This window comes from Gilliamella sp. Occ3-1 (assembly GCF_001690655.1).
GTDB lineage: Bacteria > Pseudomonadota > Gammaproteobacteria > Enterobacterales > Orbaceae > Gilliamella > Gilliamella apicola_P.
Genome location: NZ_LZHQ01000024.1, coordinates 1 through 57,671 on the forward strand (window position 1 = coordinate 1; position 57,671 = coordinate 57,671).

The window sequence follows — 57,671 nt, forward strand, 5'->3', positions numbered from 1 at the left end:
ATGTCTAAAGAAAAATTTGAACGTACAAAACCCCACGTTAACGTTGGTACAATCGGCCACGTTGACCACGGGAAAACAACTTTAACAGCTGCAATTACAGCTGTACTTGCAAAAAAATACGGCGGTCAAGCTCGTGCATTCGATCAAATCGATAACGCACCGGAAGAAAAAGCACGTGGTATCACCATCAACACTTCACACGTTGAATACGATACACCAACTCGTCACTATGCACACGTAGACTGCCCAGGCCATGCTGACTATGTTAAAAACATGATCACTGGTGCTGCACAAATGGATGGTGCTATCTTAGTAGTGGCAGCAACAGATGGTCCTATGCCACAAACTCGTGAACACATCCTTTTAGGTCGTCAAGTAGGTGTTCCTTACATCATCGTATTCTTAAATAAATGTGATATGGTTGATGACGAAGAATTATTAGAATTAGTTGAAATGGAAGTACGTGAACTTCTATCTCAATATGATTTCCCAGGTGATGATACACCAGTAATTCGTGGTTCTGCGCTTAAAGCGTTAGAAGGCGATGCAGCATGGGAAGACAAAATTGTTGAATTAGCAGAAGCATTAGATAGCTATATTCCAGAGCCAGAGCGTGATATCGACAAACCATTCCTATTACCAATTGAAGACGTATTCTCAATTTCAGGACGTGGTACAGTAGTAACTGGTCGTGTTGAACGCGGTGTAATTAAAGTTGGTGAAGAAGTTGAAATTGTTGGTATCAAGCCAACTACTAAAACAACTTGTACTGGTGTTGAAATGTTCCGTAAATTGCTAGACGAAGGTCGTGCAGGTGAAAACGTTGGTGTATTACTACGTGGTACAAAACGTGAAGAAATCGAACGAGGTCAAGTACTTGCAAAACCAGGTTCAATCACTCCACATACTGATTTTGAATCAGAAGTGTATATTTTAAGCAAAGATGAAGGTGGTCGTCACACTCCATTCTTCAAAGGTTACCGTCCACAGTTCTACTTCCGTACAACTGACGTAACTGGTACTATCGAATTACCAGAAGGTGTAGAGATGGTAATGCCTGGAGATAACATTAAAATGACAGTATCCTTAATTCACCCAATTGCAATGGCAGAAGGTTTACGTTTTGCGATTCGTGAAGGTGGTCGTACTGTTGGTGCAGGTGTTGTTGCTAAAGTTATTAAGTAATCAAAGTATTAGCTACCACAGAAAGGGTATCGATAGATGCCCTTTCTTATCTAGTCTGTTTAGCAAAATGTTTTTGATAAAAGAGCATTTTGGAAAATAGATATTACTATAAATAACATAATTATGGGTTTTATATGCTAGTAAGTAACGAGAGTAAAGATACAAATACTATTCTAGACAAATTAAAGTGGTGTCTAGCTCTAGTATTGATTGCGTTTGTTGTTTGGGGAAATTTTTATTTTGCTGAACCTAATGATATATATCAACCTAATACAATCGTTCGGATTATTGCAGTTGTTGTAATTTCGTTATTAACCCTGTTAATTGCAATTACAACAAACAAGGGTAAGTCATTTTTGTTATTTTTACAAGAATCTAGAAAAGAGTTAAGAAAAGTTGTATGGCCAACTCGTAAAGAAACAGCACAAACAACTTTACTGGTTGCAGCTATCACACTTATTGTTGGTTTAGCGCTTTGGGGAATGGATTCAGTATTCCGTTCAATTATCTTTTATTTAACATTAATAGGGCGTTAATATGAGCGAAACACAACAAAAGCGATGGTATGTTATTCAAGCTTATTCTGGCTATGAAGCTAGGGTTGCACAGTCATTACGTGAATACATCAAATTACATAATATGGAAGATGCATTTGGTGAAGTTTTAGTACCCACTGAAGAAGTTGTTGAAATGAAAAGTGGTCAACGTCGAAAAAGTGAACGTAAATTCTTTCCTGGTTATGTATTAGTTGAAATGATGATGAATGATGCAACTTGGCATTTAGTAAAAAGTGTACCAAGAACAATGGGCTTTATTGGTGGTACTTCGGATCGTCCTGCACCAATTAGCCAACGTGAAGTTGATGCAATCATGAATCGTTTACAACAAATAGGCGATAAACCACGCCCTAAAACACTATTTGAACCAGGCGAGCTTGTTCGTGTTAACGAAGGTCCATTTGCTGACTTTAATGGTGTAGTAGAAGAAGTTGATTATGAAAAAAGCCGCTTAAAAGTATCCGTTTCTATTTTTGGGCGTTCGACACCTGTAGAACTAGATTTTAGTCAAGTTGAAAAGAGCTAATCTTTTGATATAGTTTTTTCACTGAATTAACTGTATCTTTTAGAAAACCACAAGAGTCTATCTTGTGGTTTTTGTTTTTATGAAAGAAATATAATGCCTTTAGAAAATTTGAGAATAATAGTTCTATTGCCAATATATTTTATTAAAGTGAATCGCCAAGGTAGATAAAACCACTATAGGATCATAATTTAACTTATTATTAATATAATATAGGCAGTCTACTCTTTTTTAGATTTTTTTATTCTTTTACCCATATCAAAGTGATATCCCAACCAATAGTTAGGCCAACGTGCTTCGATTCCTATATTATTAACTATTAAAGCAACCATGACTAATAAAACCGAACCTATAAGTACTGGTGTTATCAAGAATGAATAGTTAGTAATTCCAGACATCATGATTAGAATAGGGTTTGCACCAGCTGGAGCGTGAACTACACGTAGTAACTGCATCAATGCGATAGATGTCCCAACTGCTAATGCTATCGGTATAATTCCATTACTAAATAAATTAATGAACAACACGCCTATAAAAGACGAAATAAAATGCCCTCCTATAACATTTCTTGGTTGTGCTAATGGAGATTTAGGTGCAGCAAATAACAAGACGCATGTTGCACCAAATGGAGCCATAATTGCTAATGTACCTCCCCACTGAGTGATTACGAGCAAAGTTAAAATCCCTAAAGCACCCCCAATAAATCCTCTCAATATAGCTACTGCGTTAGGTTTAGGTGACATCACCTCTCCTCCTTTTAATTTTTCTAGCATAAATCTCTCCTGTTTGGTTAATGTGGGATTTTAATAAAACTAGTAAGTCTATTAAGTAAACTGTCTCGTTTACTTAATGCATATTTATTAACTATAAAGGTCAAACATTATTTATAATTAACTATATTAGAGTTGTTGTGATAGAATCAAAAATATTCTAGCAATTACAAATAATAAAAAATGAAATTGAAGCCTGAAATTGTTGATATGATACTTGCTGCGGCTGAATCGCTGTTTAATGAATATGGTTATCATCCTGTTAGTTTAGAGCTTATTGCAGAAAATGCAGGTGTATCAAAAAGAACATTATATAAATATTTTGGTGACAAAAATGGGCTTGTAAGTAAAGTGTTACTTAGGCGGAATGATTGTTTTAAAAAATCACTTACAGATGTTATCGCTGTTTTTTCTGAAAAAAAAGACAAAATCAATGCAATTATTTCATGGCATATAAAATGGTTTAAGAATGATAATTACCGTGGTTGTATGTTTGTACGAGCCAAGTCTGAATATAACAATAAAAGCGAAGAAATATGCGCTATTGTTAGTGAACATAAAAAGTGGATTCAAGATAGGATTTTTGAATGTCTAGGAGGCACAAAGTCATGTGAACAAGCATCTTGCCTAATTATGTTAATACTTGAAGGTATGATATCTTGCACATCCGTTTTTGGTATTGAGGGATATGATTTTGAACAGGCAAAAATGTACATCTATGATATCGTCGATAACATTGGCGAGGATAACCTATGAATTTAAATAGCTGGCTTATAGACAATGGATAGCCATTACCTCAAGCCTATTAACCGAAATGATCAATTTAATCTAAGTTAAACGATTCCAATTGTTGTTGTAATTCTAACCATTGTAGTTCTGTTTCTTCTAATTGATTTTTAAGTTGGCTTTGCTCTAGTAACAAAGTTGTAAGTTCGTTTTTTTTGCTCGCATCATAGATTGCAGGATCAGACAGTTGTTCTTCAATTTGCTTTAATTGATGGGTTAATTTATCAAGCATCTGTTCTTCTTTTTGTAACTGTTTTTTTATTGGCTGCATTTGTGCACGTAATTCAGCTTGTTTACGTTTTTGCTCTTTACGATCTTGAGCTGATATATTACTTGTATTTTCTTTTTTGGGTGAATTTATTTCGTCATTTGATTGGTTATCATCTTTTTGTGCTTCGGCTAACCATTTTTGATAATCATCAAGATCGCCGTCAAATGGTTCAACTTTATGATCATGGACTAAATAGAATTCATCGGTGGTCGAACGCAACAAATGGCGATCATGTGACACCACCACTAATGCACCATCAAAATCAATCAATGCCTCAGTTAGAGCTTGTCGCATATCTAAGTCTAAATGATTGGTTGGCTCGTCTAATAAAAGAAGATTTGGTTTTTGCCAGACAATTAAAGCTAAAACAAGTCGCGCCTTTTCACCACCCGAGAAAGTTTTAACTGGCTCGGTGACTTTGTCGCCTTGAAAATCAAATCCACCTAAATAATTACGTAGTTCTTGCTCTGTATTTTTCGGTTCGGCAAGTTGCGTTAAATGCCAAAGTGGTGACTCATCGGGGCGTAGATATTCTAATTGATGTTGAGCAAAATAGCCTAATTGAACACCTTTAGCGAGATTAATATGGCCTTCTTTAGGTGCAAGTTCTCCGGCCAGTAATTTAATCAGTGTTGATTTCCCAACACCATTGCGTCCTAATAAGCCAATGCGTGAACCAGGGACTAAATTAAGCTTAATTTTTTCTAGTATAATTTTATCATCATAACCCGCTACAACTTTTTCCATCCTTAACAAAGGACTTGGTAAGAATTCAGATGGCTTAAAATTAAAATGAAATGGATTATCAACATGAGCAGGTGCAATCAGTTCCATTCTTTCTAGCATTTTTATACGGCTTTGTGCCTGTTTAGCTTTTGTTGCTTTGGCTCTAAAGCGATCGATATAATTTTGTAAGTGTGCAACTTTGAGTTGTTGGCTTTCATAAAGAGACTGTTGTTGAGCAAGTTTAGTTGAACGTTGGATCTCAAAGGAGGAATAATTGCCCGTATATTCAAATAAACTTTTTTGTTCAATATGAATAATTTTATTGACTAAAGGATCTAAAAAATCACGGTCGTGAGAAATTAAGATTAAAGTTCCTTGATAGTTGCTTAGCCATTTTTCAAGCCAGATGACAGCATCTAAATCAAGGTGATTGGTTGGTTCATCAAGCAATAATAAATCAGAACGACATATTAACGCTTGTGCCAAATTCAATCGCATTCGCCAACCACCAGAATAGGATTTAACGGGTGACATTAATTGCTCATTAGAAAACCCCAATCCATGTAATAATGTTGCAGCTCGTGCACGAATTGTCCATGCATCTATGGTATCAAGCTTTTCATGAATGACCGCAATTTGTTGACCATTATTTTGCTCATTGGCAATATTTAACTGCTTTTCTAATTGACGATATTCACGATCACCATCAATAGCATATTCAATCGCTGGGATATCTAATGCAGGTGTTTCTTGATTGACCCAAGCAAGTTGCCATTGCGATGGTATACTTAACGTGCCGGCATCAGCTTGAATTTCACCTTTAATTAGTGAAAACAGCGTCGATTTTCCGCAGCCATTTTTACCCACTAACCCCACTTTTTGTTGAGGATTAATGGTTGCCGATGCATTATCTAATAGCAGGTTAACGCCTCGGCGCACTTGGATCGAATCAAAAACTATCATGATATTTATGTCTATTATTCAAAATAAAATAGGTTAATAAAAATTGTTTTAATCATCTAAAATCAGGAACGTTATAAAACAATCAATTTAAACAAAAAAGCCCTTTGTTGAAACGAAAAGGGCTTAAATTAATTATTTAATAGGACTATTTTTTAATTGCTGATAAAGCACGACGGATAAAGAACGTGCATATACCAACAAAAACAAAGAGTCCTAAAAGTTGTGGTAACATACCTAAATCGAACGGTATTGCGAGTGGAGCATCATTTCCGCCATTGGTGATGCTAATCACAATTACAATAGCTAATAACACGCCAACTAAGCTCTCGCCAACAATCAAGCCCGATGCAATTAGCGCCGCTTTACGATCAACTTTTTGGTATTGTTCTTCTGGATCTAAATTTTGCGCTTGGGCTTTTTTGTACGCATTACGTTTAATTATCCATGATAAAAAAGTACCAATAATAATTGGTGTTGTAATGCTTGGCGGTAAATAAATGCCTAACCCAACAGCAAGAGCTGGTATGCGAAAATTAGATTTATTTTGGGCAAGAATTAAATCAACAATAATAATAGCAGCGCCTAAAGCAAGTCCTATTAAAATCATCGTCCAGTCAAGTTGATGAGCAAAAATTCCCTTAGCAATTGTTGTCATCAGTGTTGCTTGTGGTGCAGCTAAAACTTGGCTTACATCCATATCTTGGCGAGGTAAAGCGCCAGTAAAGCCATAAGCGTTATATAAAATTTCTAAAATAGGCGCAATAACAATTGCACCAACAACACAGCCAAGTAATAATGCGACTTGTTGTTTCCAAGGGGTAGCATTAACCAAATGACCTGTTTTTAGGTCTTGTAAATTATCATTTGAAATACAAGCGATCGCCAAAACAGCACTGGTTGTAAAGAGCGCAAGTGCGGTTGCAAAATTAGAACCTTCAATAGAAGATAGCATACCATTAGCTTCGCCTAAACATAATAAAATCAATGAAATGACAACCACAGCAACAATTGCTATTCCTGATATTGGGCTTGCTGATGAGCCAACAAGTCCAGCCATATAACCACAAGCGGCAGCCACTAAAAAACCCATAATAAAAGCAAATAATACAGCGCAAAAAACTAATGTCCAAGCAACGCCTGCTGATAACCCACTATTGGCAATGAAGCTATAAAAAGTCACTAACAAAATAGCTAACATACTACCCATAATTAATAAAATAGTTTTAGGTGATAAATCCCGCTCGGTTGATGCAATATCACTGTCAGACGCATCTGAACGCATACTTTTAAACGAGATTTTTAACCCTTCGGCCATCGGTTTGATTAACGTGAGTAATGTCCAAACGGCTGCAATTGCGATTACCCCAGCACCAATAAAACGAATATCTTTTGCCCAAAATCCCATAGCAACCTCAGATAATGGTTGACTAGTATCATAATCGGTAATTGCACTTAAAATTGGAACACCAAATACCCAACCAATAATAGTACCAATTAAAATAGCAATTCCAGACATAATTCCGATTAAATAACCAGCACTAAGTAAAGCTAATGAGAACCCCATAGGTAGTTGAAAAATAGACTTACCAGCAGTAAACCAATAAGCAGTACTTTCTGATAACGCACGAAAACCATTAGTAAAAAGGCTAACAATCGATGCAATCACGCCACCAAATAAAATATCCTTTAGCCCATCATTAGCTTCATTATTATCAGTTTTAGAACCAGCCTTTAAAATTTCAGCGGCAGCCACACCTTCAGGATAAGGTAAATTACTTTTAACGACCATTACATGACGTAAAGGAATTGAAAATAAAACCCCAAGCATCCCACCTGCGGCACATATAGCAAAGGTTAACAAAAATGGAAAGTGTTGCCAATAACCAATCATTAACAACCCAGGTAGCACAAAAATAATTGAAGATAAAGTGCCGGCAGCTGATGCCTGAGTTTGAACCATATTATTCTCTAAAATAGTTGAACCTGAAAACAGTTTCAATACAGCCATTGAAATTACTGCCGCAGGAATTGCTGACGAAAAAGTTAACCCAACTTTTAAGCCAAGATAAACATTCGATGCAGTAAAGATAACAGTAATAAGAGCACCAAGTATGGTTCCTCTTAAAGTAAGCTCGCGTAAATTATTCATATTGTTTAATAACGTTAAATTAATAGGCGAGTATTATATACTTAATTCGCATTTATCGGCTAGAAGTTCCGTAATCAGCGATGTTTTTACAGTTTTTATTGTTGTTTTTGGTGAAATAATTACCAATGACAGCAGAATATATTGATGCTAATGTTTGAAAGAGTAACCGTTTTGTTATGAAATCATTTACAATAGCATCAATTAGTGATTAATTTATGAGAGATATTTTGAACGCATTACAACGCTTACAAGCCATAACCAAACAACTTCGTGATCCTGTTAATGGTTGTCAATGGGATCGAGTTCAAACTTTTGCATCTTTAAAATCATATACATTAGAAGAAACGTACGAAGTACTTGATGCAATTGATAAACAAGACATGGATGAACTAAAAAAAGAACTTGGCGATCTACTATTTCACATTGTCTTTTATGCTGATTTAGCCCAAGAACAAGGAAGCTTTAATTTTGATGAGATTTGTTTATCGGTTGTAGATAAATTAGTTTATCGTCATCCTCATATTTTTACTGAAAATAAGACTGAAAAACCTAACTGGGAACAACTTAAACAAAAAGAACGAGACAAAAAAGCGCAATACTCATTGCTTGACGATATACCCCAAGCAATACCAGCGTTAATGCAAGCAGAAAAAATTCAAAAGCGCTGTGCCTCGGTTGGTTTTGATTGGCATGATATAAAACCTGTGCTTGATAAGGTAAAAGAGGAAATTGATGAAGTTGAGCAAGAGCTTGAACAAAACAAACAAGATCCACAAAAAATTGAGGAAGAACTTGGTGATTTATTGTTTGCGACCGTCAATTTAGCTAGGCATTTAAAGGTTAAATCAGAACTCTGTTTACAGCAAGCTAATAAAAAATTTACCCGGCGATTTCAACAAGTAGAATCGATACTCAAACAAAAAAACTTATCTTTGATTGATGCAACGCTTGAACAAATGGAAGACGCGTGGCAAAGTGTTAAACAATTAGAACAGATTAAACTCAATAGCGAAGTGAATAAAAATGACTGAACAGAAAAATGAATTATATCAAGAAATCGAAGCATGGGCACAAAATGCGATATTAAATAGTCCAAAATGGAGCATTAATCAGCTCGATTACTCTGAAAAAAGTATTACTGTTGTTGAAATGATCATCAGTGAACTGGCTGAAAAAAACTTTAGCATTCCAGAAGAACAACTCAACATGATATCGCAAGAATACGGATGTTATTTATTGCTCACCGCCCATAAAATATACGGGGGTGAATTTTATTGGAACGAAGAATTTGAACAACCCATGTTAATTTGCTGTGAACCTGATGCCATGATAGTCCTCATGACATGGAACAAAGTAAAAGGACGGTTAGTAGGGGATAAAGCCGATCATATTGCCTATTTTTTAGATGAATTTGGCAAAGCTACTTTTCAACCCGAAAAAGGTACTCATGTGGTTTATTTATAATAAAAATACTTCATTGTAATAGACGAACTTTATCGACTACATTAATTAACAAACTCTAAAATATCTCTGAATTAGTCGTGTGATAGCCTCGAATCTTTGAGGTATCTTCGCTATGCTTAAATTTTTCGAGAGAAATTTGAGATACTATGTAAAATAGAAAATTGAATTTTAAATATGAGCTATTTAGTTAGGTAAGCAAGAGAGGTTAAAAACCTCTCTTTTTGGAATAAACGTTAACTTATTTTACGCGTGATACATATTCGCCTGAACGAGTATCCACTTTAAGTATTTCACCAATTTGTACAAATAAAGGCACGCGAACAACTGCTCCAGTTGATAATGTTGCTGGTTTACCGCCTGTTCCTGCTGTGTCGCCTTTTAAACCTGGATCGGTTTCGATCACTTCAAGTTCAACAAAATTTGGTGGTGTTACTGCAATCGGTTGGCCGTTCCATAAAGTTAAAATACATTCCGCTTGATCAACTAACCATTTTGCATTGTCGCCAACCGCTTTTGCGTCAGCCGAAAGTTGCTCAAATGTATCGTTATTCATAAAATGCCAAAATTCACCGTCAGTATAAAGATAAGTTAAATTCATATCAATAACGTCAGCAGCTTCAACTGATTCGCCTGATTTGAATGTTTTGTCGACAGTTTTGCCTGAAAGTAATTTTTTAATTTTTACACGATTAATAGATTGACCTTTACCCGGTTTATAAAACTCATTTTCAACAATGACACACGGTTCGCCGTCTTGCATTATTTTAAGACCAGCTTTAAACTCATTAGTACTATAAGATGCCATAAAAGCTCCAACTAAAATTCTGAATTACAAAAAATGAGCCATATTATACAGCAAAAAGTTGAACTACCAAATAATAAAGATGAGTGGATTTTTGATCTTGCCAATGTTGTAACAGATATCAATGTTTTATACTCCTATTTAGAACTAGATCCTAATACCATCTCAATCCCTATGCAACAGGCGAAAAAACAGTTTCCGCTTCGGGTTCCTAGGGCTTTTATTAATCGAATGGAAAAGGGGGATAGTAATGACCCACTTTTGTTACAGGTGCTTTGTGATGATAGGGAGTTATTAAAAGTTGAAGGGTATAGTCATGACCCATTACAAGAGCAAGATAACGCTGTTCCCGGATTATTGCATAAGTATCACAATCGCGCATTATTGATTACGAAGACCGCTTGTGCAATTAACTGCCGGTACTGTTTTAGACGGCATTTTCCTTATTATGATAATCAAGGTACTAAAAAGAATCTTGCTGTTGCGCTTGAATATATTGCGAATCATCCTGAACTTGATGAAATTATTTTATCAGGAGGTGATCCATTAATGGCAAAAGATCATGAAATGGCTTTTTTGATTAATGCACTTGAAAAAATCCCTCATGTTAAGCGTTTACGGATTCATACGCGTTTGGCCGTTGTTATTCCTTCTCGAGTAACGCTTGAACTTTGTAGGTTATTTGTTGAAAGTAGATTGCAAATTGTAGTAATTACTCACATTAATCATCCAAATGAAATTGATAATGCAGTTGCTGGCGCAATTGGGCTTTTAAAAAAGAGTGATGTGATTGTGCTAAATCAAAGTGTATTACTGAAAAATATTAATGATAATGTCAATGTTTTGGCTCAGTTAAGTAATAAACTTTTTGATATTGGCATTTTGCCTTATTACATTCATTTATTAGATAAAGTGCAAGGTGCTGCTCATTTTTTAGTTGATGATAAATCAGCTAAATTAATAATGAAACAGCTTGCCGAGCAAGTGTCGGGTTATTTAGTGCCTAAATTAGCGCGCGAAATCGGTGGTGAGAAAAGCAAACAAGTACTTACTTTTTGGAATTAGTTAATTGTTTTTTTTAGTTATAACTTATTATTTTATAATCTATTTTATTCTATTTTATTCTATTTTATTTTATCGTATGGTAACTAGGTGTTAATGGGATTAATCTGTAAAAATCTCATTGACGAAAAATAAAATAGGCACTATAATTCCGACCTCTTTAATTAATGCTGTAGAGTTTTTACTCTGCAACCTGTTGATAATTAGATTTGGATATAAATCGTCATGAAACGCACATTTCAACCATCAGTATTAAAACGCAATAGAACTCACGGTTTCCGTGCTCGTATGGCAACTAAAAACGGTCGTCAAGTTCTTGCTCGCCGTCGTGCTAAAGGCCGTGTTCGTTTAACTGTTGCTAGCTGATTTAAAGTTGGGTGATTAAGTTCACTTTTCCTCGGGAGTTACGATTGTTAACTCCCTTTGATTTCAATCATGTCTTCCAAGAGTCCATTCGGGCTGGTTCTCCGTTTTTAACTTTAGTTGCACGAAAAAATAACTGTAATCATATGCGGTTAGGGTTTGCTATAGCTAAAAAACAAGTGAAACGGGCTCATGAGCGTAATCGTATAAAGCGACTGTCTAAAGAGTATTTTCGGCTTCACCAACATCAATTTCCTAATATTGATTTTATTGTGATGGCTAAACAGCCAGTTATCGACTTAGATAATCAGCAACTCGTTGAAACATTGAATAAATTATGCCAACGAATCATAGCCAAATACGAGGCTTAAATAAATTTAAATTGATTATCAAACAGCATGTTTATGCATGTAACTATATGATAGTTAATGTTTTTGTGCTTTTTGTTCGTGTTTATCAACGTTTTATTAGCCCTTTATTAGGTCCTAAATGTCGCTTTACACCGACGTGCTCACAGTATGCAATAATTGCACTAAGACGCTTTGGATTAATAAAAGGTGGTTGGCTAACCGTTAAACGTGTATTAAAATGTCATCCTTTACATGAAGGGGGAGAAGATTTTGTTCCTCCAAAAACTAAAACCAATAGAGAAAAACACTAATGGGATCTCAACGTAATATTTTAGTCATTGCTTTACTTTTTGTATCTTTTTTTATTTGGAAAGCGTGGGAAGAAGATCACGCTCCTAAACCTCCAATCGAAAACCAATTAACACAACAAATAAGTGATGATGAGTTAACAGCTGGTGCAACACAAGGTAAAACAATTATTGTAAAATCGGATGTGTTGTCACTCACTATTAATACTTATGGCGGGGATGTTCAAGCTGCACAATTATTGAAATATGAGCAAACGCTTCATTCTGGTACGCCTTTCCAATTGTTAACATCTCGTCCTGATTTTGTTTATGTTGCTGAAAGTGGATTAACTGGTAAGGATGGTCCTGATAATGCAACTCAAGGATCAAAACGTCCTGTCTATCAAACTGAAAATTCAGAATATGTTTTAGCTGATGGGCAAGATGAATTGCGTGTTCCTCTTACTTATCAAGTTAATGGTGTAAGTTATACTAAATATTATATATTACACCGTGGTAGTTATGCTGTTGATGTTCAGTATGCTATTAATAACCAAAGCAGTGCATCTGTTGATGTTGCCATGTATGGTCAATTAAAACAAACAATTAAATTACCTGATGATATTCCAACCGAAGGCGGTAGTGGATTAGGGCAAAGTGCATTCCGTGGTACAGCTTATTCTAGTTCTAGTACTAATTATAGCAAATACAGTTTTGATGACATCAAAGATAAAGCTTTATCGGTTGATACCCAAACGGGTTGGATTGCGATGTTGCAACACTATTTTGCTTCTGCATGGGTACCCGCACAGGATAAAAATAATTTATTTTATTCTCGTGCAACGGCTAATAACTCTCAAGCAACAATTGGTTTCAAAAGTGAATCAGCAGTTATTCCTGCGGGGAGTTCTCAAATTATTGGTGCAAAATTATGGTTAGGACCAGAAATTCAAAGCCAATTGAAAGAAACAGCCAATCATCTTGACTTAATTGTTGACTATGGATGGTTATGGTTCTTATCACAACCGTTGTTTTATTTATTAAAATTTATTCAAAGTTTTGTTGGTAACTGGGGCTTCTCAATTATTGTTATTACATTTATTGTTCGAGGTATTTTATTCCCATTAACTCGTGCTCAGTATCGTTCAATGGCGAAAATGAAGCTATTACAACCCCGCTTACAAGCGCTGAAAGAGCGTTATGGTGATGATAGGCAAAAAATGAGTATGGAAACAATGGCGCTTTACAAGCAAGAGAAAGTGAATCCATTAGGTGGTTGTTTGCCATTAATTATTCAAATGCCGATTTTCCTATCATTGTTCTACATGCTAGGTAATACAGTTGAATTACGCCATGCACCATTTGCGCTATGGATTTATGACTTATCAGCACAAGATCCATATTATATTTTGCCTTTATTAATGGGCGGTACTATGTTCTTAATTCAGAAAATGTCACCAACACCAGTTACCGATCCATTACAACAAAAATTAATGACTTACATGCCATTAATTTTTACGGTATTCTTCTTATGGTTCCCATCAGGCTTGGTTTTATATTATATCGTTAGTAACTTATTTACAATTGCTCAGCAACGAATTATTTACTGGGAACTTGAGAAAAAGGGACTTCACGAGAAGAAAAAGAAATAGTATTGATTAAAAGGAGGAGTAATCCTCCTTTTTTGTTTTTATCTTTGGTGTTAATAATATGAATATACAGCAACAATTTAATTTGATAGGTAATGAAAACGGTTATTGGTTTGTAAGTGCTAATGGACGATTATGGTTGCCTAATGGTGAAGTTCCTGTTGGGCGTGCTGATGAATTTGGTTTTATCAATAAACTTGCTCAACCAATAGGTGAATGGAATGGGAAAACAGCTTGGCTGATTTGTGATGAAATGAAAAATGCGATGAGCTCAGTTCGTTCATTACTTGATAGAACAGATCAATCATTATTTAATTTAGCTGGTCGAGCAGTGCAACTTTCTGAGTTTTATCGTTCCCACAAATATTGTGGATATTGTGGACATGAGATGTATATCAGTAGCACGGAATGGTGTTGTCTATGCGATCACTGCAAAGAGCGTTATTATCCACAAATTTCACCATCTATTATTGTGGCTATTCGTCATAATAATAAAATTTTATTAGCAAAACATGTTAGGCATAATCAAGATAACTTATATACCGTTTTAGCTGGTTTTACTGAAATCGGCGAAACAATGGAAACAGCCGTTGAACGAGAAGTATTTGAAGAATCAAAAATAAAAATTAAAAATATTCGTTATGTTGGATCGCAACCTTGGCCATTTCCAAATTCATTAATGATGGCTTATTTAGCTGATTATGATAGTGGTGAAATAGTGGTAGATAAAAACGAACTCATTGAAGCAAATTGGTACCATTATACAGAGTTACCTAAAATTCCTGAGTATGGCACCATTGCTAGACGATTAATTGAGGATACAATTATACTTTGCCGCGAATATGATGAATATGGCAATGACTAATTATATTGAATTGTTCTTGTTAGATTAACTGTTTTTGATTCGTCACTGTTTGATGCTAATTAAAAGCTTTTGTTAATGTTTTTTTAAATTACGGGTTTGCGTTATATATGCGTTATCTTTTTCTAGAGCTAATATACTGAACATTTTCTTTTTATCCTATTTTCTTATTTATTTTTACACCAAATAGCAAGCGCTTCACATTGCCAATCTATCATCATGTAGTACCAAGCTGAACGCCATTTACGAACTGTATCATTGTGTAAATTTAGAGCTTTTCCTATTTGTGAATTATTAGCTCCAGAAACAAGTAAATCAATGAATTGTAGCCACAATTCAGGTTTGGGTATACGGTTTAAACTAGTGTTGCTTAAAAGGTTAAAGCTATGTCGACATCGCTTACAGCGATAGCAAGTGCGAGAACCTATTTTGGTTGTTTCGTTAGAACCACAGTGTTTACAAGTTGGATTTTGTTCATTCAATAAGGCGGTTACTTTAGCTTTAATGGTGCTATATTGTTCCTCTAAAGATGGCATTAACTTAGTTTGTTTTTGATGTATATACCAGCTATGTAATGATGGATAATGGTTTTGAAGATAGTTAATAATAGCTCGATCTCGTCGTGTAACTTTTTCGAGTGAGGTTTCGAGTCGGTCCGCAATTTCTTTATAACCCATTTTATTTATTCGGTTAATAAAAATAAACTCAAACCAATTATAAGGCATTAAACGATTGAAAGGAGTATTGGTTGAAACGGTAAAATATTTATGACAGCCTTTGCAACGATATGTTTTATTAGGTTTTGAACGAATTATATAGAATTCAGTTTTTTTACAAAAGGGACAAGATTGCACATGTTGTGATGTTAATTTTTCTAGGTCATGATGAAAAGCTTTAAATTCATCATGTAATTCGTTCGGTACGAGTTCATAAATCATTTTTTATTCCTTTATCGCTTATCTTCGTAAATATTATCAGATTTTTACGTAAACATATAGCTTTCCTGAAACTTTTTCACACACTTGAATAAAGTATAATAATTGAGCCAGCATAAGTATGATAATTAATGATTATTTAAAAATTTTTATATTCTGATGAATTAAAAAGAAGTAAAAAATTGCTATTAAATAGTATGATTGATAATGTGCTTTGATGAATATGAAAATCTAGATAGGTAATTAAATGCTCTTTCCTATTTGGAAAGAGCAACATTTTAAAAATATTATTTTTGCTGATGCAACCATTCAGCTACTTGTTTGGCAAAATAGGTTAATATTCCATCGGTACCAGCTCGTTTAAAGCAAAGTAAAGATTCCATAATTGCTGATTTTTTATCTAACCAACCGTTTTGAATTGCCGCTGTTAACATAGCATATTCGCCAGAAACTTGATAAGCAAAAGTTGGGACGGCAAAAGTTTCTTTCACTCTTCGAACAATATCAAGATAAGGCAAGCCAGGTTTAACCATGACCATATCTGCGCCTTCACTTAAATCTTGATAGATTTCTTGTAATGCTTCATTACTATTAGCAGGATCGAGTTGATAAGTTTTTTTATTACCACCTTTAATGTTTTTCGCTGATCCGACAGCATCACGAAAAGGTCCATAAAAACTTGATGCATATTTTGCGGAATAAGCCATAATTTGTGTGTTAAAAAAACCGTGCTTTTCGAGTTCATTGCGTATTGCGCCGATACGCCCATCCATCATGTCACTTGGCGCAATAATATCTACACCTGCTTGAGCTTGCATTAACGCTTGTTTAACAAGCGTTTCAACAGAGATATCATTTTGTACATACCCTTGTTCATCAATAATTCCATCTTGTCCATGCGTGGTATATGGATCAAGTGCGACATCAGTTAGTACACCGAGCTCTGGAATTTCTTTTTTTAATGCTCGAACAGCTTTTGGTACTAATCCATTTTCGTTATATGCTTCTTGCGCTAATAAAGATTTTTTTGATGGTTCAATAGCAGGAAATAGTGAAAGAACAGGAATTCCTAGTTTAGCTACTTGTTCCGCTTCTTTTAACAATACGTCAATACTCATTCGATTAACGTTTGGCATCGAGGTAATTGATTCAGTGATATTATTTCCTTCAACAATAAAAACTGGATAGATTAGATCGTTGACCGTCAAACTATGTTCTGCAACCATACGGCGACTAAAGTCATGGGCACGATTACGGCGTAGGCGACGCTTTGGATATTGACCAGTAATTAATGATGTCATGAAATACTCCTGTTTATTCTCAATTAGATTTGATTTATTATCTGACTCTATATGTTGATTAGCAAATTAATTTGTTATTTTATAATAATTCTATTTTTTACTTTACAACATATATCTATTGAGGGTAAAATTGCGCACTAATTTTAGTCCCTTGTGATATTAAACAAATTTGAGGTGAGAGGCACATGCCAGTAATTAAAGTACGTGAAAATGAACCTTTCGATGTAGCATTACGTCGTTTCAAACGTTCTTGTGAAAAAGCAGGAGTTTTAGCTGAAGTTCGTAATCGTGAATTTTACGAAAAACCAACTACTATCCGTAAACGAGCTAAAGCAGCGGCTGTTAAACGTCATGCAAAAAAATTAGAAAGAGAAAACGCTCGTCGTACTCGCTTGTATTAATATTTTAAGTTTATTTATACTGAAAACTAAAATTGATATTAAAAATCAATTTATTATATTTTTAATATAAAGAATTCTAACAAGCCGTATTTTGATACGGCTTGTTGTCTTTTTATAACGCCATAACTGGTTAAAGTTTTATCATGAAAGGTCTTATTCCTCGCGATTTCATCTTAGATCTAATTGCTCGAACTAATATTCTTGATGTAATTAGTAAACGGGTTAAAATGAAAAAAAAAGGAAATAATTATTTTGGTTGTTGCCCTTTTCATGATGAAAAAACAGCTTCTTTTTCTCTTAATGAGAAAAAACAGATCTTTTATTGTTTTGGATGTGGCGCATCAGGATCTGTTGTTAATTTTCTAATGCAATATGAGCGGTTATCTTTTCTTGAAGCTATTGAGGAGTTAGCTAGCTTGCAAGGAATTCGTGTCCCTTATATTGATAACGATAAAAATCAAATCGATCAATCAAAGCATATTGAGTCTAGAAATATACGTCGAGATCTATATACTTTGATGGGCAAAATAACCGATTTTTATCAACAGCAGTTAGCATTATCTAAATCTACTGATGCTCAAAAATATCTTGAGCAGCGGGGACTTAACGCAGAAATTATAGCTCGGTACAGAATTGGTTTTGCGCCTAATGAGTGGCGTTTAACTTCACAAAGTGTGGTTAAAACAAAAGCTGAAGAAGCACTTTATGAACAAGCAGGAATGCAAGTAAACCACGATAAAGGTAATCAATATGACCGTTTTCGTGGAAGAATCATGTTTCCTATTCGCGATAGACAGGGAAATGTTATAGCGTTTGGTGGGCGAACTATTATTAATGATTCTGCAAAATATATTAATTCACCAGAAACCCCCATTTTTCATAAAGGCTTTCAACTTTACGGACTTTATGAAACGCTAGAAGTCAATCGTAATCCTCAGCAATTGATGGTGGTTGAAGGTTATATGGATGTGATCTCGCTTGCTCAATATGGTATTGATTATGCAGTTGCTGCTTTAGGTACGGCTACATCAGAGGAGCATATTAAATTATTATTTAGAGCAACCGATTCGGTAATATTTTGTTATGACGGTGATAATGCTGGACGAAGCGCTGCTTGGCGGGCACTTAATGTTTTATTACCTTGCTTAATCGATGGTAAGAAAATTACTTTTGCTTTTTTACCTCAAGATGAAGATCCAGATAGTTTTGTGCGTAAAGTTGGTAGGGATAATTTTGAAAAATATTTAAATGAATCCTCAAATTTATCGAAATTTTTATTTGATGAACTTTTGAAACAGGTTGATTTAAAAACTGCCGAAGGAAAAGCTAAATTAAGCTCATTAGCTTTACCGCTATTTGATCGAATTAAGGCAAAAGCCTTTAGATTAAATTTATTGCAGAAACTTGGTACTTATTTAGGTTTACTTGATATAACTCAGCTAGAACAATTAATGCAAGAAAATCGTTCTCAAAGTGATAGAAAGGCAAATGAAATAGCTCCTGTATCACAAATGAAATTAACAACGATGCGAGTTTTAATTGGTTTATTACTTCAATATCCTAATCTTGCTGAGCAAGTTTCTGATATTAATGTGATTCGCCAAGTTAGGATGGCAGGGATCGAGATTTTTATTGAATTACTTGAACTATGTCAACGCTATCCTAATATAACTACAGCACAAATATTAATAGAGTGTATGGATAGGCCGTTTTATAAACAGCTAAACCGTTTATCCACATGGGAGTGTCATTATCAAGATGGCGAAATAGACTCAATTTTTTCACATACTTTAAAGGAGTTATATGATAATATACTTGCCCAAAGGCAAGATGAACTGATCGCAAAAGAAAGGGTCTCCGGTTTAAGCACAGCAGAGAAGAAAGAATTGGCGACTTTGATACTTGTTTTATCAAAAAAAGACTAAATATATAGAGTACGTGTAGATTTCATATATTGTTCTACATGCATAATATAAATGACCAAATAACTAAAATGGATACCTTTATGGAGCAAAATTCTCAATCACAGCTAAAACTCCTAATCATTCGAGGTAAGGAGCTAGGATACCTGACCTATGCTGATGTCAACGATCACTTGCCTGAAGAGATTATTGATTCAGATCAGATTGAAGATATTATCCAAATGATTAATGACATGGGGATTCAAGTTCTTGAAGAAGCCCCAGATTCTGATGAGTTATTACTTTCAGATAATGTCCCTGATGAAGAGGCCGTTGAAGCAGCAACAGCATTAGTATTATCTAATGTTGAGTCAGAAATTGGTAGAACAACCGATCCTGTTCGTATGTATATGCGTGAAATGGGAGCGGTTGAACTGTTAACGCGTGAAGGCGAAATTGATATTGCTAAGCGTATTGAAGATGGCATTAATCAAGTGCAAACTTCAGTATCGGAATATCCAGAAGCAATAACTTATCTTTTAGAGCAATATAATTTAATCGAAAGTGGGCAAGTTCGTTTATCTGACTTGATTACAGGGTTTGTCGATCCAAATGCTGAAGAAGTTACTGAAGAGTTACCTGAAGATTTAGACGTTAGTGAAACCGAGATTGAAATTGGTGATAGCGATGATGATAGTGAGGATGACGAAAACGAAAACGAGTCATCAACTGATGATGATGTTTCTATCGATCCCGAAGTTGCTAAAGCTAAATTTGCCGAATTAAAAGAGCAACATGATAAAACGTCTGATGCTATTAAAAAATATGGTCGAGCTCATAAAAAAGCACAAAAAGAGATCGAAAATCTATCAGAAATATTTAAACAATTTCGTTTAGTTGCTAAACAATTTGATATTCTTGTTAATAACATGAGAAGCATGATGGAGCGTGTAAGAACTCATGAACGTGTTATTATGAGGATTTGTGTTGAAAAATGCAAAATGCCGAAAAAACTATTTATGGCTTATTTTACCGGTAATGAAAATAGCATGGATTGGTTTAAGAAAGCTTTATCATCTAAAGGTGCGTTTGCGGCTAATTTAAAAGATTTTGAAACTCAAATTGCTGCTCAAGTTGATTTGTTACAACAAATTGAAACTGAAACAAGCCTTTCTATTGAGCAAATTAAAGATATTAATCGCCGTATGTCTATTGGTGAAGCTAAAGCTCGTCGAGCTAAAAAGGAAATGGTTGAAGCTAACTTACGACTAGTTATTTCTATTGCGAAAAAATACACCAACCGAGGATTACAATTCTTAGATCTTATCCAAGAAGGTAATATTGGCTTAATGAAAGCAGTTGATAAATTTGAATATCGTCGTGGTTATAAATTCTCAACTTATGCAACTTGGTGGATAAGACAAGCGATTACTCGTTCTATAGCTGACCAAGCAAGGACAATCCGTATTCCGGTACATATGATTGAAACAATTAATAAGTTAAATCGTATTTCTCGCCAAATGTTACAGGAAATCGGTCGTGAACCAACACCTGAAGAGTTATCTGAACGCATGCAAATGCCTGAAGATAAAATTCGTAAAGTGCTTAAAATTGCTAAAGAGCCAATTTCGATGGAAACACCAGTTGGTGATGACGAAGATTCGCATTTAGGTGATTTTATTGAAGATACTGCTCTTGAGCAACCGCTAGATGCGGCGACTTCTGAGAGTTTACGTAGCGCAACTCGCGATATTTTATCAGGATTAACGCCTAGAGAAGCGAAAGTGTTACGTATGCGATTTGGTATTGATATGAATACAGATCATACGCTAGAAGAAGTTGGTAAGCAATTTGATGTAACTCGTGAACGTATTCGTCAAATTGAGGCTAAGGCGCTGAGAAAATTACGTCATCCAAGTCGATCTGATGTGCTTCGTAGTTTCTTAGAATAAATTTTATCTTTCTTGTATATCGCCACTTTTGTGGCGATTTTTTTATTCTTGTTAATCAAAGATATTAAAAATCATGAATATATTTCAACGTGTTAAGATTGATTCATTCTTATTGATTCTAATTTGTGTTGTGATTACAGCTAGCTTTTTTCCTTGTGAAGGACAGGCTAAAACGGTTTTTGAATACCTTACAACTTTTGCTATTGGCTTGCTATTTTTTATGCATGGTGCAAAACTTTCTTTTCAAGCAATTGTCTCTGGTATTAAAAATTGGCGATTACATTTGTTAATATTTACAACTACATTTGTAATATTCCCAGTTTTAGGCATGATGATGCAGTTACTAGTGCCCACTTTTTTATCGCACGATATTTATTTAGGTTTTGTTTATCTTTGTGTTTTACCAGCAACAGTGCAGTCAGCAATAGCATTTACTTCAATAGCTAAAGGTAATGTGGCAGCAGCTATTTGCAGTGCCTCAGCATCAACGTTATTGGGGGTGTTTATTACCCCGCTTTTAGTTGGATTGTTAATACATACTCAAACCTCGGCATCAATGAACATAATTGATGCCATTACCTCTATTATGCTGAAACTGATGTTGCCTTTTGTTGTCGGGCATTTATCTAGACGTTTTATTGGTAAATGGATAGATAAATATAAAAATATTATTTCTAAAACAGATCGTTTGTCGATTTTATTAGTGGTTTATGTCGCGTTTAGTGATGCAGTTGTTAATGGTATATGGTCGCAAGTTGGTTTTTTATCGTTGTTGAATATTATATTTTTCTCAATTATTCTGTTGGTTATAGTTTTATTTATTACCACTTATAGTGCAAGATTTTTTGGTTTTAGCAAACAAGATGAAATCACAATTGTATTTTGTGGTTCAAAAAAGAGCCTAGCAAGTGGCATTCCAATGGCAAGTGTTATCTTCCCCATGTCGATGATGGGTATTTTGATCCTACCTTTAATGATCTTTCATCAAATCCAATTAATGATTTGTGCTTTTTTAGCTGCTCGTTATGCTAAACGAAAAATATAAAAATTGTTTTGCTCATTAGCTTATTCTCAAGGATAATAGTGGCGCTAATTAACAACAGAAAGATATATTATGTTTCATCTATTTGCTGATTTAGAATTTTCAACCATTATATTATTAGTCTTAGCTTTACTTTTTGTACTCTTTTATGAGGCTATTAATGGATTTCATGATACTGCTAATGCTGTTGCCACTGTTATTTATACAAGGGCATTGAAAGAACAGCTTGCCGTTTTTATGGCCGGAGTATTTAATTTCTTTGGCGTACTACTTGGTGGGCTTAGTGTGGCTTATGCCATTGTGCATTTGTTACCAACTGATTTATTACTTAATGTAAGCTCTACTCATGGGCTTGCTATGGTATTTTCTATTTTATTTGCAGCAATCATTTGGAATTTAGGTACTTGGTTTGTTGGTATTCCTGCATCAAGTTCACATACTTTAATTGGTTCTATTATTGGCGTAGCACTTGCAAATGCATTGGTTATGGATACATCAATTATTGATGCGCTTAATATTCCTAAGATGATTCAAATCTTTTTATCCTTGATTGTTTCACCAATAGTTGGTCTTGTTATTGCTGGGTTAATGATTTTTTGTCTGCGTAAGTATTGGACACGTAGAGGGCAAAGTAAAAAGAGTAGTAAAAAAAGAGAACGCATCTTTATGACTCCAGAGCAGCGAGAAAAACTTTATGGTAAGAAAAAGCCACCTTTTTGGATCCGAATAATGCTTATTATTTCTGCTGCAGGTGTGAGTTTTTCTCATGGTGCTAATGATGGACAAAAAGGTATTGGTTTATTAATGTTAGTATTGATGGGTATCGCTCCTGCTGGCTTTATTGTTAATATGAATGCGTCTACCTATGATATTACTAACACTCGTAATGCTATTGATAATATTCAGGAGTACTTTGTTACTCACAATGATGATCTAACTACGATAATAGGTAAACAACCAGCATTAGACACAAGTATTCCAGAAGGCGATTTGAATAAGTATCATTGTGATTATTCACATTCATTTATCACACTTGGTATTGCTCATAATTTATTTAATAAAATTAATAATTATGAATCACTCACAGTTGAACAACGTTCACAAGCTAGACGCATATTATTATGTTTATCGGATACTGTTTCGCATGTTGCTAAACAAGCTAATGTGACAGCAGAGGAAAAACAATATCTGAAATCTTTGAATAACGATTTACTTAAAACTGTTGAATATGCGCCGATTTGGATCATTATTTCGGTAGCTTCAGCGCTAGCAATTGGAACAATGATAGGATGGCGTCGTGTAGCTATTACTATTGGTGAAAAAATCGGTAAAAAAGGAATGACTTACGCACAGGGTGTGTCGGCACAAATCACTACGGCTTTATCAATTGGGATTGCAAGTTATACTGGTATGCCTGTTTCAACAACTCAAGTTCTTTCTTCATCTGTGGCAGGTACAATGATTGTTGATGGTGGTGGCGTTCAAAGTAAGACCATTAAAAATATTGCATTAACTTGGATTTTAACACTTCCAATTTCAATTTTGTTATCTGGGTCACTTTTTTGGCTTGCTCAAAAATTGATTTAGTAGTAAAAAGAGAGTATCAATTTTGTAGTTTTATCTGACCGTTAAATTGGAAGGAGTAATGTATCATGGCTTATAAACACATATTAGTTGCAGTAGATTTATCACCTGAAAGTGAAGTTCTTGTCGAAAAAGCAGTTTCTATGGCTAGGCCATATAATGCTCAAATATCTTTGATTCATGTTGGTATTAATTATTCTGATCTTTATACTGGTTTAGTTGATATTAATATGAATGATATGAAAGACCGAATTACTGAAGATGCGCATATTGCATTAAATAAACTTGCCAATGATGCGGGATATCCTATAGCTCATACTCTTTCTGGGAATGGTGAATTTGACCAAGTATTAATCGAAGCAATTCATGAATATGGCGCTGATCTTGTCGTGTGTGGTCATCATCAGGACTTTTGGAGTAAGTTAATGTCTTCTGCTCGTCAACTTATCAATAATACACATATTGATACATTAATTGTTCCGCTAAAAGATGAAGAACCAGCGAAAGAACCTGCTAAATGAAGTATTAAATATCAACCCGTTTAATTAGCGAGTTTTTTTTATAGATATTAGATAGTTTTTTGTAAAAACTTTCAGGTAACTATGTGTTTCAGTATATTTTTATGTACTACTTTTTGTTTATGCATATAGTCGTTTATCGAAATATACTCCAATTTTAACTTAGTTTAATAAGGGGATTTAATGTGAATATAGCTTTGGTTACTGGCGCATCTTCTGGATTTGGGCAAGCTATTTGCCGTAAGCTTATAGCAGATGGTTATAAAGTTGTAGGCGTAGCTAGACGTGCAGATAAACTGCAAAACATTGCAGATGAATTAGGTGCTAATTTCCTTTCATTACCATTAGATATAACTAAAAAAGATGCAGTAAATACTATTTTATTGCAATTACCAAATGAATTTAAGCCCATAGATATTTTAATAAATAATGCAGGTCTAGCATTAGGTTTAGAACCTGCTTATGAAGCAGATTATAACGATTGGGAAACAATGATTGAAACTAACATTATTGGGCTAGTAAAACTAACTCGACAAATTTTACCAGAAATGGTTGAGCGCAATTTTGGTTATATTATTAATCTTGGATCTGTGGCTGGTACTTATGCTTATAAAGGCGGAAATGTTTATGGTGCATCTAAAGCTTTTGTTAAACAATTTAGCGCTAATTTGCGTACCGATTTATTAGGAAAAAAGGTTAGAGTTACTAATATTGAACCGGGATTATGTGGTGGTACAGAGTTTTCAAATGTTCGCTTTCATGGCGATAACCAGAAAGCCGCACAGGTTTATCAAGGTGTTGAATTTATTACTCCCGAAGATATAGCTAATACTGTGTCTTGGTTAATTAATACACCAAATCATTTTAATGTTAACTCAATTGAAATAATGCCTGTTGCACAAGCATCGGCAGGATTGTCTGTTTGTAAAGAGGCTAAATAATATAACTTTCATTATTAAGTTTTTTTGCTGATTTTTAGCGAAAATTAAAAAAATTTGTTTGGCAAACAAAATAGACTTGCACTTATGCTAATGGGTTGTTATTCTTTCCTCATGTGATTTTGATTGAGGTTTATGGCAATGACATTTTCTGAAGTAACGAAAACATTTGCGACAAGTTTGCCTGGTACTGATAGTTATGTAAAGTTAAGAAAGGCAATGAGAGCATTAATTCAAGAAGATCCAAAAAATGCATCGGTTTATTTTTTGATTTTTGGATTTGCTCGTACATATGTTATGTTATATGAAGATCAAGAAGTATTGCCGCAATTTGCCGAAGATAATCAAAAGCTAATGTTATCGTATCTTAATATTTTAGATGAGGCATTAAAAAAACAAGATGAAAAGTGCATATATCAAGCATTGAATAAAGTTGTTAATGAATACGAAAATAGCAAAAAGTTTTTTTAAAATTACAGCCTGACATGAAAATGTCGGGCTGTTTTGTTTTTAGTTTAATTAAATATTTCTTAGGAAAAATCATGATAATTTTAGTTAGTATGACAGGAATTATTAGCACCTTAGGTACTATTATGCGATCTAGGGCGGGTTGATTTTTCCAATAAATATTAAAAAACCCGCCCCTTAAAGGCGGGTTTTTATTTTGCATGGAACTAAAGTAGTTAATCTGTGCAAAAAAATTAAAAATAGAATTAGCATGATAAGACTACAAGATTTTTGATACCTATAAATAAGTTCTAAAAACTATAATTATAGATAGTAATGGGCATAAACTAAGATAATAAGTAAGGTGTGATATGAAAGTTTTAAAATTTGGAGGAACATCTGTTGCTAACGCAGAACGCTTTTTGCGAGTTGCAGAAATTATTGAAAATAATGCTAAACAAGAGCAAACCGCCACTGTTTTATCGGCACCTGCTAAAATTACCAACTATTTAGTAGCCATGGTTGAAAAAACGGTTGCTGGGCAAGATATCAAAAGTAACATTTATGATGCTGAAAAGATATTTGCAGATCTATTAACAGGTCTTGCAAAAGCTCACCCTAATTTTGCTTATGAAGCGATGAAGCATTTTGCTCTTAATGAATTAAAGCATGTTAAGCAATTACTTGAAGGTATCCGTTTACTCGGTCAATGTCCTGATAGTATCAATGCATCAATTATTTGTCGTGGAGAAAAGCTATCAATTGCTATTATGCAAGAACTTCTCAAAGCAAGAGGCCATACGATCACGGTAATAGATCCTGTTGCTATGCTTATTGCAGAAGGTGATTATTTAGAATCGACTGTTAATATACCTGAATCGACTCATCGAATTGCTGAAATGCACATTCCACAAGACAATTTTATTCTAATGCCAGGTTTTACCGCCGGTAATGAAAAAGGTGAATTAGTTGTGCTTGGACGAAATGGTTCTGATTATTCTGCAGCCGTATTAGCAGCTTGTTTAAGAGCAAATAGCTGTGAAATATGGACCGATGTTGATGGAGTTTATACTTGTGATCCCCGTATTGTACCAGATGCCAAATTACTAAAAACAATGTCTTATCAAGAGGCGATGGAACTTTCATATTTTGGAGCAAAAGTGCTTCATCCAAGAACTATTTTACCTATTGCCCAATTTCAGATTCCTTGTTTAATCAAAAATACAAATAATCCTGATGCGCCAGGCACATTAATTGGTGCTAATATTGTTGACTCAACCACACCTGTGAAAGGTATTACCAATTTAAATAACATGGCAATGATCAATGTTTCAGGTCCTGGATTAAAAGGTATGGTTGGTATGTCGGCACGTGTTTTTTCTGCGATGTCTTATGCTGGCATTTCAGTTGTACTTATTACTCAATCATCATCTGAATACAGCATTAGTTTTTGTGTGCCACAAACAGAACTTTATCGTGCAGAAGAAGCTTTAAGTGATGAATTTTTCTTAGAATTAAAAGATGGATTACTTGAACCGATCGAGGTGATTGAAAGGCTTGCTATTATCTCTGTAGTAGGTGATGGCATGCGTACCTTACGTGGTTTATCAGCTAATTTCTTTACAGCATTAGCCAGAGCTAATATTAATATTGTTGCTATAGCACAAGGTTCATCTGAACGCTCAATTTCAGTTGTAGTTGATAATGATGTTGCTGTAATGGGCGTTCGTGTTGCGCATCAGATGTTATTTGGTACTGATAAAATGCTTGATGTCTTTGTTATTGGTGTTGGTGGGGTTGGTGGTGCGCTTGTCGACCAAATCGGACGTCAACAGAAATGGCTTAAAAACAAACAGATTGATTTGCGAGTATGTGGTTTGTTTAATTCTAAACACAGCATAACCAATAGAGACGGTATTGATCTTAGTAATTGGCGTGATCAAATCAAACAGAGTGATACTAAATATTCATTAGATAGTATTATTGAGTTTGCCAAATCTAATCGATTACTTAATCCGATTCTCGTTGATTGTACTTCTAGTAGCGAAGTATCTGACAAATACGCTGATTTTTTAGCTAATGGCTTTCACGTCGTTACACCAAATAAAAAAGCAAATACTAGCTCAATGGCCTACTATTTACGCTTACGCCAAGAAGCTGCAAAAAGTAAGCGTAAATTCCAATATGATACCAATGTAGGGGCTGGGTTACCGGTAATTGAAAATCTTCAAAATCTACTTAATGCAGGTGATGAGTTAATCAAGTTTTCGGGAATTCTATCTGGATCGCTTTCTTTTATATTTGGTAAACTTGACGAAGGCATGTCACTATCTGAAGCAACTAAATTGGCTAAAGAGAAAGGTTTTACTGAACCTGATCCTCGAGACGATCTATCTGGAACCGATGTAGCTAGAAAGTTACTTATTTTAGCTAGAGAATCAGGTTTACAATTAGAATTGGATCAAATCAATGTCGAGTCCGTATTACCTCTTGAATATGCACAAGGTAGCATTGATGATTTCATGGCTAAATTACCGCAGTTAGATGCACAGTTTAAAGCAAAATCTGAACAAGCAGCAAAAGAAGGTAAAGTTCTACGTTATGTGGGTAGCATAGAAAACCATCAATGCAGTGTTAGAATTGAAGCTGTCGATAGCGAAGATCCTCTTTATAAAGTCAAAAATGGCGAAAATGCCTTAGCTTTTTATACTCGTTATTATCAACCTATTCCTCTTGTATTACGTGGTTATGGTGCTGGTAATGATGTTACTGCAGCAGGTGTTTTTGCTGATATTTTACGTACAACATCAGGTAAAATTGGAGGTTAAATGAGTCATAAATCTTTAACTGTTTATGCGCCTGCATCAATGGCTAATATTAGTGTTGGTTTTGATATATTGGGCGCAGCAATTAGCCCGATTAGTGGTGCTATGCTTGGCGACTGTATTACAGTTAAATCTGCTAACGAATTTTCCCTTACTAGCAAAGGTCAATTTGTCAAAAAGCTACCACGTGATCCAAAATGTAATATTGTATTTCAATGTTGGCAGCGATTTTGTCAAGCAATGGGTAAAACTTTACCTGTTAGTATGACTCTTGAAAAAAATATGCCAATTGGCTCTGGTTTAGGTTCAAGTGCGTGCTCAGTAGTTGGTGCATTGGTTGCATTAAATGAGTTTTTTGATAAACCTTTTAATGAATTTGAAATGTTATCCATGATGGGAGAACTTGAAGGTCGTATTTCGGGCAGTGTGCATTATGATAATGTTGTGCCATGCTATTTAGGTGGGATGCAACTTATTCTTAATGAGATGGGTATTATTAGTGAGTCGATTCCGCATTTTGATGATTGGTATTGGGTGATGGCTTATCCAGGTATAAAGGTATCAACGGCTGAAGCACGTGCAATTTTACCTGCTCAATATCAAAGGTCTGATTGTGTAGCACATGGTCGCTATGTGGGGGGATTTTTGCATGCTTGTTATACCAAACAACCTAAGCTAGCTGCCACAATGCTTTTTGATAATATTGCTGAGCCTTATCGTAAACAATTATTACCTAATTTTGATGAAACTCAAAAACGGGTTAAGCAACTTGGTGCTTTGTCATCGGGTATTTCAGGTTCAGGGCCAACAATGTTTGTGATTGCAGATAAACTTGAAACAGCTCAGCAAATTGAATTATTACTTAAAAAATATTATTTGCAAAATGATGAAGGTTTTACTCATATTTGTAAAATTGATACTCAAGGAACAAGAGTTATTTAATGTTTACTATAAAAAGTAGAGTTAAATATAACAAAAATGCCAATTATTATTGAACAAGTTGATATTACGAAGAGTGAAATATTACAGCATAAAGATAACCGGAAAATATTATGAAATTATATAACTTAAAAGATCATTCCCAGCAAGTTAGCTTTGCACAAGCAGTTCAACAAGGATTAGGAAGAGGACAAGGTTTATTCTTTCCTCAACAATTAACTAAATTTTCATCATCCGAAATTGAGTCGTTATTAAAACTTGATTTCATTACACGAAGTGCCAAGATCTTATCTGCTTTTATTGGTGATGAGATTAGCTGTGATGATATGCATAGACTTGTTAAAAATGCATTTCAATTCCCTGCTCCAGTAACTTCTGTGGAAGCAGATATTGGTTCATTAGAACTATATCATGGACCAACATTAGCATTTAAAGATTTTGGTGGACGCTTTATGGCGCAAGCTTTAGTGCAAGTTGCTGCTGACAAAAAAATTACTATTTTGACTGCTACTTCTGGCGATACTGGTGCAGCTGTTGCTCATGCGTTTTATCATTTACCAAATATTCGCGTCGTGATTTTATACCCAGAAGGTAAAATTAGTCCATTACAAGAAAAGTTATTTTGTACTTTAGGTGATAATATACATACAATTGCTATTCAAAGTGACTTTGATGCGTGTCAAGCCTTAGTAAAAAAAGCATTTGATGATGAAGATTTGAAAAAAACAATAGGTTTAAACTCCGCTAACTCAATTAATATTAGCCGATTATTAGCACAAATCTGTTACTATTTTGAAGCTTTTGCACAACTCACATCAACCCAACGTGAACAGCTGGTTATTTCTGTGCCGAGTGGCAATTTTGGTGACTTAACAGCAGGTCTACTTGCGAAAACAATGGGATTACCTATTAAACGCTTTATTGCCGCAACGAATGCCAATGATACAGTACCTCGTTATTTAGAAACCGGTAAATGGGAACCTCACACAACCATTGCAACATTATCAAATGCAATGGATGTAAGCCAACCAAATAACTGGCCACGTATCGAAGAGATTTATAAGCGTGAGGGATGGGATCTTAAATCACTCGGTCATGCTACTGTTTCGGATGAAGTTGCTAAGCAAACTGTTTGTGAACTTGATCAAAAAGGTTACTTATCTGAACCTCATGGTGCAATTGCTTATCGAGCACTGCGTGATCAGTTACAAGAGGGTGAATATGGACTATTTTTAGGTACGGCACATCCTGCTAAATTTAAAGAAGTGGTTGAAGATATTTTAGGTAAATCAGTTCCATTGCCTAAAAAGTTAGCAGAGCGAGCTGATATGACGTTACTTTCTCATTGTATGCCTGATGATTTTGCTAAATTAAGAGATTTTCTCATTAAATTAAATTGGTAAGTGTTTTATGCCACCAAATAGGTGGCTGATTTTTGAATGTTTAGTGAATATTCATCATCATATATTTTAATACTATCGATGATAAAACTAACATTTAAGGTAAATAAACCATACCTCTTTTTCTAGTATAGTGATTAACGTTACAACAATTAGACCCTTGTTTAAATCAAAATTTTCAGATATTGTAATAATTATTTTGTTGCCGTAAGGATACATTTATGCACTGTCCTTTTTGTAATGCAGATGATACAAAGGTGATCGATTCACGTCTTGTTGGTGAAGGATTTCAAGTCCGACGTAGACGGCAATGTGTTGAATGTAATGAAAGATTTACTACATTTGAAGTTGCTGAATTAATTATGCCTAATGTCATTAAAAGCAATAAAGTTCGCGAACCATTCAATGAAGATAAATTACGCAATGGTATGAAAAAGGCTCTTGAAAAACGTCCAGTGAGTTTTGATGCCATTGAAGATGCGATTACACGTATAAAATCTAAACTAAGAGCAACAGGTGAACGTGAAGTCCCAGCAAAATTAATTGGTGACTATGTGATTGAAGAACTTAAAAATCTAGATAAAATTGCTTATATTCGTTTTGCTTCGGTTTATTTTAGTTTTGATGATATCGAACAATTTAGTAATGAAATTGCTAAGTTACAACAAAAATAATCAACAATATGACTACAATTTGCAACAAAGATCACTTCTATATGCAACAAGCCATTGATTTGGCTAAGCTTGGTCGTTTTACAACAACACCAAATCCTAATGTTGGCTGTGTCATTGTTAAAGATGATCAAATAATTGGCAAAGGTTATCACCAAAAAGCTGGTGAGCCTCATGCCGAAGTTCATGCACTAAAAATGGCTGGTGATGGGGCAATCGGCGCAACTGCTTATGTGACATTAGAGCCTTGTAGTCATTTTGGTCGAACACCTCCTTGTGCTGATGCGCTTATTAAAGCTGGCATCATTCGTGTAGTAATTGCGATGCAAGATCCTAACCCTAATGTTGCAGGTAATGGTATTAAACACTTAAAAGAAGCAGGAATAGATGTCACCATTGGCGTTTTAACTGAGCAAGCAGAAGCTATTAATAAAGGCTTTTTAAAACTCATGCGAACAGGTTTGCCTTATATTCAACTTAAACTAGCCGCCTCATTAGATGGTAAAATTGCTATGGCATCTGGTGAAAGCAAATGGATAACATCAAATAAGGCAAGAGAAGATGTGCAACAGTTCCGAGCTCAAGCAAGCTGTATTTTAAGTACTCGTGCGACTGTGCAAGCTGATAATGCAAGTTTAACAGTTAGATATAACGAATTACCTGATGAAATAAAAAAAATCTACCTACCGGAAAAAATCCGGCAACCTATTCGTGTAATTATTGACAGTCAAGATCAGCTAATAGGTACTGAAAATATTTTCAATCAGCCAGGTGAAACATGGGTAGTACGAAAAAAAGATAACCTTATTGCAAAACAAAATACCAAATTAATTATAGAATCATCTAGTTGTAAACAAATAGATTTATCAAAATTGTTTGCATTATTAGCCAAAAAACAAGTAAATTCGGTTTGGGTTGAAGCTGGTGCTCATCTGGCTGGAGCTCTAATAGAACAAGATTTAGTGGATGAATTAATTATTTATTATGCACCAAAATTACTTGGTCATAATGCGTTAGATATGTGTATATTGCCAAATCTGCAAAAGCTTTCATTTGCACCACAATTTCAATTTGAATCGATTGTGATGATAGGCGAAGACCTTCGGGTTATCTTGGAAAGAAAGTAACTTCTAATTCCAATTTTTATTAAAGTTGAATGTAAAAAACCCAATAACAAGGTTATTGGGAAAACATAAGGAATAGGAAAACAATGAAATAATGCATTGTCGAAAAATAGTATGTACTTTTTTCAAAAAAAAGTCTGTAAAGATATATGAATGATTAATTAAATAGTTTGTATCTATCATGTTAAATAAATGTAAAGAACAATATCATTTAAAATAAGTCAAAATATTATCTATAGGAATATCTCTAATAACGAATTCAAAAATAGCTTTCCGTGGTCAGTTATCAGCCAGTTTTGTTTATCCTCAATTATATAATTTTTTTCAATGGCTGTTGTTATTTGTTTTTCAATTATGTGTAAAGGTAAATAAGTCCGTTGTTCAAATTCATGTTTAGGTGTTGGTTCAAAAAGCCTAAAACGATTCATAAAAAATTCAAAAGGTAATTCCTCTTTTGGAACTGTATAATATTTATCTAAATAACGCCCCTCTAAATACCCTTTTGGATGACGAGTTTTTATAGTGCGAATAATTTTTCCATCAGGTTGCGTTAATTTACCATGAGCGCCACATCCAATGCCTAAATAGTCTCCAAATCGCCAATAATTTAAATTATGTTGGCATTGTAATCCTTCTTTAGCATAAGCAGAGGTTTCATACTGTTGGTAACCATTTTCAGTTAATAATTGATTACCTTGTTGATAAATTTCCCAAAGTTTATCATCATCAGGTAAAACTGGTGGTTTTGAACCAAATAGCGTATTTGGCTCAATCGTTAATTGATACCAAGATAAATGCGGTGGTGCAATAGCAATGGCTTGTTTTAGGTCATATAGAGCATCATCAATACTTTGATTTGGTAAACCATGCATTAAATCTAAATTAAAACTTCTTAAATCTAATGTTTTGGCTATTTTTCCGGCTGTGATTGCTTCTTTGGGATCGTGTACCCGTCCTAATTTAACAAGTTTATCGGTCTGAAAACTTTGCACGCCAATTGATATTCGGTTTATACCCGCTTGCTGATAGCCATTAAATCTTTCTATATCAACAGAATTTGGGTTAGCTTCAATGGTGATTTCGGCATCTTTATGTATTGGGATGATCTCATTTATATTTGATAATAATTTATCAATCAACTCGGCTGAAAATAGACTAGGTGTACCTCCACCAATAAAGATTGAATGAATTGAGCGATTTGAACAGAAAATAGTATCGTTTTGTAGGTCTTTAAGTAAATGCTCTACATAAGACTCATAATTTGGCGTTTTTTTTATGGTATGTGAATTAAAATCGCAATAGGGACATTTTTGTACGCACCATGGCATATGAATATATAAACTTAATGGGATTTTATACATAAACGTAGTGTTACCTGAAACTTTTTGACAAAAACAATTAGAGTGCTGTTTCACTATTTATAGTGATTTATTTTACTCCAATTCTTTAAAAAATGCTTTTGCATCTATTATGTTTTTATTATTAACTTAAAAAGTATACAATTATCAATAAGTTGTTAAATTTATTATTTAGGAGTAAATATGAGTATATATAAAGAGATTTTAGATAGTAGCTTATCAGGTGTATCCTTAAGCCCATCAATTAAACAATCAATTTATGGTGAACTGCCAATTTTAGTTATTAATCATAGCACTTGTTGTGCTGCCGTTGCATTACAAGGTGCACACTTATTATTTTGGCAACCATCTACTGAACAAACACCAGTTGTTTGGCTGAGTAACAAAACAAATTTTAAAAAAGGCGTAGCTATTCGAGGTGGAGTGCCTGTTTGTTGGCCTTGGTTTGGTCAGTTAGGCAATCCTTCTCATGGTTTTGCACGCATTGTCGAATGGACATTAGATTCATGTAAAGAGGACGAGCAAGGTGTTACCCTTGTTTTATCGCTCACTAATAATCCGCAGACAGAATCTTATTGTAGCAAACCTTTCTCGGTATTATTAAATCTTCATCTAGGTAAAACTTGTGAAGTTTCTTTAAGCTGCTTAGCAGACTTTGATGTAACTAGTGCTCTACATACCTATTTTGGAGTTGATAATATTGATAGTGTTGTAGTCAAAGGTTTAGGTGAAGCTTATCAAGAACGACTTGCAGATGAAAACAAACCAGCGACCGTAGGCCAATTGACATTTAATCAAGAGGTCGATCGTATTTATACCAATGCAGGTAATCAAATCACTGTTACTGATGGCACTCGAACAATTCAATTAACCAACACTAATGTAAGTGATGTTGTTACTTGGAATCCATGGATAAATAAAGCTAAATCAATGGGAGATTTTGGTGATGATGAGTATAAATCTATGGTTTGTGTCGAAGCAGGTTGTATCACAAAACCATTAAAGTTATTACCGAATAAAAAATCAACTTATGGTTTTAAAATAGAATTGATCTAAGTGTGCAGATAATATTCCATATACGTAATCAATATTTTACTGATTTGTAATATGATTAATTGATTGCGTTTAGAGGGATAACACTTTATAATCTCCAACGCTTTTAAAGTACTAGTTTGATAGCCAATTACTGGGTCGCCTGTAATTGGTTTCTATTTTAAATAATTAAGAGAAATTAATATGTTTACATTCAAAGCTGAAGTTAGAAAAGAGCATGGTAAGGGTGCGAGCCGCCGCCTGCGTCACGCTGGTAAATTCCCAGCCATTATTTATGGTGGAACTGAACCTGCAGTCTCTGTTGTGCTTGATCACAACCAAGTTTTTAATATGCAAGAAAAACCAGAATTTTATTCTGAAGAGTTAACTATTGAAGTTGACGGAAAAGCAGTTAAAGTAAAAGTGCAAGCAGTACAACGTCATGCATTTAAACCAAAATTAGTTCATATGGATTTTGTACGAGCATAATTTGCTTATTGGGAAATTACCCAATAACTTGTTTCAAGCAAAAGGTCACCCAGAGGTGGCCTTTTTGTTTTAGAGTAAATAAAGGATAATGCCTATTACTATGATTTATCCTATTAATCGGGTGTACACCAACCATTCAACATAATAGAATAATTACATTATACCATCGTAGGAGAAAACCATGTCTGATATCCCAGCTTGCGATTTAGTTATTTTTGGTGCTAAAGGGGATTTGACTAGACGTAAATTATTACCGTCTTTATACCAATTAGAAAAGTATGGAAAACTACCTGAACAAACAAAGATTTTAGGCGTAGGGCGTGCTGATTGGGATCATGTTGCTTATTGTGAGGTAGCAAAAGAAGCGCTAATCTCGTTTATGCCGGAATCGTTAGACGATAATATTTGGCAACGATTTAGCCAACGATTGGACTTTCATAAACTAGATGTTAATGATAGTGCTGGTTTCGAAGGATTGAAAAATAAACTTGATTTGAATCATCCAGCTATTTTCTATTTTGCAATGCACCCGGGTGCTTTTGGGACTATTTGTCAAGGTTTAGCTGCTGCAGGATTAAATCAATCGCAAAACCGCATTGTGATGGAAAAACCACTTGGAACAGATCTCAACTCATCTCGTGAAATCAATGATTCAGTGGCTAAGTTCTTTAACGAATCACAAGTTTATCGTATTGATCATTACTTAGGTAAAGAATCAGTATTAAACCTATTAGCCTTACGATTTGCTAATACAGTGTTTGCGTCATTTTGGGATCGTAATTCTATCGATCATGTTGAAATTACGGTAGCTGAACAAGTAGGTATTGAAGGGCGTTGGGGATATTTTGATAAGGCCGGTCAAATGCGTGATATGGTACAAAACCATTTATTACAAATATTAACCATGATTGCCATGTCCCCACCTGCTAATCTTGAAGATGATAGCTTGCGTAATGAAAAAATAGCTGTACTTAATGCGCTTAGACCAATTAACAAATCCAATATTCGTGAAAAAGTAGTTCGAGGGCAATATACAGCAGGTTTTGTTAATGGTGTTAATGTGCCGGGATATTTAGAAGAAGATGGCGCAAATCAAAAAAGTAATACCGAAACATTTGTTGCAATTCGAGTTGATATTGATAACTGGCGCTGGGCAGGTGTTCCTTTTTATTTACGTACTGGTAAGCGCTTACCAAGTAAATGTTCTGAAGTTGTAGTTTATTTCAAACCATTACCGCTTAATTTATTTAGTGAATTTTATCCAGAATTGCCACAAAATAAATTGACGATTCGTTTACAACCTGATGAAGGTATGGATATTGAAATCCTAAATAAAGTACTAGGATTGGATAGTAATCATAATTTACAAACCACTAAACTTGACTTAAGTTTCAGCGAAACTTTTCACCAACAAAGTGCTGATGCCTATGAGCGTTTATTACTTGAAGTTATGCGTGGGCGTCAAGCATTATTTGTTCATCGTAATGAAGTTGAAGCTGCATGGAAATGGGTTGATTCAATTATTAGTGCATGGGAATCAGAAAATGATGCCCCAAAAACCTACCAAGCTGGAACTTGGGGACCAGTCGCATCCGTTGCCTTAATCACTAAAGATGGTCATTCATGGCACGAATTTGAATAAAGGAAAAATAACTATGTTTACGTTAAATAAATATCAAAATAGTCAATTATTGATCGAAGATTTAACCTTACATATCGTCAATGAATTAAAACAGGCTATTGTACAAAAAGGACATGCTTCTATTGCTGTTTCGGGGGGGAAAACACCTATTCCGTTATTTGTTTCACTAAGTCAACAAAATATAGAATGGAGCCGAGTTTTTATTACGTTGGTGGATGATAGATGGGTTGATGATACTGATGATGCTAGTAACGAAAAGTTAGTGAACACTTATCTATTACAAAATAATGCTAAATTGGCTAATTTTGTTGGTTTAAAAAACAGTTGTAATAATCCATTTGATGGTGCAGAAGTTACAGATAAACTTTTAGATAAAGTTCCGATGCCATTTGATGTAGTGATTTTAGGTATGGGAGAAGATGGGCATACTGCCTCATTATTCCCAGGCGCTGCTAATTTGGCTAGCGGTTTAGATATGAAATCTGGACGGAAAGTTGTTGGTATGACACCATTAACAGCACCACTAGATCGTATTACATTAACATTGCCAGCTATTTTAAATAGCAAAAATATCTACCTACATTTAGTTGGTGAAAGCAAATTGCGTGTATTAGAACAAACCGAAAAAGATAATGATGTTAATCAAATGCCTATTCGTGCTGTTTTGCAGCAGGATAAAGTTAATATAACTGGGTTTTGGACCGTATCTTAAATTTCTTTCAGTTTTATTTGCCGATTTTAATCGGCAAATCCCCCTCTCATCTTTTTTTTTTAACTATCAATTTATTTTCTATATAAAAAATCTAGAAGACGCTTTTAAATGATTTATAAATTAATTCTTCAAATACCTATTAATTTGTTAAATTTTGTGGTAAAAAGTGGGGTTAAGTGGTAAAAATAGGTGTTCTGATTAACGTTTTGATTTTTATTAATTAAAATTTAAATAAATTATAAAGAAAGATACCTTTATGTTTAGTGGTGCAATTTCAATTAATTTAGATAATAAAGGGCGGTTAGCTATTCCTACTCGCTACCGAGAGTTTTTATCTGAAGGTATGGTTTGCACAATTGGTTTATACCATCCTTGCTTGACACTTTATTCAATGTCCGAATGGAAATGTATTGAACAGCAACTTGCAACATTATCAACCATTGTTGAAACTGAACGTAGAATAAAAAGATTGTTATTGGGTTATGCAACTGAGTGCCTAATGGATAATTCTGGACGAATTTTATTGTCACCTACATTGCGTACTTATGCAAAATTAGAAAAAAATACAATGTTTGTTGGTCAATCTAATAAATTTGAAATTTGGGATGAGGCAAGTTGGTATCAGCAAATTAATGATGATATTGTTTCATTATCAAGCGATATTGAAAACTTATCAGATGATTTGAAAAATTTAACTATTTAATAAGAGTAAAGATTGATGGATTATCAACATACGACGGTTTTATTAAACGAAGCTGTAAGTGCATTAAATATAAAAAAAGATGGCATTTATGTTGATGGTACTTTTGGCCGAGGTGGTCATTCTCGTTTAATACTTGAACAACTTGGCACACAAGGGCGATTGATTGCTATTGATCGTGACGAGCGTGCTGAGCAGGCTGCGTTACAGATAACAGATCCTCGATTTACTTTTATTCGTGGTGAATTTTCAAATTTATATCAATATATTGAAGAGTTAGAATTATTGGGTGAAATTGATGGTGTCTTGTTAGATCTAGGTGTTTCATCACCACAACTTGATGATCCTGACAGAGGATTTTCTTTTATGCGTGATGGACCTCTTGATATGCGCATGAATACTAGCCAAGGTTTAACTGCAAGTGAATGGCTACTTAACAGTGATGAAGACGATATTTCATGGGTGTTAAAGACATTTGGTGAAGAGAAATTTGCCAAACGTATTGCTCGATCGATTGTCGAGCAGAATAAAATTTCGCCGATCACTCGCACCTTAGAGTTGGCTAATTTAATTGAAAAAGCTACACCAAGAAGGGATAAAAATAAGCATCCAGCTACACGTAGTTTTCAGGCCATTCGTATTTATATTAATAGTGAGTTGGAAGAAGTAGAGCAAGTGTTAAATAGTAGTTTATCAGTACTTGCCAATCAAGGAAGATTAGCGGTTATTAGCTTTCATTCTTTAGAAGATAGAATTGTGAAGCAATTTATTAGTAAACAATGTAAAGGTCCAGATTTACCAACACGATTACCATTAACTGAACAACAAATTAAACAATATGGTAGTACTAAATTAAAATCCCTTGGCAAAATTAAACCAAATACTATTGAAATTAATAATAACCCGCGCTCGCGAAGCGCAATATTAAGGGTAGCTGAAAGGAAAAATGAATAACCAAAACAATGATTCTTTTCGAGATAAAACTTATATTGATAAAAATTTTCAAAAAAGACCGAGTAAAAGTTTGTTTGGTGTAATTATTGGGGATTTATTTGGGAATCAAAAAATTTCATTGTTATTACTTGTGATGATTATTATTTCTGCCGGTGCAGTATTAATAACAACGCAACAGATTCGTAAACAGTTATTTGAACGTGAGCAACTTTTATTAGAACAAGATGTGTTAGAAAGCGAATGGCGGAATTTAGTTATTGAAGAAAATGTACTTGCTGATCCAAAACGTGTCGAAGAGAAAGCTAAAAATCAATTAGGTATGTCTTATGTGACACCGCAAAATGAAACAGTCATTGTGATAAAGAGTAAATAATGAAACCTGTCACGAAACATAAAAAAAACAAAACCAATAAGTTGAATAGTAAAAAACAGTTTTTTACACCTAATCGTTTTTATATTGTATATGGACTTATTATTTTAGCGATTATTTGTCTTATGGTTCGAATGGCATTGTTGCAAATTATTGAACCAGATAAACTCATAGCTGAAGGAAATAAGCGTTCACTTCGTCGCCAAGAAATGGATGCACCAAGAGCAATGATCACTGATCGTAATGGGCGTGCGTTAGCGGTAAGTGTGCCGATGTTTGATGTTTGGGCGGATCCCAAAATTGTTGTACAAAAAGGTGGTGTGAAAATTGATGATATTAGATGGCAAGGATTAGCTCAAACGTTAAATATTCCGATGTCAACGCTAGAACAAAAATTAAGTAATCCATCAATGAGATTTGTTTATTTATCTAAGCAAGTAACACCAACAATATCTGGTTATTTAAAAAAACTAAAATTACCAGGGATATCTTTTGCGAAAACATCTAAACGTTATTATCCAGCAGCAGAAAATATAGCCCAATTAATTGGGCTCACAGACATTGATGAAAATGGTACTGAAAAAGGTTCTGAAGGTGTCGAAAAAAGTTTTAATAAATGGTTAATTGGCGAATCGGGACAAAGAGTTATAAGGCGTGATCGGATAGGGCGTGTTATTGAAGAATTGAAACGTACAGATACTGAAACTGCATCAGATTTAATATTAAGTATAGATGAACGTTTACAATCGCTAGTATATAGTGAACTTAGTCAAGCGGTTAAATTTAACAAAGCAGACAGTGGAACAGCTGTATTGATTGATGTACATACTGGTGAGATTTTAGCGATGGCAACTAGTCCATCTTATAATCCTAATAATCGTTCATCAATTGATTATAATTTGTTGAGAAATAGAGCAGTTACTGATGCGTTTGAGCCTGGCTCTACGGTTAAACCGCTAGTTGTAATGGCTGCCTTAGAAAAGAAAATTGCTAACTTAAATACTATTATCGATACTAGACCTTTTTATGTTAATCGTTATGAAATTAAAGATGTGTCATATCAAAAAACACTAAATTTGGCTGGTATCTTAGAAAAATCAAGTAATGTTGGCGTAAGTAAGCTAGCTTTGCAAATGCAACAGGGTGATCTTGTAGAATTCTATAGTCGATTTGGATTAGGTCAACCAACGGAATTAGGTTTAGGTGGTGAGGTTAGTGGTTCAATTGCAGCTGATAGAGCCAGAAAATGGGCTGATATTGAGCGAGCAACATTTGCGTTTGGATATGGATTAAGTGTTACTCCATTACAATTAGCAAGAGCTTATGCAACCATCGGTAGTTATGGGATTTACCGACCAGTATCAATTTTAAAAGTCACGGAACCTGTTAAGGGCAAACGTGTAGTTTCTGAAAAAGATGCTAAAACAGTCGTTCAATTAATGGAGGCTGTAGCTGTTACTGGTGGAGGAACTAAAGCATCGGTTCCTGGTTATAGTGTTGGCGTTAAAACAGGAACAGCGAAAAAGTTATCTGGCGGACGGTATGTTAATCAATATTTAGCTTATACCGCAGGTATCGCTCCAGCAACAGCACCAAAGTATTCACTTGTTGTTGTTATTGATAACCCTAAAGCGGGACAATATTATGGTGGTTCGGTTTCTGCACCTGTTTTCAGTCGCATTATGGGTGGTGTGCTTAGAACGATGAATGTAAAACCTGATCGTCAAGTTGATGGGCAAATGATTATTTATTAGTAGGTGAAAATGTTAGCAACAAACTCGTTTAAAACATTATTTGAATTATTAGGTGGAAGATGTAATTTAAAACTAGATGATTTTCCAATTAATCATTTGCGTATAGATAGTCGTAAAGTGGAAAAAAATGATGTGTTTATCGCAATCAAAGGTCATACAGTTGATGGACGAACATTTATTCCTCAAGCTATTTCAATGGGGGCGGTTGTTATCTTAGTAGAGGCAAGTAGAAAATCAAATGACCTAAAAATTGACTATATTAAGCATGAAAATAAATCAATAATTCCACAAATTAGTGTTTTCCAACTTTCACAACGTTTATCTCTGATTGCTAATGAGTTTTATCATTCCCCATCAACAAAATTATCCGTTATTGGTGTGACAGGAACCAATGGGAAAACAACCGTTAGTCAGCTTATTGCCCAATGTTTAACATTATTGAATGAAAAAACAGCATTAATGGGAACTATTGGTAATGGAATTTATAATCAACTTGAACCATCAGTTAATACAACGTTATCAGCAGTAGATGTGCAAACCTTATTAGCCGAATTTGTAGAGAAACAGGTCAAAGTTGTAACGATGGAGATTTCTTCACATGGACTTGCCATGGATCGGGTTAAAGGGCTAAATTGTGCTGCTACTGTATTTACCAATTTAAGTCGAGATCATCTTGATTATCACAAAACAATGAATAGATATGCAAAAGCAAAATGGTCGTTATTTAGTCCCGATGAAAAAGAAAAACAAGTTTTAGCTACGGGTAAATCAATTATTAATTATGATGACAAATATGGTAAAAGATGGATTGAAAAACTTCCAAAAGTGACAGCTGTATCATGTCAAACAAAATCATTACGTCGACTCAAGGCGTTAAATATACCTTACGTTGGTGTATCAATGATCGAATATCTTGATAAAGGTGCTCAAATTCATATGGAATCAAGTTGGGGAAATGCCATTATTAATAGTCGATTGCTAGGTGAATTTAATGTTTCTAATTTGCTATTGGCAATAGCGACACTTTTAACATTGAACTATCCATTTTTTGCTGTTGTTAATATGGCTTCTTTTTTGACTCCAATCTGTGGGCGAATGGAGGTTTTACATGTAAAAAATAGCCCAACGGTTATTGTTGATTATGCGCATACTCCAGATGCGTTACAGAAAGCTTTGCAAGCTAGTCGAATTCATTGTAAAGGTTCTTTATGGGTAATTTTTGGATGTGGTGGCGATAGAGATACCGGCAAGAGACCTTTAATGGCTGAAATCGCAGAACAATTTGCCGATAAAATTGTTTTGACTAATGATAATCCACGTACTGAAGATGAAATGAAGATTATTCACGATATCCAACAAGGTTTACATCATACCGATAATGTACACATAATTACCAATAGAGTACAGGCTATTACACAAACATTAAAGCAGTCTGAGCCTAATGATGTCATTTTAATTGCAGGTAAAGGGCATGAGGACTATCAAATAATTGGTAATACCAAATATCACTATTCAGATCAAGAAACAGTGAAAAAAATTCTAGGAGTAGAGAATCAATCATGATTCCATTAGACATTGAGCAAATAAAAAAAATAGTTAATGGTGAATCTTATTATATTCAAGACGAAAGTGCTGTGATTGATACGATTTGTACTGATTCACGAAAAATAATAAAACAATCACTGTTTATCGCACTTGTTGGAAATAATTTTGATGGACATGCTTTTGCTGAAAAATCTATTAAAGATGGTGCTATAGCCGTAATCGTTGATCATAAACTTAATAAGACCATACCACAGATTGTTGTTAAGGATACTCGCTTGGCTTTAGGGGTAATCGCTAATTTTATCCGGCAGCAAAGTACAGCTAAAATTGTTGCACTTACAGGTTCATCAGGTAAAACGTCTGTTAAAGAAATGACTGCGGCAATATTACAACACTGTGGACAGACCCTTTATACACAAGGCAATTTCAATAATGATATCGGGGTGCCATTAACGCTGTTACGCTTAACTAAACAAGACCAGTTTGCAGTTATAGAATTAGGCGCTAATCATATTGGTGAAATAGCCTATACTACGAATATTGTTAAACCACAAAACGCTTTAATTAATAATATTGCAGAAGCACATATAGAAGGTTTTGGAACACTTGAAGGTGTAGCAAAAGCTAAAGGCGAAATCTTTCAAGGATTGCTTGATGGTGGTATTGCTATTATTAATTTAGATAGTTGTTCAGATAAATGGTTTACTCAGTTAGTAAACAAAACAGTTTGGACTTTTTCGTTAACGAACCCTTCTGCTCAATTTTATGCTAGTAATATTCAACACGAAAAAAATACAACATTTACATTACATACACCTAAAGGTGAATGTGAGATTATGTTATCGCTAGTTGGGAAACATAATATTTCAAATGCGATCGCGGCATCAGCTTTAGCACTTTCTGTCGGAGCGACTTTGAATCAGATTCAACAAGGCTTAGCCTCTTTAACGCCTGTAAAAGGACGATTATTTCCAATAAAATTAAATCAAACCCAATTAATTTGGGATGATACTTATAATGCTAATGTTGGATCGATGTCAGCGGCAGTCAAAGTCTTGGCAAAACAGCCTGGTTATCGGATTTTAGTCGTCGGTGATATGGGAGAGCTAGGACCAGAAGCTGAAAAATATCATTGCCAAATAGGTGAGCTTGCTCATGATGAAAAAATTGATTGTGTAGTAAGTGTAGGCAAATTAAGTCAATTTATTAGCCAGTTTAGTGGCGTGGGTCACCATTTCAATAATAAACAAGATGCAGTGAATTATCTATTAATGCTGTTACGCCAACAACCAAATTTAACAATGTTAGTTAAAGGGTCGCGTAGTGCAAAAATGGAAGAAGTTATCGAAAAAATTCAAATTGAACAACTCAAAATGAGTCAGGATTAAGATTATGTTACTTTGGATATCGGAATATTTAGTTAAACATTTTACCTTTTTTAATGTTATCTCTTATTTAACAGTAAGAGCTATTTTAGGTTTATTAACCTCGTTAGCAATTTCATTATATTTGGGACAAAAAGTCATTGACTGGCTACAAAAATTACAGATTGGTCAAGTTATTCGTCATGATGGACCTGAGTCTCATTTAAGTAAAAAAGGAACACCGACTATGGGAGGGACGCTAATTTTAGCCTCAATTTCCTTATCGGTATTGCTATGGGCAGATTTACGCAATCCTTATGTTTGGGTAACTTTGTTTGTTTTAATTGGTTATGGCATTGTTGGCTTTGCTGATGATTATTTAAAAGTAATTCGTAAAAATAGTGCTGGATTAATAGCTAGATGGAAATACTTTTGGCAATCGGTTATTGCATTAATTGTTGCTTTTGGTCTTTATGTTTATGGTAAAGATAGCACGGTAACAGTACTTGTTGTGCCATTTTTTAAAGATGTGATGCCTCAATTGGGACTATGGTTTATTTTATTAACTTATGTAGTTATTGTTGGGGCTGGTAATGCCGTTAATTTAACAGATGGACTTGATGGATTAGCAATTATGCCAACTGTTTTTGTAGCTGCTGGTTTTACGCTTGTAGCATGGGCTACAGGGAATGTCAATTTTGCTGCTTATTTGAATATTCCTTATATCAAATTCAGCGGAGAGTTGATGATTGTTTGTACTGCAATTATTGGAGCTGGACTTGGTTTTTTATGGTTTAACACATATCCAGCGATGGTTTTTATGGGAGATGTTGGATCGCTAGCTTTAGGTGGCGTGTTTGGAATTATTGCTGTTTTATTACGACAAGAATTTTTATTACTGATTATGGGTGGAATTTTTGTTATTGAAACTTTATCCGTAATTTTACAAGTAGGATCATTTAAATTACGGGGTAAAAGAATTTTCCGTATGGCACCAATTCATCATCACTATGAATTAAAAGGTTGGCCAGAACCGCGTGTTATTGTGCGGTTTTGGATAATTTCATTGATGTTAGTTGTAATAGGTTTATTAACTTTGAAATTACGTTAATAAAAGATATTAGGAGCAAATCATGGTTAGCTATCAAGGAAAAAATGTCGTTATTATTGGCTTAGGTGTCACAGGACTTTCTTGTGTAGACTATTTTCTTGCTCAAAATGTTATACCTAAAGTTATTGATACTCGTAAGTCGCCATCAGGGATGGAACAATTAGACAAACGTGTTGCTTGCCATTTAGGGAAATTAAATGTTGATTGGTTGCTTGATGCTGATTTAATAATAGTCAGTCCAGGAATTGCTTTATCAACACCTGAACTACAACAGGCAGCTAAAAAAGGTATTGAAATTATTGGCGATATTGAACTATTTTGCCGTGAATTGAATCAACAAAACAGTAAGCAAATTGTAGCCATTACAGGTGCAAATGGTAAAACTACAGTAACAACATTAGTTGGTGAAATTATTAAGTCGGCTGGTATTAAAGTCGCTATTGGTGGTAATATTGGGCAGCCAGCATTATCGTTATTGGATCAAGATTACGATGTATATGTTCTTGAACTGTCTAGCTTTCAGCTAGAAACAACTCAGAGTTTAAAAGCTACAGTTGCAACAATCTTAAATATTTCAGAAGATCATATGGATCGTTATCCTCTTGGATTAATGCAATATGTTGAGGCTAAGCAACGTATTTATCATAATGCCAAGTATTGTGTAATTAACCATGATGATAAGTTAACCATTCCAACTGACCAACAAAAAAACTGCGTTTCATTTGGTGTGAATAAAGGGGATTATCATTTAGATTTCCATTTTGAACATTTAATTGCACAAGAGCAGCCAGTAGTAGCGACTAAAATAATGAAACTGGCGGGATGCCATAATTATCTTAATGCGTTAGCAGCTTTAGCTATAGTTGATAAACTGAAAATTTCACGGGAATCCAGTATAGCAACAATTATTTCATTTCATGGCCTACCACATCGTTTTGAGTTAGTGTTGGAAAGAAATGGTGTGAAGTGGATTAATGATTCCAAAGCAACCAATGTAGGTAGTACAGAAGCAGCATTAAATAGCATAGTTTGCAAAGGGAAATTATTTTTATTATTAGGCGGGGATGGAAAATCAGCGGATTTTTCGCCATTGATTTCTTTTTTTGAAAACAGAAATCTAGAAATTTTTTGTTTTGGTCGTGATCGTTTTATCCTTGCTAAGCTAGCTCCTCATATAACAATTGTAACTGAAACATTGCCTGAAGCAATGCAAATTATTGCTCAAAAAGTTGAACCAAATGATGAGGTTTTGCTTTCTCCAGCATGCGCAAGCTTAGATCAGTTTAAAAATTATATTGAACGCGGAAAACAGTTTGCACAACTTGCTGAACAATATACTCAAAGGAGTACAAAATGACACTCTTTTGGTTAAAAAAACAAGTTAATCCCCACATACCATTTGACAACCAGCTACTTTGGACTGTGTTAGGTTTAATGATCTTTGGTTTGATCATGGTGACATCTTCTTCAATGGCATTTAATGAAAGCGATCCTTTTTTTTATACACAACGAGAACTTATTCAGTTAGGACTATCATTATTTTTAATGTTTATTACGTTTTATATTCCAATGCAACGTTGGCAACAGTTTGCTTCTGTTTTACTTATTATTGCTATTATTATGTTAATCGTTGTGTTAGGTATTGGTTCTTCGATTAATGGAGCATCTCGTTGGATACCTCTAGGAGTATTCAATTTTCAACCTGCAGAACTTTCAAAATTAGCGCTATTTTTATTCTTAGCTGGTTATTTATCACGTAAATCTGAAGAAGTACAAAGTGGCTTTTGGGGTTTTTTTAAACCAATGGTTGTTATGACTATACTTTCTATTTTGTTACTTAAACAACCAGATTTAGGTACTGTTATTGTTTTATTTATGGTCACTATTGGCATTTTATTTATTGCAGGTGCGCAATTGTGGCAATTTATTGCTATTTTGCTAACGGGAGTTGGAGCAGTAATTTGTTTGATTTTGTATGAGTCTTACCGCTTAACACGACTGTTAACCTTTCTTGACCCTTGGCAAGATGCTACAGGTTCAGGTTATCAATTAGTCGCCTCATTAATGGCAATTGGTAATGGAGGCGTTACTGGACAAGGTATGGGAAATTCTGTACTGAAATTAGGTTATTTACCCGAATGTCATACTGATTTCATTTTCTCAATTATATCAGAAGAGTATGGATATATAGGTGTAGTTGCTTTATTGTCATTACTTTTCTTTCTAACATTTAAGGCGCTTGCAATTGGTTATCGAGCACTGAATGAAAGTTCATTGTTCTCTGGTTATTTAGCCTGTGAAATCGGGATATGGTTTGGTTTTCAAACATTTGTAAATGTGGGTGTTACATCTGGTATGTTGCCTACTAAAGGATTAACACTACCATTTATTAGTTATGGTGGATCAAGTCTTATTGTGATGAGTATTGCAACAGCAATATTACTCCGAATTGATTTTGAATTTAGACAACAACAAGCCCAAGCAAGAATAAGGTTAATAAAATAATGAAAAAATTATTAGTTATGGCAGGAGGAACTGGAGGGCATGTTTTTCCGGGTATTGCTGTGGCGCAATATTTAATGAAGCAAGGCTGGCAGGTAAGATGGTTAGGAACTGCCGATCGAATGGAAGCACACTTAGTTCCTGAAAATGGTATTGATATTGATTTTATCGAAATATCAGGGCTACGAAGCAAAGGTGTTATGGCATTATTAAAAGCACCTTATAAAATTTTAAAAGCAGTTTTACAAGCTAGAAAAATTTTGAAAACTTATCGTCCTGATGTTGTTCTAGGTATGGGAGGATATGTTTCAGGCCCAGGGGGGATTGCAGCAAAAACGCTTGGTATACCGATTGTAGTACATGAACAAAATGGTATAGCAGGTTTAACCAACAAATATCTAGCTAAAATAGCAACTAAAGTTTTACAAGCATTCCCTACTGCTTTTCCTAAGGCAGAAGTAGTTGGCAACCCTGTTCGTAGTGAACTTTTGACTGTGGCAAAACCTGAAGAAAGATTAAAAGATCGTGATGGGCCAATTAGAGTATTAGTCATGGGAGGTAGCCAAGGAGCTAAAGTTATTAATGATATTGTGCCTCAAGTGATAACAAAATTATCCGATAAATATGTAGTATGGCATCAAACAGGTAAAGGAATGTTGAATTCCGTAATTCAGTCATACCAAAATTGCGATATGACCAATAATAAAGTGACTGAATTTATCCAAGATGTTGCAGATGCATACAATTGGGCAGATATTGTAATTTGTCGTAGTGGAGCATTAACCGTCAGTGAAATTGAAATAGTTGGTATTGGTGCTATTTTTATTCCATTTATGCATAAAGATCGTCAGCAATTTTGGAATGCAAAATCACTAGCAGATATAGGTGCTGCTAGTATTATAGAACAACCTGATTTCAGTGTTGAATCGCTATCTAACTTGTTATGTAATTTGAACAGAGATAAATTAATGGAAATGGCAATAAAAACTAAAAGTTTATCTATTGTGAATTCCACAGAGAAAGTGGCAAAAGCCCTTGATTCGGTGATAAAATGATTAGTTTTTGACATAAATTTATGTAATAATTTTGTCAAAATGTTTCGGGTTATACATATGTTTGAGTCAATGATTCATTTGAGCAATAAAAAATAACTAAGATAGAAATGTTCAATGATGATATGTACTGTAAACTATAAATTAATTTAGGAGTTAAATAGTGAATACAAAGGAATTAGCTAAGTTAAGAGCAATTATTCCTGAAATGAAGCGAGTCAAACATATTCACTTTGTGGGTATTGGTGGTGCTGGTATGGGAGGAATTGCTGAGGTTCTTGCTAATGAAGGATACAAAATTAGTGGATCAGATATTGCTGAAAATGCGGTCACTCAACATCTAGAAATATTAGGGGCAAAAATTGTTATTGGCCATGCGGCTGAAAATGTGATTAATTCTAGCGTTGTTGTTATATCTTCAGCTATTTCGCAAGATAACATTGAAGTAATTGCCGCTCGTGCAGCACGTATACCTGTTATTCAACGTGCTGAAATGTTAGCTGAATTAATGCGTTTTCGATATGGTATAGCAATTGCTGGTACTCATGGTAAAACTACAACTACTGCTATGGTTACCTCTATTTATGCTGAAGCGAAACTCGATCCAACCTTTGTTAATGGTGGTTTAGTTAAGGCAGCAGGAACACATGCTCAATTAGGAAGTAGCCGTTATTTTATTGCTGAGGCTGATGAAAGTGATGCTTCATTTCTTCATTTGCAACCGATGGTATCTATTGTAACAAATATAGAGCCTGACCATATGGACACTTATCAAGGTAGTGTTGATAATCTAAAACAAACATTTATTTCATTTTTACATAACCTTCCATTTTATGGGTTAGCTATTATGTGTTACGACGATCCTATTAATCGAGAATTACTACCGATTGTGGGACGTAAAATCATCACTTATGGATTTAGCGAAGAGGCTGACGTTGTCATTAAAAATTATCGTCAAGAACGAGGTGTAAGCTATTACACTGTTTGTCGCCCTGATCGCCAAGATTTGCAGATTGAGTTAAATGCACCTGGTAAACATAATGCTTTAAACTCGGCGGCTGCGATAATTGCAGCAACAGAAGATGGTATTGATGATGAATCAATTATAAATGCATTAGCTAAATTTGCTGGTACTAGTCGGCGTTTTGATTTATTAGGTATATTCCCGCATGTTGATGGTGGCGATATAATGATGGTTGATGATTATGGTCATCATCCTAGCGAGGTTAATGCAACAATTCAAGCAGCAAGAAACGGCTGGCCTGAACGAAGATTGGTTATGTTATTCCAACCACATCGATACACGCGTACTCGGGATCTATTTGACGATTTCGCACAAGTGCTTTCTCAAGTCGATGCACTTGTTATGTTAGATGTCTATTCCGCAGGAGAGCAACCTATTGCGGGTTCCGATAGCCGTTCGTTATGCCGTTCTATCCGCAATCGTGGCAAAGTTGACCCCATTTATGTTTCGGATTTAGATTTGCTACCCGAAATAATGCAAGAAGTTTTACAAAGTGGTGATTTATTAATTACACAAGGTGCTGGTAGTGTTGGTCGTATAGCGCGCCAATTAGTCAAAACTCAATTATCATCAGAAGAGGTTTTATAAAATGGTAGATAAAGTTGCTGTATTGTATGGTGGTACTTCAGCTGAACGGGAAGTGTCACTTAAGTCAGGTAAGGCTATACATGCAGGATTATTGGCAAATGGTATCGATGCGCATCTTATTGATACTAAATATCATTCTATTACTAATTTAAAAGAAGAAGGTTATACAAAAGCTTTTATTATTTTACACGGGCGTGGTGGGGAAGATGGTATTGTTCAAGCGATTTTGACTTATCAAAATATTCCTTATACCGGTAGTGATGTTTTATCATCAGCCTTAACAATGGATAAACTGAAAACTAAGTTAGTGTGGAAATCACTCAATTTACCTGTTGCTGAATATGTTATGGTTGAAAAATCACAATCAATTGATACTGGTGCTATAGTTAAACAGCTTGGTTTACCGTTGTTTGTTAAACCAAGTCATGAAGGCTCAAGTGTGGGAATGGCTAGAGTTAATGAAGCATCTGAATTGGAAGCAGCTATTAGTGCGGCTTTTAAATATGATAGTGTAGTGATGGTTGAGTCATTTTTAGCTGGTCCAGAATTTACAGTAGCAATTGTTGGTGAAGAGGTTTTACCTTTAATCCATATTAAACCCGCAACCAAATTTTATGATTATGATGCGAAATATTTATCTGATACCACTCAGTATTTTTGTCCAAGCGGTTTATCTGATGAACAAGAACAGGAAATTCGTAAATTAGCGTTAGATGCTTATAAAGCAGTAGGATGTCGAGGATGGGGAAGAGTCGACATTATGTTTAATGCTAATCAAAAACCATTTTTACTTGAAGTTAATACTGCTCCAGGTATGACAGATCACAGTTTGGTACCAATGGCGGCAAAAGAACATGGATGGTCATTTAATGAACTTGTTGCCAGAATATTAAATTTGGCAACTTTATAATTGGCCTTATTTTATGAAACAAGTTCGGCAAGCAGCACATAGAAGAGAAGATAAAAACAGAAGACGGCTGCTTATTTTTCGTAATACTGAGCAATTAATAGGATTTTTGTTCTTTATTGTGATTATTTTTATTAGTATATGGGTCGTTCAAAGTTTTAAAAATTGGATGGATGATCCCGAACAAATGGTATTGTCTCAATTAACATTAAATGGAGAGTATACCTATACCACTGAGAATGATCTACGGGAAGCAATTTTGGGATTAGGATTGCCTAATACCTATATAGGTCAAGATGTTAATGATATTCAACAAGAAGTAATGCGATTTCCGTGGATGAAACAAACCAGTGTACGTAAACAGTGGCCAGACAGGTTAATTGTCTATGTGGAAGAATATAAGCCAGTGCTTTATTGGAATGACTTATTTTTACTTGATAAAAATGGTAATGTATTTAGCGTACCACTTGACCGTATTGCCAACTTACAGTTACCTAAGTTATATGGTCCTGAAGGTAAGGCAAAGTTTGCGCTAGAAACTTATTATAAATTAGAAAATCTTTCTAAAAAATTGGCTAATAATCAATTGGCGTTACATATTAAAGCAGCAATAACTGATGAACGTAATGCGTGGCAATTGATGGTAAAACAGTGTATATCTGGTTTTTGCCTAGAAAATCAAGAAATAAAATTACTATTAGGTAGTGAAGATATTGAACAAAGATATCAACAGTTTATTAAGTTATTTCCAGAAATTCAATCAAGAATGTCAGAAAATGAAAGAATAATGGTCGCTGATCTACGTTATGAAAATGGTATTTCAGTGCAAAGAGAAAATATGGTGCAGTAAGGAATAAATTAAGGCTGGAGTATGAAAGCAACAGAAAAAAAATTGGTCGTTGGATTAGAAATTGGTACATCCAAAGTACTTTCTCTTGTTGGTGAAGTTCTTCCTGATGGTATTGTCAATATCATTGGTGTGGGACATTGTCCATCAAAAGGGGTTGATAAAGGTGGTGTGAACGATCTTGAGTCTGTCGTGAAATCAATTCAACGAGCGGTTGATCAAGCTGAATTAATGGCTGACTGCCAAATATCTTCAGTATATTTAAGTCTTTCTGGTAAACATATCCGTTGCCAAAATGAAATAGGTATGGTGCCAATAGAAGATGAAGAAGTAACCACAGAGGATGTTGATAATGTTGTTCATACAGCAAAATCAGTCAGAATTTTAGATGAGCACCGTATTTTGCATGTCATTGCACAAGAATATTCTATTGATTTGCAAGAAGGTATTAAAAATCCTATTGGTCTATCTGGAGTAAGGATGAAAGCCAAAGTTCACTTAATTACTTGTCATAATGATATGGCTCGAAATATTGTGAAGGCAGTAGAACGTTGTGGTTTGAAAGTGGATCAACTTATTTTTTCTGGATTGGCTTCCAGTTATGCGGTTTTAACAGACGACGAAAAAGAGCTTGGTGTTTGCGTAATTGATATGGGTGGCGGTACAATGGATATAACTGTATATACAGGTGGTGCTTTACGTCATTCTGTTGTAATTCCTTACGCTGGAAATGTTGTTACTAGTGATATTGCATATGCGTTTGGCGCACCACCTATGGATGCAGAAAACATTAAGATTCGCTATGGTTGTGCTGTAGGCTCGTTAATTGGTAAAGATGAAGTTATCGATGTTCCAAGTGTTGGTGGAAGACCCTCTCGTTCATTGCAACGACAAACTCTTGCTGATGTAATTGAACCACGCTATTCAGAACTTCTGGCGTTGGTACAAAAAGAATTACTTGTATTACAAGATGAACTTAAAAAACAGAATATCAAATATCAATTAGCTGCAGGTATTGTTTTAACTGGTGGTGCGGCTCAAATAAAAGGAATGGTTGAGTGTGCTGAAAAAGTTTTTCAGAATCAAGTTCGTATTGGTCAGCCATTGAATATATCAGGATTAACCGACTATGTTCAAAAACCTTATTGTTCAACTGTTATAGGGTTATTGCATTATGGAAAACAAAGTTTATTAAATGATGATGGTAAAGATAGTAATAAATCATCATTAAAAGGGATAGCTAAACGATTGACCGGATGGTTTAAAAAAGAATTTTAGCTAATATATTTCAAGAACTTCGTGGACATTGTAGACGATTATCTGTACAATATCCGCAGATCGTAAATTTGGAGATAAGTTATGTTTGAACCTATGGTTGCAGATGATGAACCAGCAGCAGTCATTAAAGTTATTGGTGTAGGTGGTGGCGGTGGTAATGCTGTCGAGCATATGATTGCTGAACATATTGAAGGTGTAGAATTTTTTGCAGCAAATACAGATGCGCAGGCCTTAAAAAGAATTAAAGTAGGTCAAACTATCCAAATCGGCACTAATGTTACTAAAGGACTTGGTGCAGGTGCTAATCCAGAAGTCGGAAGAAATTCTGCTGAGGAAGATCGAGAGGTCATCCGTGGAGCAATTGAAGGGGCTGATATGGTTTTTATCGCAGCTGGAATGGGCGGAGGCACTGGAACTGGTGCAGCACCTGTTGTTGCGGAAATAGCAAAAGAACTAGGGATTCTAACAGTTGCTGTTGTCACTAAACCTTTTGGCTTTGAAGGTAAGAAGCGTATGGCTTTTGCTGAGCAAGGTATTTGTGAATTAGCAAAACATGTCGATTCACTAATTACTATTCCGAATGATAAATTATTAAAAGTATTAGGTCGAGGTGTTAAATTACTTGATGCATTTGCTGCAGCTAATGGTGTTTTAAAAGGTGCAGTACAAGGTATTGCTGAGCTTATTACTAAACCTGGTCATATCAATGTTGACTTTGCTGACGTAAGAACCGTGATGTCTGAAATGGGATATGCTATGATGGGTTCTGGACGAGCTAGTGGTGATAATCGAGCTGAAGAAGCTGCTGAAATGGCGATTTCTAGCCCATTACTTGAGGATATAGATTTATCTGGTGCCCGAGGTGTATTAGTTAATGTAACAGCTGGGTTAGATCTTGGTTTAGAAGAGTTCGAAACAGTAGGTAGTACAGTTAGAGCATTTGCTTCTGATAATGCTACAGTTGTTGTTGGTACAACTTTCGATCCTGATATGTCTGATGAAATTAGAGTAACAGTGGTTGCAACGGGTATTGGTATGGATAAACGTCCAGAAGTTAAAATGCCTAAACCAGTGTCACGCAATGAATTATTTGGTCAAAGTAATCCTTTGGGACAACAGGAAGATAAATTAGCTAAAGTTGTTAACGAACCAACAGCTTCTCCTCTTGAAGATCATAAAATTTTAGATATTCCTGCTTTCATACGGAAGCAAGCGAATTAAAGTAAATTTGAACTTATTTGATTTTTTATTGTCGAAATCAGTAAGAACAAACAAAAAAGTAGGTGCAAAGTGAAACAAAGAACATTAAAAAAGACTATTCAAGCAACTGGTGTTGGTTTACATACCGGCAAAAAGGTTACTTTGACATTACGTCCTGCGCCTGAAAATACAGGTATTATTTATCGTCGTACTGATTTAAATCCATATGTGGATTTTCCCGTGGATGCGAAGTCTGTGCGTGATACAATGCTTTGTACTTGTTTGATAAATGAAGATAATGTTCGTATTTCTACTGTTGAGCATATTAATGCTGCATTAGCAGGGCTTGGTATTGATAATCTTATTATTGAAGTTAATGCCCCTGAAATACCAATTATGGATGGTAGTGCAAGTCCGTTTGTTTATTTATTGCTTGATGCTGGTATAGCTGAGCAAAACGCATTTAAAAAGTTTTTGTGTGTAAAAGAAACAGTTCGAGTTGAAAATGGTGATAAATGGGCTGAAGTAAGACCTTATAGTGGCTTTAAACTGGATTTCACTATTGATTTCCAACATCCGGCTATCGACAGTAGTTCACAACGTTATCAACTGGATTTTTCGTCTGAATCGTTTATTCGTCAAATCAGCCGTGCTAGAACATTTGGTTTTATGCGTGATATTGAAGCATTACAATCTAAAGGTCTATGCCTAGGTGGTAGTTTAGATTGTGCAATTGTCGTTGATGACTATAAAGTGCTTAATGAAGATGGTTTACGTTTTGAAGATGAGTTTGTACGTCACAAAATGCTTGATACCATTGGTGATTTATATATGAATGGACATAATATGATTGGTGAAGTTGTTTGTTATAAATCAGGTCATGCATTGAATAACCAATTATTACAAGCATTGCTAGCGAAACAAGAGGCGTGGGAATACGTGACATTTACAGAAGAGCAAACTGTACCACTTGCATTGGGTACCCAACAGCTTATTCTCGCGTAAAATAATAGGTAACATTTTATATTATAAACGCTCCTATTTTTAATGGGAGCGTTTTTATTTTAATTAAAGAGATAGTAATATGAATAACAGCCATTTTTTTGCTCATTTATTCCGATTAAAACTAATTAATCGTTGGCCTTTAATGCGTAACGTAAGAATTGAAAATGTATCAGAACATAGTTTACAGGTTGCTTTTGTTGCACATGCCTTAGCAATAATTAAAAACAAGAAATTTAATGGAAATGTTAATCCAGAAAGAATTGCATTGCTGGCAATGTACCACGACGTTTCAGAAGTAATAACAGGCGATCTACCAACACCAACAAAGTATTACAATCCACAAATAACGGTTGAATATAAAAAGATTGAAAAAATAGCACAGCATAAACTTATCAATATGCTTCCTAAAGAATTACAAGATGATTTTAGAACATTAATTGATGATGATTTTTATGATGAAACCGAGAAAAGTATTGTAAAACAAGCTGATGCATTATGTGCTTACCTAAAAACGATTGAAGAACTTAGTGCGGGCAACAATGAGTTTAAATTAGCAGAACAACGTTTAAAAAAGACTTTATCTGAACGTAACAGTCCTGAAATGAATTACTTTTTAGACGTTTTTGTTCCAAGCTTTAGCTTGTCATTAGATGAGATAACTATGTAAAATTAATTTATCTATTTAAATATTTTTTATTTCTATCATAGATTATTAATAAAAAATACGTCTTGTTTAGAATGTTAAATGTAGTGATGACAAAAAGACTCTTACTGTATTTATAATAGATATACTTTACCTGAGATTATAATTTATATTTTGATAAATATAACGTTTAACAGGTCTACCAATAGACAGATAAGTTAAATGGCTTTTAAGCTCACCAAGTTCCTCTAAGTAATCGAGATATTTTTTTAATGATATACGAGATAACGAAATTAATTCAACGATATCACTCATTGAAAAATCACAATTGTACTGAATAATAACCTCTCGAACCTTTTGTAAGGTCAGGTTATCAATACCTTTAGGCAACCCTTTGTTATGAGTAGTCGGTTTAGCAAAAATCCGATCATCTAATTGATGCTGATTTAATATTTTGGACGATGATAACAAACGAACACGCTCCTGATAGGAAACTAATGCGGTGCGTAAACGCTCAAAAGTGAAAGGTTTAACAATATAATCAATTACACCTAAACGTAGAGCTGCTTGAATCTCATTGGTTTTACAAGCAGCGGTCACCATAATAATATCAATTTTGGGATAACTAATACGAATATGCTGTAATAATTCTAACCCATTGAGTTTGGGCATAAATACGTCAAGTAGGATAAGATCAATATGATTATCATGAATACAATGTAGGGCTTGTTCACCATTACTAACATTAGCGACTAAATTAAACCCAGGAACCATTTGTACATATTTCTTATTAAGTTCTGCCACCATAGGATCATCTTCAACAATTAAAACATCAACCATGAGTTAC

At 34.7% G+C, this 57,671-nt stretch carries 55 protein-coding genes (1 of these 55 running past the window's edge); 46 read left to right on the top strand and 9 right to left on the bottom strand.

Annotation, left to right across the window (positions count from 1 at the left end; genetic code table 11):
- The 3 genes from tuf (at nucleotide 1) to nusG (ending at nucleotide 2,268) form a co-directional block, all read left to right on the top strand.
- Complete coding sequence (tuf, locus tag A9G43_RS06620; protein ID WP_065605820.1) at nucleotides 1–1,185, top strand: elongation factor Tu; 1,185 nt, start codon at nucleotides 1–3, stop codon at nucleotides 1,183–1,185.
- Nucleotides 1,186–1,319: 134 nt separating this feature from the next.
- A complete protein-coding gene (gene secE, locus A9G43_RS06625) occupies nucleotides 1,320–1,721 on the top strand; it encodes a preprotein translocase subunit SecE (protein ID WP_065607672.1) in 402 nt (133 codons plus the stop codon).
- A 1-nt stretch (nucleotide 1,722) separates the two neighbouring features.
- Nucleotides 1,723–2,268, top strand: a complete 546-nt coding sequence (gene nusG, locus A9G43_RS06630; protein WP_034913625.1) for a transcription termination/antitermination protein NusG — start codon at nucleotides 1,723–1,725, stop codon at nucleotides 2,266–2,268.
- A 218-nt stretch (nucleotides 2,269–2,486) separates the two neighbouring features.
- On the opposite strand, the gene A9G43_RS06635 is transcribed toward nusG, so the two are convergent.
- On the bottom strand, nucleotides 2,487–3,038 hold the full coding sequence (locus A9G43_RS06635; RefSeq protein WP_065607674.1) for an HPP family protein: 552 nt from the start codon (nucleotides 3,036–3,038) through the stop codon (nucleotides 2,487–2,489).
- A 180-nt stretch (nucleotides 3,039–3,218) separates the two neighbouring features.
- Here A9G43_RS06635 and A9G43_RS06640 point away from each other — a divergent pair, with 180 nt between their 5' ends.
- On the top strand, nucleotides 3,219–3,791 hold the full coding sequence (locus A9G43_RS06640; RefSeq protein WP_065560458.1) for a TetR/AcrR family transcriptional regulator: 573 nt from the start codon (nucleotides 3,219–3,221) through the stop codon (nucleotides 3,789–3,791).
- 67 nt (nucleotides 3,792–3,858) lie between these two features.
- Here A9G43_RS06640 and A9G43_RS06645 read toward each other — a convergent pair whose 3' ends face one another.
- Nucleotides 3,859–5,781: an ABC transporter ATP-binding protein gene (locus A9G43_RS06645; protein ID WP_065607676.1), complete on the bottom strand. Its 1,923-nt coding sequence runs from the start codon at nucleotides 5,779–5,781 to the stop codon at nucleotides 3,859–3,861.
- Between the two features lie 145 nt (nucleotides 5,782–5,926).
- The gene (locus A9G43_RS06650) at nucleotides 5,927–7,930 is read right to left on the bottom strand and encodes an OPT family oligopeptide transporter (RefSeq protein WP_065607678.1); all 2,004 of its coding nucleotides are present in this window, start codon (nucleotides 7,928–7,930) and stop codon (nucleotides 5,927–5,929) included.
- Nucleotides 7,931–8,157: 227 nt separating this feature from the next.
- Here A9G43_RS06650 and mazG point away from each other — a divergent pair, with 227 nt between their 5' ends.
- The gene (gene mazG, locus A9G43_RS06655; protein WP_218058630.1) at nucleotides 8,158–8,961 is read left to right on the top strand and encodes a nucleoside triphosphate pyrophosphohydrolase; all 804 of its coding nucleotides are present in this window, start codon (nucleotides 8,158–8,160) and stop codon (nucleotides 8,959–8,961) included.
- Nucleotides 8,954–9,394, top strand: a complete 441-nt coding sequence (locus A9G43_RS06660; RefSeq protein ID WP_065607682.1) for a hypothetical protein — start codon at nucleotides 8,954–8,956, stop codon at nucleotides 9,392–9,394. The genes mazG and A9G43_RS06660 overlap by 8 nt, the downstream gene beginning before the upstream one ends.
- A gap of 238 nt (nucleotides 9,395–9,632) precedes the next feature.
- Here the strand turns inward: A9G43_RS06660 and efp are convergent, their stop codons facing one another.
- Entirely contained in the window at nucleotides 9,633–10,199 is a 567-nt protein-coding gene (efp, locus tag A9G43_RS06665) for an elongation factor P (RefSeq protein WP_065560482.1), read from the bottom strand.
- A gap of 33 nt (nucleotides 10,200–10,232) precedes the next feature.
- Between efp and epmB the strand changes: the two genes are divergently transcribed.
- From epmB to nudC, 6 genes are all read left to right on the top strand, one after another.
- On the top strand, nucleotides 10,233–11,261 hold the full coding sequence (epmB, locus tag A9G43_RS06670; protein WP_065607684.1) for an EF-P beta-lysylation protein EpmB: 1,029 nt from the start codon (nucleotides 10,233–10,235) through the stop codon (nucleotides 11,259–11,261).
- 222 nt (nucleotides 11,262–11,483) lie between these two features.
- The gene (gene rpmH / locus A9G43_RS06675) at nucleotides 11,484–11,624 is read left to right on the top strand and encodes a 50S ribosomal protein L34 (protein WP_025314679.1); all 141 of its coding nucleotides are present in this window, start codon (nucleotides 11,484–11,486) and stop codon (nucleotides 11,622–11,624) included.
- An 11-nt stretch (nucleotides 11,625–11,635) separates the two neighbouring features.
- The gene (gene rnpA / locus A9G43_RS06680) at nucleotides 11,636–11,992 is read left to right on the top strand and encodes a ribonuclease P protein component (protein WP_081298058.1); all 357 of its coding nucleotides are present in this window, start codon (nucleotides 11,636–11,638) and stop codon (nucleotides 11,990–11,992) included.
- A gap of 47 nt (nucleotides 11,993–12,039) precedes the next feature.
- The gene (gene yidD, locus A9G43_RS06685; RefSeq protein WP_065607689.1) at nucleotides 12,040–12,282 is read left to right on the top strand and encodes a membrane protein insertion efficiency factor YidD; all 243 of its coding nucleotides are present in this window, start codon (nucleotides 12,040–12,042) and stop codon (nucleotides 12,280–12,282) included.
- Nucleotides 12,282–13,910 (top strand): membrane protein insertase YidC, encoded by a 1,629-nt coding sequence (yidC, locus tag A9G43_RS06690; RefSeq protein ID WP_065607691.1) that lies wholly within the window; start codon nucleotides 12,282–12,284, stop codon nucleotides 13,908–13,910. The genes yidD and yidC overlap by 1 nt, the downstream gene beginning before the upstream one ends.
- A gap of 58 nt (nucleotides 13,911–13,968) precedes the next feature.
- The gene (gene nudC / locus A9G43_RS06695; protein ID WP_065607693.1) at nucleotides 13,969–14,772 is read left to right on the top strand and encodes an NAD(+) diphosphatase; all 804 of its coding nucleotides are present in this window, start codon (nucleotides 13,969–13,971) and stop codon (nucleotides 14,770–14,772) included.
- Between the two features lie 164 nt (nucleotides 14,773–14,936).
- Here the strand turns inward: nudC and A9G43_RS06700 are convergent, their stop codons facing one another.
- Together A9G43_RS06700 and hemB are read right to left on the bottom strand one after the other, a co-directional pair.
- Nucleotides 14,937–15,707 (bottom strand): hypothetical protein, encoded by a 771-nt coding sequence (locus tag A9G43_RS06700; protein ID WP_065560486.1) that lies wholly within the window; start codon nucleotides 15,705–15,707, stop codon nucleotides 14,937–14,939.
- 284 nt (nucleotides 15,708–15,991) lie between these two features.
- Complete coding sequence (hemB, locus tag A9G43_RS06705) at nucleotides 15,992–17,005, bottom strand: porphobilinogen synthase (RefSeq protein WP_065607695.1); 1,014 nt, start codon at nucleotides 17,003–17,005, stop codon at nucleotides 15,992–15,994.
- Between the two features lie 185 nt (nucleotides 17,006–17,190).
- Between hemB and rpsU the strand changes: the two genes are divergently transcribed.
- The 13 genes from rpsU (at nucleotide 17,191) to ribD (ending at nucleotide 32,750) form a co-directional block, all read left to right on the top strand.
- Nucleotides 17,191–17,406, top strand: a complete 216-nt coding sequence (rpsU, locus tag A9G43_RS06710; protein ID WP_034882800.1) for a 30S ribosomal protein S21 — start codon at nucleotides 17,191–17,193, stop codon at nucleotides 17,404–17,406.
- 143 nt (nucleotides 17,407–17,549) lie between these two features.
- Entirely contained in the window at nucleotides 17,550–19,331 is a 1,782-nt protein-coding gene (gene dnaG / locus A9G43_RS06715) for a DNA primase (protein ID WP_065607696.1), read from the top strand.
- A gap of 80 nt (nucleotides 19,332–19,411) precedes the next feature.
- Nucleotides 19,412–21,259 carry an RNA polymerase sigma factor RpoD gene (gene rpoD, locus A9G43_RS06720; RefSeq protein WP_065607699.1) on the top strand — a complete coding sequence of 616 codons (1,848 nt, stop codon included), beginning with the start codon at nucleotides 19,412–19,414 and terminating at the stop codon, nucleotides 21,257–21,259.
- Nucleotides 21,260–21,332: 73 nt separating this feature from the next.
- Nucleotides 21,333–22,304 (top strand): bile acid:sodium symporter family protein, encoded by a 972-nt coding sequence (locus A9G43_RS06725; protein WP_065607701.1) that lies wholly within the window; start codon nucleotides 21,333–21,335, stop codon nucleotides 22,302–22,304.
- 69 nt (nucleotides 22,305–22,373) lie between these two features.
- The gene (gene pitA / locus A9G43_RS06730; protein WP_065607703.1) at nucleotides 22,374–23,888 is read left to right on the top strand and encodes an inorganic phosphate transporter PitA; all 1,515 of its coding nucleotides are present in this window, start codon (nucleotides 22,374–22,376) and stop codon (nucleotides 23,886–23,888) included.
- A 65-nt stretch (nucleotides 23,889–23,953) separates the two neighbouring features.
- Nucleotides 23,954–24,406, top strand: a complete 453-nt coding sequence (uspA, locus tag A9G43_RS06735) for a universal stress protein UspA (RefSeq protein WP_065607705.1) — start codon at nucleotides 23,954–23,956, stop codon at nucleotides 24,404–24,406.
- Nucleotides 24,407–24,594: 188 nt separating this feature from the next.
- Nucleotides 24,595–25,344, top strand: a complete 750-nt coding sequence (locus A9G43_RS06740; protein ID WP_081298068.1) for an SDR family NAD(P)-dependent oxidoreductase — start codon at nucleotides 24,595–24,597, stop codon at nucleotides 25,342–25,344.
- Between the two features lie 138 nt (nucleotides 25,345–25,482).
- Nucleotides 25,483–25,812 (top strand): hypothetical protein, encoded by a 330-nt coding sequence (locus A9G43_RS06745; RefSeq protein WP_065607709.1) that lies wholly within the window; start codon nucleotides 25,483–25,485, stop codon nucleotides 25,810–25,812.
- Nucleotides 25,813–26,159: 347 nt separating this feature from the next.
- Nucleotides 26,160–28,616: a bifunctional aspartate kinase/homoserine dehydrogenase I gene (gene thrA / locus A9G43_RS06750; protein WP_065607711.1), complete on the top strand. Its 2,457-nt coding sequence runs from the start codon at nucleotides 26,160–26,162 to the stop codon at nucleotides 28,614–28,616.
- Nucleotides 28,617–29,555, top strand: a complete 939-nt coding sequence (gene thrB, locus A9G43_RS06755) for a homoserine kinase (protein WP_065607713.1) — start codon at nucleotides 28,617–28,619, stop codon at nucleotides 29,553–29,555.
- Nucleotides 29,556–29,665: 110 nt separating this feature from the next.
- Nucleotides 29,666–30,955 carry a threonine synthase gene (gene thrC, locus A9G43_RS06760; protein WP_065607715.1) on the top strand — a complete coding sequence of 430 codons (1,290 nt, stop codon included), beginning with the start codon at nucleotides 29,666–29,668 and terminating at the stop codon, nucleotides 30,953–30,955.
- Nucleotides 30,956–31,173: 218 nt separating this feature from the next.
- Entirely contained in the window at nucleotides 31,174–31,626 is a 453-nt protein-coding gene (gene nrdR / locus A9G43_RS06765; protein WP_065607717.1) for a transcriptional regulator NrdR, read from the top strand.
- 8 nt (nucleotides 31,627–31,634) lie between these two features.
- Nucleotides 31,635–32,750 (top strand): bifunctional diaminohydroxyphosphoribosylaminopyrimidine deaminase/5-amino-6-(5-phosphoribosylamino)uracil reductase RibD, encoded by a 1,116-nt coding sequence (gene ribD, locus A9G43_RS06770; RefSeq protein WP_065607719.1) that lies wholly within the window; start codon nucleotides 31,635–31,637, stop codon nucleotides 32,748–32,750.
- Nucleotides 32,751–32,980: 230 nt separating this feature from the next.
- On the opposite strand, the gene hemW is transcribed toward ribD, so the two are convergent.
- Nucleotides 32,981–34,108, bottom strand: a complete 1,128-nt coding sequence (gene hemW, locus A9G43_RS06775; protein WP_065607721.1) for a radical SAM family heme chaperone HemW — start codon at nucleotides 34,106–34,108, stop codon at nucleotides 32,981–32,983.
- Between the two features lie 180 nt (nucleotides 34,109–34,288).
- Here hemW and A9G43_RS06780 point away from each other — a divergent pair, with 180 nt between their 5' ends.
- The 21 genes from A9G43_RS06780 (at nucleotide 34,289) to yfbR (ending at nucleotide 56,848) form a co-directional block, all read left to right on the top strand.
- Nucleotides 34,289–35,161 carry a D-hexose-6-phosphate mutarotase gene (locus tag A9G43_RS06780; protein ID WP_065607723.1) on the top strand — a complete coding sequence of 291 codons (873 nt, stop codon included), beginning with the start codon at nucleotides 34,289–34,291 and terminating at the stop codon, nucleotides 35,159–35,161.
- 180 nt (nucleotides 35,162–35,341) lie between these two features.
- Nucleotides 35,342–35,626: a 50S ribosomal protein L25 gene (gene rplY, locus A9G43_RS06785; protein WP_065607725.1), complete on the top strand. Its 285-nt coding sequence runs from the start codon at nucleotides 35,342–35,344 to the stop codon at nucleotides 35,624–35,626.
- 181 nt (nucleotides 35,627–35,807) lie between these two features.
- The gene (zwf, locus tag A9G43_RS06790; RefSeq protein ID WP_065607727.1) at nucleotides 35,808–37,268 is read left to right on the top strand and encodes a glucose-6-phosphate dehydrogenase; all 1,461 of its coding nucleotides are present in this window, start codon (nucleotides 35,808–35,810) and stop codon (nucleotides 37,266–37,268) included.
- Between the two features lie 13 nt (nucleotides 37,269–37,281).
- Entirely contained in the window at nucleotides 37,282–37,980 is a 699-nt protein-coding gene (pgl, locus tag A9G43_RS06795) for a 6-phosphogluconolactonase (protein ID WP_065607729.1), read from the top strand.
- A gap of 256 nt (nucleotides 37,981–38,236) precedes the next feature.
- On the top strand, nucleotides 38,237–38,683 hold the full coding sequence (gene mraZ / locus A9G43_RS06800; protein WP_065607731.1) for a division/cell wall cluster transcriptional repressor MraZ: 447 nt from the start codon (nucleotides 38,237–38,239) through the stop codon (nucleotides 38,681–38,683).
- Nucleotides 38,684–38,698: 15 nt separating this feature from the next.
- Entirely contained in the window at nucleotides 38,699–39,634 is a 936-nt protein-coding gene (rsmH, locus tag A9G43_RS06805) for a 16S rRNA (cytosine(1402)-N(4))-methyltransferase RsmH (protein WP_065607733.1), read from the top strand.
- Nucleotides 39,627–40,007: a cell division protein FtsL gene (ftsL, locus tag A9G43_RS06810; RefSeq protein WP_081298059.1), complete on the top strand. Its 381-nt coding sequence runs from the start codon at nucleotides 39,627–39,629 to the stop codon at nucleotides 40,005–40,007. The genes rsmH and ftsL overlap by 8 nt, the downstream gene beginning before the upstream one ends.
- Nucleotides 40,007–41,758, top strand: coding sequence for a peptidoglycan glycosyltransferase FtsI (gene ftsI / locus A9G43_RS06815; protein ID WP_065607735.1), 1,752 nt, complete (start codon nucleotides 40,007–40,009; stop codon nucleotides 41,756–41,758). The genes ftsL and ftsI overlap by 1 nt, the downstream gene beginning before the upstream one ends.
- Nucleotides 41,759–41,767: 9 nt before the next feature.
- Nucleotides 41,768–43,321 (top strand): UDP-N-acetylmuramoyl-L-alanyl-D-glutamate--2,6-diaminopimelate ligase, encoded by a 1,554-nt coding sequence (gene murE / locus A9G43_RS06820; protein WP_081298060.1) that lies wholly within the window; start codon nucleotides 41,768–41,770, stop codon nucleotides 43,319–43,321.
- Nucleotides 43,318–44,691, top strand: a complete 1,374-nt coding sequence (murF, locus tag A9G43_RS06825; protein ID WP_065607737.1) for a UDP-N-acetylmuramoyl-tripeptide--D-alanyl-D-alanine ligase — start codon at nucleotides 43,318–43,320, stop codon at nucleotides 44,689–44,691. The genes murE and murF overlap by 4 nt, the downstream gene beginning before the upstream one ends.
- Nucleotides 44,692–44,695: 4 nt before the next feature.
- Nucleotides 44,696–45,778, top strand: coding sequence for a phospho-N-acetylmuramoyl-pentapeptide-transferase (gene mraY / locus A9G43_RS06830; RefSeq protein WP_065607739.1), 1,083 nt, complete (start codon nucleotides 44,696–44,698; stop codon nucleotides 45,776–45,778).
- Nucleotides 45,779–45,800: 22 nt separating this feature from the next.
- Nucleotides 45,801–47,135 (top strand): UDP-N-acetylmuramoyl-L-alanine--D-glutamate ligase, encoded by a 1,335-nt coding sequence (gene murD, locus A9G43_RS06835; protein ID WP_065607741.1) that lies wholly within the window; start codon nucleotides 45,801–45,803, stop codon nucleotides 47,133–47,135.
- Nucleotides 47,132–48,283 carry a cell division protein FtsW gene (gene ftsW, locus A9G43_RS06840; protein ID WP_081298061.1) on the top strand — a complete coding sequence of 384 codons (1,152 nt, stop codon included), beginning with the start codon at nucleotides 47,132–47,134 and terminating at the stop codon, nucleotides 48,281–48,283. Before murD ends, ftsW begins: the two co-directional genes overlap by 4 nt.
- A complete protein-coding gene (gene murG, locus A9G43_RS06845) occupies nucleotides 48,283–49,335 on the top strand; it encodes an undecaprenyldiphospho-muramoylpentapeptide beta-N-acetylglucosaminyltransferase (RefSeq protein ID WP_065607743.1) in 1,053 nt (350 codons plus the stop codon). The genes ftsW and murG overlap by 1 nt, the downstream gene beginning before the upstream one ends.
- 160 nt (nucleotides 49,336–49,495) lie before the next feature.
- On the top strand, nucleotides 49,496–50,944 hold the full coding sequence (gene murC, locus A9G43_RS06850; RefSeq protein WP_065607745.1) for a UDP-N-acetylmuramate--L-alanine ligase: 1,449 nt from the start codon (nucleotides 49,496–49,498) through the stop codon (nucleotides 50,942–50,944).
- A 1-nt stretch (nucleotide 50,945) separates the two neighbouring features.
- The gene (locus A9G43_RS06855) at nucleotides 50,946–51,854 is read left to right on the top strand and encodes a D-alanine--D-alanine ligase (RefSeq protein ID WP_065607746.1); all 909 of its coding nucleotides are present in this window, start codon (nucleotides 50,946–50,948) and stop codon (nucleotides 51,852–51,854) included.
- 13 nt (nucleotides 51,855–51,867) lie between these two features.
- Nucleotides 51,868–52,701: a cell division protein FtsQ/DivIB gene (locus A9G43_RS06860; protein ID WP_081298062.1), complete on the top strand. Its 834-nt coding sequence runs from the start codon at nucleotides 51,868–51,870 to the stop codon at nucleotides 52,699–52,701.
- 21 nt (nucleotides 52,702–52,722) lie between these two features.
- On the top strand, nucleotides 52,723–53,976 hold the full coding sequence (gene ftsA, locus A9G43_RS06865; RefSeq protein WP_065607748.1) for a cell division protein FtsA: 1,254 nt from the start codon (nucleotides 52,723–52,725) through the stop codon (nucleotides 53,974–53,976).
- A gap of 81 nt (nucleotides 53,977–54,057) precedes the next feature.
- Nucleotides 54,058–55,197, top strand: a complete 1,140-nt coding sequence (gene ftsZ / locus A9G43_RS06870) for a cell division protein FtsZ (protein ID WP_065607750.1) — start codon at nucleotides 54,058–54,060, stop codon at nucleotides 55,195–55,197.
- A gap of 69 nt (nucleotides 55,198–55,266) precedes the next feature.
- Nucleotides 55,267–56,181 (top strand): UDP-3-O-acyl-N-acetylglucosamine deacetylase, encoded by a 915-nt coding sequence (lpxC, locus tag A9G43_RS06875; protein ID WP_065607752.1) that lies wholly within the window; start codon nucleotides 55,267–55,269, stop codon nucleotides 56,179–56,181.
- A 79-nt stretch (nucleotides 56,182–56,260) separates the two neighbouring features.
- Nucleotides 56,261–56,848 (top strand): 5'-deoxynucleotidase, encoded by a 588-nt coding sequence (gene yfbR, locus A9G43_RS06880; RefSeq protein ID WP_065607754.1) that lies wholly within the window; start codon nucleotides 56,261–56,263, stop codon nucleotides 56,846–56,848.
- 126 nt (nucleotides 56,849–56,974) lie between these two features.
- Here yfbR and A9G43_RS06885 read toward each other — a convergent pair whose 3' ends face one another.
- Both A9G43_RS06885 and dcuS read right to left on the bottom strand, forming a co-directional pair.
- Nucleotides 56,975–57,664 (bottom strand): response regulator, encoded by a 690-nt coding sequence (locus tag A9G43_RS06885; protein ID WP_065607756.1) that lies wholly within the window; start codon nucleotides 57,662–57,664, stop codon nucleotides 56,975–56,977.
- Nucleotides 57,657–57,671: the 3' end of a DcuS/MalK family sensor histidine kinase gene (gene dcuS / locus A9G43_RS06890; RefSeq protein WP_065607758.1), read on the bottom strand. It continues 1,614 nt past the right edge of the window; only the last 15 of its 1,629 coding nucleotides appear in the window; its start codon lies beyond the right edge, outside the window — the gene reads right to left on this strand; the stop codon is at nucleotides 57,657–57,659. Before dcuS ends, A9G43_RS06885 begins: the two co-directional genes overlap by 8 nt.

Bases quoted from the DNA above. Each gene is read 5' to 3' on its own strand.
- ftsA (WP_065607748.1), top strand. From the start codon at position 52,723: ATGAAAGCAACAGAAAAAAAATTGGTCGTTGGATTAGAAATTGGTACA.
- nudC (WP_065607693.1), top strand. From the start codon at position 13,969: ATGAATATACAGCAACAATTTAATTTGATAGGTAATGAAAACGGTTAT.
- zwf (WP_065607727.1), top strand. From the start codon at position 35,808: ATGTCTGATATCCCAGCTTGCGATTTAGTTATTTTTGGTGCTAAAGGG.
- tuf (WP_065605820.1), top strand. From the start codon at position 1: ATGTCTAAAGAAAAATTTGAACGTACAAAACCCCACGTTAACGTTGGT.
- A9G43_RS06780 (WP_065607723.1), top strand. From the start codon at position 34,289: ATGAGTATATATAAAGAGATTTTAGATAGTAGCTTATCAGGTGTATCC.
- ftsL (WP_081298059.1), top strand. From the start codon at position 39,627: ATGAATAACCAAAACAATGATTCTTTTCGAGATAAAACTTATATTGAT.
- murF (WP_065607737.1), top strand. From the start codon at position 43,318: ATGATTCCATTAGACATTGAGCAAATAAAAAAAATAGTTAATGGTGAA.
- murD (WP_065607741.1), top strand. From the start codon at position 45,801: ATGGTTAGCTATCAAGGAAAAAATGTCGTTATTATTGGCTTAGGTGTC.
- secE (WP_065607672.1), top strand. From the start codon at position 1,320: ATGCTAGTAAGTAACGAGAGTAAAGATACAAATACTATTCTAGACAAA.
- nusG (WP_034913625.1), top strand. From the start codon at position 1,723: ATGAGCGAAACACAACAAAAGCGATGGTATGTTATTCAAGCTTATTCT.
- murE (WP_081298060.1), top strand. From the start codon at position 41,768: ATGTTAGCAACAAACTCGTTTAAAACATTATTTGAATTATTAGGTGGA.
- A9G43_RS06645 (WP_065607676.1), bottom strand. From the start codon at position 5,781: ATGATAGTTTTTGATTCGATCCAAGTGCGCCGAGGCGTTAACCTGCTA.
- rpsU (WP_034882800.1), top strand. From the start codon at position 17,191: ATGCCAGTAATTAAAGTACGTGAAAATGAACCTTTCGATGTAGCATTA.
- hemW (WP_065607721.1), bottom strand. From the start codon at position 34,108: ATGTATAAAATCCCATTAAGTTTATATATTCATATGCCATGGTGCGTA.
- A9G43_RS06725 (WP_065607701.1), top strand. From the start codon at position 21,333: ATGAATATATTTCAACGTGTTAAGATTGATTCATTCTTATTGATTCTA.
- rpoD (WP_065607699.1), top strand. From the start codon at position 19,412: ATGGAGCAAAATTCTCAATCACAGCTAAAACTCCTAATCATTCGAGGT.
- rsmH (WP_065607733.1), top strand. From the start codon at position 38,699: ATGGATTATCAACATACGACGGTTTTATTAAACGAAGCTGTAAGTGCA.
- murG (WP_065607743.1), top strand. From the start codon at position 48,283: ATGAAAAAATTATTAGTTATGGCAGGAGGAACTGGAGGGCATGTTTTT.
- yfbR (WP_065607754.1), top strand. From the start codon at position 56,261: ATGAATAACAGCCATTTTTTTGCTCATTTATTCCGATTAAAACTAATT.
- mraZ (WP_065607731.1), top strand. From the start codon at position 38,237: ATGTTTAGTGGTGCAATTTCAATTAATTTAGATAATAAAGGGCGGTTA.
- dnaG (WP_065607696.1), top strand. From the start codon at position 17,550: ATGAAAGGTCTTATTCCTCGCGATTTCATCTTAGATCTAATTGCTCGA.
- A9G43_RS06855 (WP_065607746.1), top strand. From the start codon at position 50,946: ATGGTAGATAAAGTTGCTGTATTGTATGGTGGTACTTCAGCTGAACGG.
- rpmH (WP_025314679.1), top strand. From the start codon at position 11,484: ATGAAACGCACATTTCAACCATCAGTATTAAAACGCAATAGAACTCAC.
- nrdR (WP_065607717.1), top strand. From the start codon at position 31,174: ATGCACTGTCCTTTTTGTAATGCAGATGATACAAAGGTGATCGATTCA.
- efp (WP_065560482.1), bottom strand. From the start codon at position 10,199: ATGGCATCTTATAGTACTAATGAGTTTAAAGCTGGTCTTAAAATAATG.
- epmB (WP_065607684.1), top strand. From the start codon at position 10,233: ATGAGCCATATTATACAGCAAAAAGTTGAACTACCAAATAATAAAGAT.
- mraY (WP_065607739.1), top strand. From the start codon at position 44,696: ATGTTACTTTGGATATCGGAATATTTAGTTAAACATTTTACCTTTTTT.
- yidD (WP_065607689.1), top strand. From the start codon at position 12,040: ATGATAGTTAATGTTTTTGTGCTTTTTGTTCGTGTTTATCAACGTTTT.
- A9G43_RS06700 (WP_065560486.1), bottom strand. From the start codon at position 15,707: ATGATTTATGAACTCGTACCGAACGAATTACATGATGAATTTAAAGCT.
- hemB (WP_065607695.1), bottom strand. From the start codon at position 17,005: ATGACATCATTAATTACTGGTCAATATCCAAAGCGTCGCCTACGCCGT.
- ribD (WP_065607719.1), top strand. From the start codon at position 31,635: ATGACTACAATTTGCAACAAAGATCACTTCTATATGCAACAAGCCATT.
- thrC (WP_065607715.1), top strand. From the start codon at position 29,666: ATGAAATTATATAACTTAAAAGATCATTCCCAGCAAGTTAGCTTTGCA.
- ftsW (WP_081298061.1), top strand. From the start codon at position 47,132: ATGACACTCTTTTGGTTAAAAAAACAAGTTAATCCCCACATACCATTT.
- thrB (WP_065607713.1), top strand. From the start codon at position 28,617: ATGAGTCATAAATCTTTAACTGTTTATGCGCCTGCATCAATGGCTAAT.
- pgl (WP_065607729.1), top strand. From the start codon at position 37,282: ATGTTTACGTTAAATAAATATCAAAATAGTCAATTATTGATCGAAGAT.
- ftsI (WP_065607735.1), top strand. From the start codon at position 40,007: ATGAAACCTGTCACGAAACATAAAAAAAACAAAACCAATAAGTTGAAT.
- thrA (WP_065607711.1), top strand. From the start codon at position 26,160: ATGAAAGTTTTAAAATTTGGAGGAACATCTGTTGCTAACGCAGAACGC.
- A9G43_RS06660 (WP_065607682.1), top strand. From the start codon at position 8,954: ATGACTGAACAGAAAAATGAATTATATCAAGAAATCGAAGCATGGGCA.
- pitA (WP_065607703.1), top strand. From the start codon at position 22,374: ATGTTTCATCTATTTGCTGATTTAGAATTTTCAACCATTATATTATTA.
- uspA (WP_065607705.1), top strand. From the start codon at position 23,954: ATGGCTTATAAACACATATTAGTTGCAGTAGATTTATCACCTGAAAGT.
- A9G43_RS06640 (WP_065560458.1), top strand. From the start codon at position 3,219: ATGAAATTGAAGCCTGAAATTGTTGATATGATACTTGCTGCGGCTGAA.
- ftsZ (WP_065607750.1), top strand. From the start codon at position 54,058: ATGTTTGAACCTATGGTTGCAGATGATGAACCAGCAGCAGTCATTAAA.
- A9G43_RS06650 (WP_065607678.1), bottom strand. From the start codon at position 7,930: ATGAATAATTTACGCGAGCTTACTTTAAGAGGAACCATACTTGGTGCT.
- A9G43_RS06885 (WP_065607756.1), bottom strand. From the start codon at position 57,664: ATGGTTGATGTTTTAATTGTTGAAGATGATCCTATGGTGGCAGAACTT.
- A9G43_RS06860 (WP_081298062.1), top strand. From the start codon at position 51,868: ATGAAACAAGTTCGGCAAGCAGCACATAGAAGAGAAGATAAAAACAGA.
- rplY (WP_065607725.1), top strand. From the start codon at position 35,342: ATGTTTACATTCAAAGCTGAAGTTAGAAAAGAGCATGGTAAGGGTGCG.
- A9G43_RS06745 (WP_065607709.1), top strand. From the start codon at position 25,483: ATGACATTTTCTGAAGTAACGAAAACATTTGCGACAAGTTTGCCTGGT.
- yidC (WP_065607691.1), top strand. From the start codon at position 12,282: ATGGGATCTCAACGTAATATTTTAGTCATTGCTTTACTTTTTGTATCT.
- A9G43_RS06635 (WP_065607674.1), bottom strand. From the start codon at position 3,038: ATGCTAGAAAAATTAAAAGGAGGAGAGGTGATGTCACCTAAACCTAAC.